The sequence below is a fragment of the Novosphingobium olei genome, assembly GCF_012927405.1.
Lineage (GTDB): Bacteria > Pseudomonadota > Alphaproteobacteria > Sphingomonadales > Sphingomonadaceae > Novosphingobium > Novosphingobium olei.
Genome location: NZ_JABBGM010000004.1, coordinates 1 through 55,848, shown reverse-complemented (window position 1 = coordinate 55,848; position 55,848 = coordinate 1). Strand labels below are relative to the sequence as shown.

General features: G+C 65.0%; 54 protein-coding genes and 2 tRNA genes (1 of these 56 only partly in view). 35 read left to right on the top strand and 21 right to left on the bottom strand.

What is annotated here, in order from left to right; genetic code table 11:
• A protein-coding gene (locus HHL27_RS10410) for an MDR family MFS transporter (protein WP_169493349.1) crosses the window boundary here: on the bottom strand, positions 1-559 show its 5' portion. It extends 1,046 nt beyond the left edge of the window; 559 of the gene's 1,605 nt are visible here — the first part of the coding sequence; it begins with the start codon at positions 557-559; its stop codon lies beyond the left edge, outside the window.
• Entirely contained in the window at positions 556-1,725 is a 1,170-nt protein-coding gene (locus tag HHL27_RS10405) for an HlyD family secretion protein (protein ID WP_169493348.1), read from the bottom strand. The genes HHL27_RS10410 and HHL27_RS10405 overlap by 4 nt, the downstream gene beginning before the upstream one ends.
• Before the next feature lie 307 nt (positions 1,726-2,032).
• On the opposite strand from HHL27_RS10405, the gene ahpC reads away from it, so the two are divergent.
• From ahpC to HHL27_RS10340, 13 genes are all read left to right on the top strand, one after another.
• Complete coding sequence (gene ahpC / locus HHL27_RS10400) at positions 2,033-2,596, top strand: alkyl hydroperoxide reductase subunit C (RefSeq protein WP_169493347.1); 564 nt, start codon at positions 2,033-2,035, stop codon at positions 2,594-2,596.
• Positions 2,597-2,797: 201 nt separating this feature from the next.
• The gene (gene ahpF / locus HHL27_RS10395; RefSeq protein ID WP_169493625.1) at positions 2,798-4,348 is read left to right on the top strand and encodes an alkyl hydroperoxide reductase subunit F; all 1,551 of its coding nucleotides are present in this window, start codon (positions 2,798-2,800) and stop codon (positions 4,346-4,348) included.
• 130 nt (positions 4,349-4,478) lie between these two features.
• Positions 4,479-6,407: a glycoside hydrolase family 3 protein gene (locus HHL27_RS10390; protein WP_169493346.1), complete on the top strand. Its 1,929-nt coding sequence runs from the start codon at positions 4,479-4,481 to the stop codon at positions 6,405-6,407.
• A 98-nt stretch (positions 6,408-6,505) separates the two neighbouring features.
• Positions 6,506-7,975 carry a helicase HerA domain-containing protein gene (locus tag HHL27_RS10385; protein ID WP_169493345.1) on the top strand — a complete coding sequence of 490 codons (1,470 nt, stop codon included), beginning with the start codon at positions 6,506-6,508 and terminating at the stop codon, positions 7,973-7,975.
• Positions 7,976-8,065: 90 nt separating this feature from the next.
• Entirely contained in the window at positions 8,066-8,455 is a 390-nt protein-coding gene (locus HHL27_RS10380; protein ID WP_169493344.1) for a c-type cytochrome, read from the top strand.
• A 90-nt stretch (positions 8,456-8,545) separates the two neighbouring features.
• The gene (locus HHL27_RS10375; RefSeq protein ID WP_169493343.1) at positions 8,546-9,799 is read left to right on the top strand and encodes a CaiB/BaiF CoA transferase family protein; all 1,254 of its coding nucleotides are present in this window, start codon (positions 8,546-8,548) and stop codon (positions 9,797-9,799) included.
• Positions 9,800-9,951: 152 nt separating this feature from the next.
• Positions 9,952-11,400, top strand: a complete 1,449-nt coding sequence (gene zwf / locus HHL27_RS10370; RefSeq protein WP_169493342.1) for a glucose-6-phosphate dehydrogenase — start codon at positions 9,952-9,954, stop codon at positions 11,398-11,400.
• Positions 11,393-12,013, top strand: a complete 621-nt coding sequence (locus tag HHL27_RS10365; protein ID WP_169493341.1) for a 6-phosphogluconolactonase — start codon at positions 11,393-11,395, stop codon at positions 12,011-12,013. Before zwf ends, HHL27_RS10365 begins: the two co-directional genes overlap by 8 nt.
• The gene (gene edd, locus HHL27_RS10360) at positions 12,013-13,833 is read left to right on the top strand and encodes a phosphogluconate dehydratase (RefSeq protein WP_206069531.1); all 1,821 of its coding nucleotides are present in this window, start codon (positions 12,013-12,015) and stop codon (positions 13,831-13,833) included. The genes HHL27_RS10365 and edd overlap by 1 nt, the downstream gene beginning before the upstream one ends.
• 25 nt (positions 13,834-13,858) lie before the next feature.
• Entirely contained in the window at positions 13,859-14,827 is a 969-nt protein-coding gene (locus HHL27_RS10355; protein ID WP_169493339.1) for a glucokinase, read from the top strand.
• Between the two features lie 102 nt (positions 14,828-14,929).
• The gene (locus tag HHL27_RS10350) at positions 14,930-15,721 is read left to right on the top strand and encodes an enoyl-CoA hydratase-related protein (protein WP_169493338.1); all 792 of its coding nucleotides are present in this window, start codon (positions 14,930-14,932) and stop codon (positions 15,719-15,721) included.
• A 43-nt stretch (positions 15,722-15,764) separates the two neighbouring features.
• Complete coding sequence (locus HHL27_RS10345) at positions 15,765-16,136, top strand: tRNA-binding protein (RefSeq protein WP_169493624.1); 372 nt, start codon at positions 15,765-15,767, stop codon at positions 16,134-16,136.
• Positions 16,137-16,173: 37 nt separating this feature from the next.
• Positions 16,174-16,605, top strand: coding sequence for a DUF488 domain-containing protein (locus HHL27_RS10340; RefSeq protein WP_169493337.1), 432 nt, complete (start codon positions 16,174-16,176; stop codon positions 16,603-16,605).
• Here the strand turns inward: HHL27_RS10340 and aroB are convergent.
• Positions 16,602-17,708, bottom strand: a complete 1,107-nt coding sequence (aroB, locus tag HHL27_RS10335) for a 3-dehydroquinate synthase (protein ID WP_169493336.1) — start codon at positions 17,706-17,708, stop codon at positions 16,602-16,604. The two genes, HHL27_RS10340 and aroB, sit on opposite strands and share 4 nt — an antisense overlap.
• Positions 17,699-18,316, bottom strand: a complete 618-nt coding sequence (locus tag HHL27_RS10330; RefSeq protein ID WP_169493335.1) for a shikimate kinase — start codon at positions 18,314-18,316, stop codon at positions 17,699-17,701. The genes aroB and HHL27_RS10330 overlap by 10 nt, the downstream gene beginning before the upstream one ends.
• 100 nt (positions 18,317-18,416) lie before the next feature.
• Here HHL27_RS10330 and HHL27_RS10325 point away from each other — a divergent pair, with 100 nt between their 5' ends.
• The 4 genes from HHL27_RS10325 to HHL27_RS10310 are packed head-to-tail and all read left to right on the top strand — an operon-like array spanning position 18,417 to position 22,359.
• Positions 18,417-18,590, top strand: a complete 174-nt coding sequence (locus tag HHL27_RS10325) for a hypothetical protein (RefSeq protein ID WP_169493334.1) — start codon at positions 18,417-18,419, stop codon at positions 18,588-18,590.
• A gap of 1 nt (position 18,591) precedes the next feature.
• The gene (locus HHL27_RS10320) at positions 18,592-20,493 is read left to right on the top strand and encodes a hypothetical protein (protein ID WP_169493333.1); all 1,902 of its coding nucleotides are present in this window, start codon (positions 18,592-18,594) and stop codon (positions 20,491-20,493) included.
• A 7-nt stretch (positions 20,494-20,500) separates the two neighbouring features.
• Complete coding sequence (locus HHL27_RS10315; protein ID WP_169493332.1) at positions 20,501-21,382, top strand: tyrosine recombinase; 882 nt, start codon at positions 20,501-20,503, stop codon at positions 21,380-21,382.
• Positions 21,383-21,414: 32 nt separating this feature from the next.
• Positions 21,415-22,359: an acetyl-CoA carboxylase carboxyltransferase subunit alpha gene (locus HHL27_RS10310; protein WP_169493331.1), complete on the top strand. Its 945-nt coding sequence runs from the start codon at positions 21,415-21,417 to the stop codon at positions 22,357-22,359.
• Between the two features lie 246 nt (positions 22,360-22,605).
• Here HHL27_RS10310 and HHL27_RS10305 read toward each other — a convergent pair whose 3' ends face one another.
• The 3 genes from HHL27_RS10305 to HHL27_RS10295 all read right to left on the bottom strand — a co-directional run bounded on the left by HHL27_RS10305 (position 22,606) and on the right by HHL27_RS10295 (position 23,456).
• The gene (locus tag HHL27_RS10305; protein WP_169493330.1) at positions 22,606-22,773 is read right to left on the bottom strand and encodes a Flp family type IVb pilin; all 168 of its coding nucleotides are present in this window, start codon (positions 22,771-22,773) and stop codon (positions 22,606-22,608) included.
• Positions 22,774-23,011: 238 nt separating this feature from the next.
• The gene (locus HHL27_RS10300; protein ID WP_169493329.1) at positions 23,012-23,179 is read right to left on the bottom strand and encodes a Flp family type IVb pilin; all 168 of its coding nucleotides are present in this window, start codon (positions 23,177-23,179) and stop codon (positions 23,012-23,014) included.
• A gap of 94 nt (positions 23,180-23,273) precedes the next feature.
• Positions 23,274-23,456: a Flp family type IVb pilin gene (locus tag HHL27_RS10295; protein ID WP_169493328.1), complete on the bottom strand. Its 183-nt coding sequence runs from the start codon at positions 23,454-23,456 to the stop codon at positions 23,274-23,276.
• Positions 23,457-23,500: 44 nt separating this feature from the next.
• On the opposite strand from HHL27_RS10295, the gene HHL27_RS10290 reads away from it, so the two are divergent.
• The 5 genes from HHL27_RS10290 (at position 23,501) to HHL27_RS10270 (ending at position 27,053) form a co-directional block, all read left to right on the top strand.
• The gene (locus HHL27_RS10290; RefSeq protein ID WP_169493327.1) at positions 23,501-23,986 is read left to right on the top strand and encodes a (deoxy)nucleoside triphosphate pyrophosphohydrolase; all 486 of its coding nucleotides are present in this window, start codon (positions 23,501-23,503) and stop codon (positions 23,984-23,986) included.
• A 42-nt stretch (positions 23,987-24,028) separates the two neighbouring features.
• A tRNA-Arg gene (locus HHL27_RS10285) sits at positions 24,029-24,105 on the top strand.
• Between the two features lie 68 nt (positions 24,106-24,173).
• A tRNA-Arg gene (locus HHL27_RS10280) sits at positions 24,174-24,250 on the top strand.
• A gap of 255 nt (positions 24,251-24,505) precedes the next feature.
• A complete protein-coding gene (gene pdhA, locus HHL27_RS10275; RefSeq protein WP_169493326.1) occupies positions 24,506-25,630 on the top strand; it encodes a pyruvate dehydrogenase (acetyl-transferring) E1 component subunit alpha in 1,125 nt (374 codons plus the stop codon).
• A gap of 1 nt (position 25,631) precedes the next feature.
• On the top strand, positions 25,632-27,053 hold the full coding sequence (locus HHL27_RS10270) for a pyruvate dehydrogenase complex E1 component subunit beta (RefSeq protein ID WP_169493325.1): 1,422 nt from the start codon (positions 25,632-25,634) through the stop codon (positions 27,051-27,053).
• A gap of 48 nt (positions 27,054-27,101) precedes the next feature.
• Here HHL27_RS10270 and HHL27_RS10265 read toward each other — a convergent pair whose 3' ends face one another.
• From HHL27_RS10265 to HHL27_RS10240, 6 genes are all read right to left on the bottom strand, one after another.
• Positions 27,102-27,773: a TadE/TadG family type IV pilus assembly protein gene (locus HHL27_RS10265; RefSeq protein WP_169493324.1), complete on the bottom strand. Its 672-nt coding sequence runs from the start codon at positions 27,771-27,773 to the stop codon at positions 27,102-27,104.
• Complete coding sequence (locus HHL27_RS10260; protein WP_169493323.1) at positions 27,770-28,369, bottom strand: TadE/TadG family type IV pilus assembly protein; 600 nt, start codon at positions 28,367-28,369, stop codon at positions 27,770-27,772. Before HHL27_RS10260 ends, HHL27_RS10265 begins: the two co-directional genes overlap by 4 nt.
• A complete protein-coding gene (locus HHL27_RS10255) occupies positions 28,366-30,315 on the bottom strand; it encodes a pilus assembly protein TadG-related protein (protein ID WP_169493322.1) in 1,950 nt (649 codons plus the stop codon). Before HHL27_RS10255 ends, HHL27_RS10260 begins: the two co-directional genes overlap by 4 nt.
• 121 nt (positions 30,316-30,436) lie before the next feature.
• A complete protein-coding gene (locus HHL27_RS10250) occupies positions 30,437-30,886 on the bottom strand; it encodes a TadE/TadG family type IV pilus assembly protein (protein WP_169493321.1) in 450 nt (149 codons plus the stop codon).
• Positions 30,883-31,347, bottom strand: coding sequence for a TadE/TadG family type IV pilus assembly protein (locus tag HHL27_RS10245; RefSeq protein WP_169493320.1), 465 nt, complete (start codon positions 31,345-31,347; stop codon positions 30,883-30,885). Before HHL27_RS10245 ends, HHL27_RS10250 begins: the two co-directional genes overlap by 4 nt.
• Positions 31,344-32,642 (bottom strand): pilus assembly protein TadG-related protein, encoded by a 1,299-nt coding sequence (locus HHL27_RS10240; RefSeq protein ID WP_169493319.1) that lies wholly within the window; start codon positions 32,640-32,642, stop codon positions 31,344-31,346. Before HHL27_RS10240 ends, HHL27_RS10245 begins: the two co-directional genes overlap by 4 nt.
• Before the next feature lie 202 nt (positions 32,643-32,844).
• Here HHL27_RS10240 and HHL27_RS10235 point away from each other — a divergent pair, with 202 nt between their 5' ends.
• Positions 32,845-33,444 (top strand): hypothetical protein, encoded by a 600-nt coding sequence (locus tag HHL27_RS10235; protein ID WP_206069529.1) that lies wholly within the window; start codon positions 32,845-32,847, stop codon positions 33,442-33,444.
• A gap of 76 nt (positions 33,445-33,520) precedes the next feature.
• Positions 33,521-33,988, top strand: coding sequence for an EF-hand domain-containing protein (locus HHL27_RS10230; RefSeq protein WP_169493317.1), 468 nt, complete (start codon positions 33,521-33,523; stop codon positions 33,986-33,988).
• Between the two features lie 21 nt (positions 33,989-34,009).
• Here the strand turns inward: HHL27_RS10230 and trmFO are convergent, their stop codons facing one another.
• Positions 34,010-35,377 (bottom strand): methylenetetrahydrofolate--tRNA-(uracil(54)-C(5))-methyltransferase (FADH(2)-oxidizing) TrmFO, encoded by a 1,368-nt coding sequence (gene trmFO, locus HHL27_RS10225; protein ID WP_169493316.1) that lies wholly within the window; start codon positions 35,375-35,377, stop codon positions 34,010-34,012.
• Between the two features lie 72 nt (positions 35,378-35,449).
• Here trmFO and HHL27_RS10220 point away from each other — a divergent pair, with 72 nt between their 5' ends.
• A complete protein-coding gene (locus HHL27_RS10220; protein WP_169493315.1) occupies positions 35,450-36,106 on the top strand; it encodes a lysoplasmalogenase family protein in 657 nt (218 codons plus the stop codon).
• A gap of 1 nt (position 36,107) precedes the next feature.
• Here the strand turns inward: HHL27_RS10220 and HHL27_RS10215 are convergent, their stop codons facing one another.
• Positions 36,108-36,461 carry a DUF952 domain-containing protein gene (locus HHL27_RS10215; protein ID WP_169493314.1) on the bottom strand — a complete coding sequence of 118 codons (354 nt, stop codon included), beginning with the start codon at positions 36,459-36,461 and terminating at the stop codon, positions 36,108-36,110.
• Complete coding sequence (gene gyrA, locus HHL27_RS10210) at positions 36,458-39,163, bottom strand: DNA gyrase subunit A (protein WP_169493623.1); 2,706 nt, start codon at positions 39,161-39,163, stop codon at positions 36,458-36,460. The genes HHL27_RS10215 and gyrA overlap by 4 nt, the downstream gene beginning before the upstream one ends.
• Before the next feature lie 329 nt (positions 39,164-39,492).
• Here gyrA and HHL27_RS10205 point away from each other — a divergent pair, with 329 nt between their 5' ends.
• Positions 39,493-40,815, top strand: coding sequence for a tetratricopeptide repeat protein (locus tag HHL27_RS10205; RefSeq protein ID WP_169493313.1), 1,323 nt, complete (start codon positions 39,493-39,495; stop codon positions 40,813-40,815).
• An 81-nt stretch (positions 40,816-40,896) separates the two neighbouring features.
• On the opposite strand, the gene HHL27_RS10200 is transcribed toward HHL27_RS10205, so the two are convergent.
• On the bottom strand, positions 40,897-41,550 hold the full coding sequence (locus HHL27_RS10200) for a carbonic anhydrase (protein WP_169493312.1): 654 nt from the start codon (positions 41,548-41,550) through the stop codon (positions 40,897-40,899).
• A 66-nt stretch (positions 41,551-41,616) separates the two neighbouring features.
• Between HHL27_RS10200 and lipA the strand changes: the two genes are divergently transcribed.
• Together lipA and HHL27_RS10190 are read left to right on the top strand one after the other, a co-directional pair.
• Positions 41,617-42,561, top strand: coding sequence for a lipoyl synthase (gene lipA, locus HHL27_RS10195; protein ID WP_169493311.1), 945 nt, complete (start codon positions 41,617-41,619; stop codon positions 42,559-42,561).
• Positions 42,562-42,569: 8 nt separating this feature from the next.
• Complete coding sequence (locus HHL27_RS10190; protein ID WP_169493310.1) at positions 42,570-43,019, top strand: SRPBCC family protein; 450 nt, start codon at positions 42,570-42,572, stop codon at positions 43,017-43,019.
• A 27-nt stretch (positions 43,020-43,046) separates the two neighbouring features.
• Here HHL27_RS10190 and HHL27_RS10185 read toward each other — a convergent pair whose 3' ends face one another.
• The 3 genes from HHL27_RS10185 to HHL27_RS10175 are packed head-to-tail and all read right to left on the bottom strand — an operon-like array spanning position 43,047 to position 45,287.
• The gene (locus tag HHL27_RS10185) at positions 43,047-43,559 is read right to left on the bottom strand and encodes a CinA family protein (protein ID WP_169493309.1); all 513 of its coding nucleotides are present in this window, start codon (positions 43,557-43,559) and stop codon (positions 43,047-43,049) included.
• A 7-nt stretch (positions 43,560-43,566) separates the two neighbouring features.
• Positions 43,567-44,106 carry a hypothetical protein gene (locus HHL27_RS10180; protein WP_169493308.1) on the bottom strand — a complete coding sequence of 180 codons (540 nt, stop codon included), beginning with the start codon at positions 44,104-44,106 and terminating at the stop codon, positions 43,567-43,569.
• A complete protein-coding gene (locus HHL27_RS10175; protein WP_169493307.1) occupies positions 44,103-45,287 on the bottom strand; it encodes a bifunctional 2-C-methyl-D-erythritol 4-phosphate cytidylyltransferase/2-C-methyl-D-erythritol 2,4-cyclodiphosphate synthase in 1,185 nt (394 codons plus the stop codon). The genes HHL27_RS10180 and HHL27_RS10175 overlap by 4 nt, the downstream gene beginning before the upstream one ends.
• A 125-nt stretch (positions 45,288-45,412) precedes the next feature.
• Between HHL27_RS10175 and dusB the strand changes: the two genes are divergently transcribed.
• The 7 genes from dusB (at position 45,413) to hflX (ending at position 54,876) form a co-directional block, all read left to right on the top strand.
• Positions 45,413-46,447, top strand: a complete 1,035-nt coding sequence (gene dusB, locus HHL27_RS10170) for a tRNA dihydrouridine synthase DusB (protein ID WP_169493306.1) — start codon at positions 45,413-45,415, stop codon at positions 46,445-46,447.
• Positions 46,422-47,594, top strand: a complete 1,173-nt coding sequence (locus HHL27_RS10165; RefSeq protein ID WP_206069552.1) for a two-component system sensor histidine kinase NtrB — start codon at positions 46,422-46,424, stop codon at positions 47,592-47,594. The genes dusB and HHL27_RS10165 overlap by 26 nt, the downstream gene beginning before the upstream one ends.
• The gene (locus HHL27_RS10160) at positions 47,591-49,024 is read left to right on the top strand and encodes a sigma 54-interacting transcriptional regulator (protein WP_169493305.1); all 1,434 of its coding nucleotides are present in this window, start codon (positions 47,591-47,593) and stop codon (positions 49,022-49,024) included. The genes HHL27_RS10165 and HHL27_RS10160 overlap by 4 nt, the downstream gene beginning before the upstream one ends.
• 74 nt (positions 49,025-49,098) lie before the next feature.
• Positions 49,099-51,342: a sensor histidine kinase gene (locus HHL27_RS10155; RefSeq protein WP_420874050.1), complete on the top strand. Its 2,244-nt coding sequence runs from the start codon at positions 49,099-49,101 to the stop codon at positions 51,340-51,342.
• 23 nt (positions 51,343-51,365) lie between these two features.
• On the top strand, positions 51,366-52,754 hold the full coding sequence (gene ntrX, locus HHL27_RS10150) for a nitrogen assimilation response regulator NtrX (protein ID WP_169493303.1): 1,389 nt from the start codon (positions 51,366-51,368) through the stop codon (positions 52,752-52,754).
• A gap of 172 nt (positions 52,755-52,926) precedes the next feature.
• A complete protein-coding gene (hfq, locus tag HHL27_RS10145; RefSeq protein ID WP_169493302.1) occupies positions 52,927-53,523 on the top strand; it encodes an RNA chaperone Hfq in 597 nt (198 codons plus the stop codon).
• 3 nt (positions 53,524-53,526) lie between these two features.
• On the top strand, positions 53,527-54,876 hold the full coding sequence (hflX, locus tag HHL27_RS10140) for a GTPase HflX (protein ID WP_169493301.1): 1,350 nt from the start codon (positions 53,527-53,529) through the stop codon (positions 54,874-54,876).
• Here hflX and mazG read toward each other — a convergent pair.
• A complete protein-coding gene (gene mazG, locus HHL27_RS10135; protein WP_338114872.1) occupies positions 54,873-55,697 on the bottom strand; it encodes a nucleoside triphosphate pyrophosphohydrolase in 825 nt (274 codons plus the stop codon). The two genes, hflX and mazG, sit on opposite strands and share 4 nt — an antisense overlap.
• Positions 55,698-55,848 lie beyond the last annotated feature (151 nt).

Sequence of the window (55,848 nt, the reverse complement as noted above, 5' to 3'; positions counted from 1 at the left end):
GCCAGGACAGGTTCTCGGTCAGCCAGCCACCGGCAAGCGGCCCAAGGACGGGTCCCAGAATCAGCGTCGAGCCGAACATCGCCGTTCCCACCGGTTGCTGGTGGCGCGGCAGGCGCGTGGCGATGATCGTCATGCCGGTCGGGATCATCGCGCCGCCGGTAAAACCCTGGCCCACACGCCCGATGATCATCTGCGTCAGCGACGTAGACAGGCCGCACAGGATCGAGAACGCGGTAAACAGCAGCGCGGCGATCAGCAGGAAGCGGCGCAGGCCGAAGACCCGCTCCAGCCACCCGGTCAGCGGAATGATCACGATCTCGGCAACGAGGTACGACGTGGCGATCCACGTTCCCTCGGTAGACGAAGCGCCGATTTCGCCCTGAATGGTCGGAAGCGATGAATTGACGATCGAGATGTCGAGCGTCGCCATCAGCGCGCCGATCGCGCCGGCAAACACCGCCAGCCAGGCCGACAGATCGGCCTTCTGCGATTGCGCCGGGGAGGGGCGCGGCGCGCTGCCGGCCGGCACCGCGTCAGCGGGAAGGGCGGCGCTGCTCACTTCGGGGCCTGCACCCGATCCTGCTCTTGCTGGATCGCGTTGATCGCGCCCTTGGCGGCGGTGGTGTCGACTTCGACGTGGAGCGAAAGTCCGGGGACCAGGACCTTGCGGGATTCAGGGCCGGCGTTGATGCGGATGCGCACGGGCACGCGCTGGACGATCTTGGTGAAGTTGCCGGTCGCGTTCTGCGGCGGGATCAGCGAGAAGTTCGCGCCGGTGCCGGGCGTGATGCTTTCCACCTGGCCGTGGAATTCCACGTCGGGCAGCGCATCGACCTTGATCTTGACCGGCTGGCCGGGGCGCATCAGGCCGATCTGCGTTTCCTTGAAGTTTGCCTCGACATAGATCTTGTCGGTTGGGACGATCGTCAGCAGCCGCTGGCCGGGCTGGACGTACTGCCCGATGCGCACGCCGGAAGAGGCAACCTTGCCATTGATCGGCGCGATGATACGCGTGGTGGCAAGATCGTTGCGCGCGGCCTGTTGCTGGGCCCGTGCGGCTTCGATCTGCGCGGCGGTCTGGCCCACCTGTGCCTGCGTCGTGGCAACCTTGGCCCGGGCAGCCTGCAGCGCCGATTGCTGCGCGCGCACCTGCGCCGCGGCCTTGTCACGGTTCGACACGAGCTGGTCGAGCGCCTGCTTCGGCTCGGCCCCACTCGCGGCGAGTGGGCGGTAGCGGGCGACTTCGCCGTTCAGGTAGGCAAGATCGCGCTGCGCGGCGGCAAGCGCGGCTGCGGCCTGCGCCACACCGGCCTGCGCCTCGCCGATCCCGGCACGCGTCGCCGCTTCGCTCGCCCGCGCGACCTCGACTTGGGCGGCGGCCTGCTCCAGCTTTGTCGAATAGTCGGTCGGATCGACCTGGATCAGCAGGTTGCCAGCCGTCACCGCCTGGTTCTCCGTCACGTTCACGCTGCGGACGTAACCCGCAAGCTTGGAACTGACCGCCACACCGTCTGCCTTGACATAGGCATCTTCGGTTTCCTGAAAGTATCGGCCGTACGTGCGGTATTCGAAATACGAATAGCCGCCATAGAGTATGCCCACGGCCAGGACGCCCAGCGCGATACGCCCGATCAGGCGTCGCTTGCCAGGATTGGGAGCGGCCGCGGTGGGGTCGTCAGCAGGGGCCGGGCTGGATGTGGAGGGGGTGGCAGTGGGCTCGTCCATCGTGGGATCCTGTAATGAAACGAGATCGTTTCGTTTATTCTGGGGCGCAGTTGGGCCGTCGCGCAACTGGTTTCAAGTGCAAAGACCGCAACTCGGATGCATGAAACGCAAGAGGCTACACCCGCTGCGTCGCGCGGAGTAACATTTGATGCACCGACTGGTTCCGGTGCCTTGATCGCCTTTTTCGATCAATTTAGCCGGAATTGATCATTGGAAATTGAAACATCGAGGCGCTAGCTCAACCCTCGTACCGGCGCTCCTTCGTGTGCCGCCCCGTTTCATAACCTGCGACTGCAAAGGAAATCGCATGTCTCTGCTGAGCACCCCGATCAAGCCCTTCGCCAACACGGCTTACAAGGAAGGCAAGTTCGTCGACATCACCGAGGCCGATATCGCCGGCAAGTGGGCGGTGTTCTTCTTCTACCCGGCCGACTTCACCTTCGTGTGCCCGACCGAGCTGGAAGACCTCCAGGACAATTATGCCGAACTCCAGGAACTCGGCGTGGAAGTGTTCGGCGTGTCGACCGACACCCACTTCAGCCACAAGGCCTGGGCCGACAGCTCGCCCGCCATCGGCAAGATCACCTACTACCTCGTCGGTGACCAGAACCACACGCTGACCAACGCGTTCGACAATCTGCGCCCCGGCGTCGGCCTTGCCGATCGCGGTACCTTCGTGGTCGATCCCGATGGTGTGATCCAGCTGATCGAAATCACCCCGGAAGGCGTGGGCCGCAACGCCGCCGAGCTGGTCCGCAAGATCAAGGCCGCCAAGTACTGGCGCGAACACCCCGGCCAGGTCTGCCCGGCGAAGTGGGAAGAGGGCGCCGAAACGCTCGCCCCGTCGATTGACCTCGTCGGCAAGATCTGACCCTGACGTTTCGGGAGGGATCCCGATACCTGCCGGGCGGTCCGATACAAAGTCGGCCGCCCGGCCACTACCGAAACAATGTTCCCCAGATGTTTCCCCGGGGAAACATTCTGCTCTCGATAACAGACAAGCCACCTTCGCGCCCGGCATACTCGCCGTGGCGGTTGCCGCGTGCTGCCTGAAGGAACCCTGACAATGCCCATGCTCGATGCCGCCACCACCGCCCAGCTGAAGGCCTACCTCGGCAATCTGCGCCGGCCGATCGAGCTGGTCGCATCGCTCGATGAAAGCCCCAAGTCCGCCGAAACGCGCGCGCTGGTCGAAGAAATCGCTGCGCAGTCGGACAAGGTCTCGGCGCGGTTCGACGGAACCGAAGCCCGGCGCCCCAGCTTCGCCATCCGCGCCGATGAAGGCCGCGCCGAAGCTGTCTTCGCCGGCCTTCCGATGGGACATGAATTCACCTCGCTGATCCTCGCGCTGCTTCATGTCGGCGGGCATCCGCCCAAGGAAGACGCGGAACTGCTCGATGCGGTGCGCGCGCTCGACGTGCCGCTGCACTTCGAAACGTTCTTTTCGCTGACCTGCCAGAACTGCCCGGACGTGGTGCAGGCGCTCAACATCATGGCGGCGCTCAATCCTAACGTTACACACACCGCGATCGATGGCGCGCTGTTCCAGGACGAGGTTGAACGGCGCAAGGTCATGGCCGTGCCGATGGTCTTCCTCAATGGCGAGATCTTCGGCCAGGGCCGCATGGACCTCGCGCAGATCATGGCCAAGGTCGATACCGATGCGGTCGCCCGCGCGGCCGAAAAGATCAAGGCCAAGGAGCCGTTCGACGTGCTCGTGGTCGGTGGCGGGCCTGCCGGCGCGGCCGCGGCGATCTATGCCGCGCGCAAGGGCATCCGCACCGGCGTCGTCGCCGAACGCTTCGGCGGGCAGGTGCTCGATACCCTTGGCATCGAGAATTTCATCTCGGTCCAGCACACCGAAGGTCCCAAGCTTGCCGCGCAGCTGGAAGGCCACGTCAAGGAATACGACGTCGACGTGATGAATCTGCAGAGGGCCAGCGCGCTCAAGCCGGCGAACGGCGATGGCTATGCCACCATCGAACTGGAAAGCGGCGCCAGCCTGAAGGCCAAGACAATCATCCTGTCGACCGGCGCCCGCTGGCGCCAGATGGGCGTGCCGGGTGAAGAAGAGTATCGGAACCGTGGGGTCGCCTATTGCCCGCATTGCGATGGTCCGCTGTTCAAGGGCAAGCGCACGGCGGTGATCGGCGGCGGCAATTCGGGTGTGGAAGCGGCAATCGACCTCGCCGGGATCGTCGCGCACGTCACCCTGATCGAATTCGACAGCGTGTTGCGCGCCGACGCGGTGCTGCAGGACAAGCTGCGCTCGCTGCCCAACGTCACAATCATCACCTCGGCACTCACCACCGAAGTGATCGGCGATGGCGACAAGGTCACGGGCCTGCGCTATCGCAACCGGAACACCGAGGAGGAGCACGAGGTGACGCTGGAAGGCATCTTCGTGCAGATCGGCCTTGTTCCCAACACCGAATGGCTTGATGGCACACTTGCTCTGAGCAACCGGGGTGAAATCGAAATCGACGCGCGGGGCGAGACCAGCCTTGCGGGTGTATTCGCGGCCGGGGATGCGACAACCGTGCCCTACAAGCAGATCGTCATTGCGATGGGCGAGGGCAGCAAGGCAGCGCTTTCCGCGTTCGATTACCTGATCCGACACTGAGGCGCGATTGCACCGCGATCGTTGATGCGTCGACCGCCAAGGCCGCTCCGGGGCGAACCCGGAGCGGCCTTGCAACGCATTGTGAATGCGATATGTCCTGCGCTGTCAAAAGAGTGCGTGGGAGAATGCGATGGGCAAGCGTTGGGTGGCGGCGGCCGTGGGTCTGGCCGGATTGCTGGGAACGACGGCGCTGGCCGATTCGCCGCGAACGTGGCGGGATCTCAATCACAACGGCGCGCTCGATGCCTATGAAAACCCCGCCGTGCCGACCGCGCGCCGGGTGGATGATCTGCTGGCGCGGATGACGCTGGCGGAGAAGGTCGGCCTGATGCTGCACGGCACGCTGCCGGGGCAAGGGGGCAACCCAATCGGCCTTGGGCAAAGCTATGACCACGATGGTGCCGCGCGGCTGATCGGTTCGGGCGTCAACAGTTTCATTACCCGGCTCGATGCGGATCCGGCGCACTTCGCCGAAGAAAACAACGCGATCCAGAAGATTGCCGAAGGCACCCGCCTTGGCATCCCGGTGACGATCAGCACCGACCCGCGCAACCACTTCGAGGTGATCGTCGGCGCGTCGTCGTCGGGCGGCGGCTTTTCCAAGTGGCCGGAACCGCTCGGGCTGGCGGCAATCGGCGATGAGAAGCTTGTCGAAAACTTCGGCCGGATCGCTGCGCGGGAATATCGTGCGGTTGGCATCCAGATGGCGCTGTCGCCGCAGGCAGACCTCTACACCGAACCGCGCTGGCCGCGTGGCAATGCTACCTTCGGATCCGACCCGGCCACCGTCTCGCGGCTTGCCGGGGCATACGTGCGCGGATTCCAGGGCAGAGCCAATGGGCTGGCGCCGGGCGGCGTTGCTACGGTGGTAAAGCACTGGGCGGGCTATGGAGCTGAACCCGAAGGGTTTGACGGACACAACTATTACGGCCGCAACGCGAAGCTGGATGCGGCCAGCTTCCAGCGCCATCTTGCCGCGTTCGACGGACCGCTGGCGGCCAGGAGTGCGGGCGTCATGCCCACTTACGTCATCCCCCATGGCGCCACCCGCAAGGGCAAGCCACTGCCCCCGGTCGGCGGCGGATTCAACCGGCCGCTGATCGAAGGGTTGCTCCGGCAGGACCGGCATTTCACCGGGCTGGTGGTGTCCGACTGGGCCATTACCAACGATTGCCCCGAACAGTGCCGCGCGCCCACAGCGGAAAAGCCGCAGGGCTTTGCCATTGCGATGCCGTGGGGCGTGGAGGACATGCCCGAAAGCGACCGCTTTGCACTGGGTGCCAATGCCGGCATCGATCAGTTCGGCGGCGTGGCCGACCCAGCGCCGCTGCTGGCTGCGATCAAGGCGGGCAAGCTGTCAATCGCGCGGGTGAACCAGGCGGCGCGCCGGGTGCTGGCGCTGAAGTTCCAGCTGGGCCTGTTCGACAATCCCTATGTCGATCCGCAGGCGGCCGCGCACGTGCTGGGCGATCCGGCGGTACAGGCCCAGGCGGACGCGGCGCAGCGCGCAGGCCAGGTGCTGCTGGAGAACCGCGGCGGCCTGCTGCCGTTGCGGTCCGCGCGCAAGGTCTGGCTTTCGGGCGTTTCCGCCGATGCAGCGCGGGCGGCCGGGCTTGAGCCCGTGGACGACATCGCCCGCGCCGATGTGGCGCTGGTGCGCGTGGCGACGCCGCATGAACTGCTGCACCCCGGCGCCTTCTTCGGATCGCGCCAGCATGAAGGGCGGCTCGATTTCCGTGCCGATGACGAAGCAACACGGACGGTCGCCTTTGCCGCCGCGCGGGTGCCCACCGTGGTCGCGGTCGACCTGGACCGGCCCGCTGTGCTGACCGCGCTGAAGGATGCACTGGCCCTGAACAAGGCGAGTGCGCTGTTCGGCCTGTTCGGCGCCAGCGACGCGGTGCTGCTCGATCTGGTGACGGGCAAGGCAAAGCCGCAAGGACACCTGCCTTTCGAACTGCCGTCCTCCGCGCAGGCCGTGGCGGCGCAGGACCCCGCGCGCAGCGACGACAGCCGCAATCCGCTGTACCGGCGCGGTGCAGGGCTTACGTATCGCTGAACCCTTCGCCGCAAAGTCGGGCCATTCAACGTAAACCCGGGGATGACGCGCCTGGCGGGGCTTGCTGATTCGGCCTTGCCCCGCCAGAGCCTCGTCCTGTGAGCGCATCCATCGTCATTGGGGCAGAGCGCACCGGCTCCCCCGTCCGGATCGACATCGAGGAGCTTCTTGCGACCCGCCTGCTCGTGCAGGGCAATTCCGGGTCCGGCAAGTCGCATCTCCTGCGCCGCCTGCTCGAACAGAGCGCCAGTGTGGTGCAGCAGGTGGTGATCGATCCCGAAGGCGATTTCGCCTCGCTGTCCGAAGCGTTCGGCCATGTTGTCGTCGATGGCTCGGCCTATGACCAGGCGGAAATCGCCAAGCTCGCCGCGCGCATCCGCAAGCACCGCGCCTCGGTGGTGCTGACGCTCGACGGTCTGGAGCTCGAAGCGCAGATGCGCTGTGCCGCGGTGTTCCTCAACACCCTATTCGATGCCCCGCGCGACGAATGGTATCCCGCGCTGGTCGTCGTCGATGAAGCGCAGATGTTCGCGCCCGCCGCCGCCGGGGACGTGACCGACGAAGTGCGGCGCCTTTCGCTCGGCGCGATGACCAACCTGATGTGTCGCGGTCGCAAGCGCGGGCTTGCCGGGGTCATCGCCACCCAGCGGCTTGCCAAGCTTGCCAAGAATGTCGCGGCCGAAGCCTCGAACTTCCTCATGGGGCGCACCTTCCTCGATATCGACATGGCGCGCGCGGCGGACCTTCTGGGAATGGAGCGTCGCCAGGCCGAACAGATCCGCGATCTGGAACGCGGCCACTTCCTCGGCCTTGGCCCGGCGATCGCGCGTCGGCCGGTGGGCGTGCGCATCGGCGATGTCGAGACGCGGGCGCGCAACGTGGTGCAGGGGCTGATGCCCTTGCCCAATGCCGCCGGGGCGGAGATGGAATCGATCCTGCTGTCCGAACCGCTGGCGATGGAGCCGCCGCCGCGCGCGCCGGAACCCGAAGCGGCGCCGGTCGATAGCGAACAGCTGCTCGGGCAGATCGAAAGCACGCTGCCGGTATCGGAACAGGTGGAGCCGCCGGTCGAACCCAGCCTGTTCATGCAGGAAGAAACCGCGGCGCAGGTGGCGGAAATCTTGGCCGAGATGGCGCGCGAACCGGACTGCACCTTCCAGCCTGCCGCGCAGCTCTATCAGGATTTCACCGTCCGTTGCCGGATGCAGCGGCTTGCCAACACCGGCATCGACCTTGCCGCGTTCCGCCGCCGTTTCGCGATGGCGGTCGCCGGCATCCCCGATGACGCCGATCCCGCCTGGCAGCTGTTGCTCAAGATCGCGCGCAACGTGCCCGATGATCTGCTCGCCCCCTTCCTGCTTCTGGCCGTGGCCGCGAGCGAGGGCGCGCCGTGCCCCGACGACGAACGCCTTGCCGAAGCCTATGGCACGCGCTCGCCCGGGCGCATCCGGCGTCTGCTCGAACATCTCGAAAAAAGCGGGCTGATCGTGGTGCGCACCGATTATGGCGGCCGCCGCTCGGTCGGCATCCCAGAGCTGGGGGCCGTCAGCGCGCCGGTAGCGGCTTGAACGAAAAGGGGTTTGCCTCTGCCGCCGGAAGTGTTCAGAGGCGCGAAAGCTGACAGCGGGTATCAGGTCTCTGCAATTCGGGAGTTTTCGATGGCGTTTCTTCGTTCGGGGATCGGCTTTGGCATCATGGCAGGCGCCGCGCTGGTGGTGACCGCCGCCAGTGCGCAGGCTGCGGGGGATCCGGCCAAGGGCAAGACGGTCTACGCCCGTTGTGCCGCCTGCCATGATCTCAATACTGGCGCCACGCGCCTCGGCCCCTCGATGAAGGGCATTATCGGCCGCAAGGCTGGATCGGTCGCGGGCTATGCCTATTCCCCGGCGATGAAGGGCAAGGGCGTGACGTGGAACGCACAGACGCTTGACGCCTATCTTGCGGCGCCCGCCAAGTACGTTCCGGGCAACAAGATGCCGTTCGCCGGCATTCCCAACCCGCAGGACCGCGCCGACCTGATCGCCTATCTCGCCCAGGCGACCAGGTAAGCGCTTTCATCGTGCTGAAACCTGCCGGCTGCGCTTGAGCGCCGGCAGGTCGCCCCCTATCGCAGGCCTCCTGCAGGAAAGGGCGATCCCATGAATCCGACCAAGGCCGCGCTCGATGGCGTACGCGTGCTCGATCTCGCTCGCGTGCTCGCGGGGCCCTGGGCAACGCAGATCCTGGCCGATCTTGGTGCCGACGTGCTCAAGGTCGAACAGCCGGGGAGGGGCGACGATACCCGCGCCTGGGGCCCGCCGTTCCTGCAGACGCCCGAAGGCGGCGAGGACCCGGAAGAGAGCGCCTATTACATCTGCTGCAACCGCAACAAGCGCTCGATCGCGATAGACATCGCAACGCCCGAGGGTGCTGACCTCGTCCGCAGCCTTGCCGCAAAGGCCGACGTGCTGGTCGAAAACTTCAAGGTCGGCGGCCTCGCGCGCTACGGGCTCGATTACGCAGCCATCCGCGCGATCAACCCGCGCATCGTCTATTGCTCGATTACCGGCTTCGGCCAGACGGGGCCCTATGCCGATCGTCCGGGCTACGATTTCGTGGCGCAGGGCATGGGTGGGTTCATGTCGGTGACGGGGGAAGAAGGTGGCGGGCCGCTGCGGGCCGGCGTTGCCATGGCCGACCTGTCCACCGGCATGTACGCCGCTGTCTCTATCCTTGCCGCCCTGCGCCATGCCGAACGCACGGGCGAGGGGCAGCAGATCGATCTTTCGCTGCTCGACACGCAGATCGCGATGATGGCCAATCAGGGATCGTCGTGGCTGGTCGGCGGGATCAATCCCGGGCGGCTCGGCAATCGCCACCCGACGGTGGTGCCCTACCGCACGTTCCGCGTGGCCGATGGTGAAATCATCATCGCGGTCGGCAACGATGGCCAGTTCCGCGCGCTGTGCGGTCTGCTCGGGCGGCCCGACCTTGCCGATGACCCCCGCTTCGCCACCTCTGCCGCACGGCAGGTCAATCGCGATGCCATCGAACAGCTTATCCAGGACGCGGTCGCCCACGAAACTGGGCTCGCCCTGATCGACCGGCTCGTCGCCGCCAACGTCCCCGCAGGACCGGTCAACACGCTGAAGGATGTCTATGCCGATCCGTTCGTGACCGCGCGGGAAACGGTGCAGTCTTTCGAACGGGCAGATGGGGCGGTCATCCCCACGGTGGCGTTCCCGGCGAAACTGTCGGCAACGCCTGCCACCTATCACACTGCGCCGCCGCGCGTTGGCGAACATACCGACGAAGGCCTGCGTGCCTGGCTCGATCTTTCGGGTGATGAACTGGACGGGTTTGCGCTGGCCGGGGTCATCCGCCGGGGCACACCCGTACCGAACCGGCATTGAACCTGCGCTGTTGCAGTGCAAAAGTATGCGCGCGCCCTGACCGGGGCGCTCGCATACTTATGCAGTCTGGACCGGTGCGCTCAGCGTTCTAGGGCTGCGCGTGGCGATAACGGTCGGGCCTTGTCCCGACGTGCCAAGGGAGACCTCGTTCGATGGCCCATGCAAGCTGCTCCGCCCTTCTCCTGTTCGGAGCGACGGGGGACCTTTCGCGGCGCATGCTGCTGCCTTCGCTCTACGCCCTCCACGAAGACGAACTGATCGATCCCAACCTGCGGATCGTCGGCACAGCGCGATCGGAACACGACGACGCCGAATTCCGTGCCTTCGCCAAGGCTGCGCTCGATGAATTCCTGCCCGCCGATCGCAAGGACGAAGCCAAGCTCGCTACGTTCCTCGATCGGCTCGAATACCAGGCGCTCGATGCCTCGCAGGTCGATTCCTTCGGCGCCCTTGCGGAAAAGCTGGGCGATACGAGCTGCGGGCTGTCGATCTTCCTCTCCACCGCGCCCGCGCTGTTCGAACCCACCATCGAAGGCTTGCGCCGCGCGGGGCTTGCCCATGCCGACGTCCGCATCGGCCTTGAAAAGCCGCTCGGCAACGATCTCGCTTCCAGCGCGCGGATCAACGACGCCGTCGCGGCCGGGTTCGACGAACGGCAGATCTTCCGCATCGACCACTATCTGGGCAAGGAGACGGTGCAGAACCTGATGGCGCTGCGCTTTGCCAACATGATGTTCGAACCGCTCTGGAACAGCGCAGGGATCGATCATGTGCAGATCACGGTCAGCGAAACCGTCGGGCTGGAGGGGCGCAAGGGCTTCTACGACGATACCGGAGCGCTGCGCGACATGGTGCAGAACCACATGCTCCAGCTGCTCGCGCTCACCGCGATGGAGCCGCCACGAGATTACGACGCTACCTCGATCCGCGATGAGAAGGTGAAGGTGCTGCGCGCGCTGCGGCCGGTGAAGCCGGAAGAGATGGTGCGCGGCCAGTATCGCGCCGGCGCGGTGAAGGGTGAAAGCGTCAAGGGCTACACCGAGGATCTCGGCCAGGATTCCGACACCGAAACGTTCGTCGCGATCAAGACCCACGTCGACAACTGGCGCTGGCAGGGCGTGCCGTTCTACTTGCGCCACGGCAAGCGGCTGGCCGAACGGCGCAGCGAAATCGTCGTCGAATTCAAGCAGGTGCCGCACAACATCTTTTCGGATCGCGGCGGCAAGCTGCGCGCCAATCGCCTCGTCATCCGCCTGCAGCCAGAGGAATACGTGCGGCTTCAGGTTATGGCGAAGGAGCCGGGGCTCGATCGCGGCGGGATCGTGCTGCGCGAAGTGAACCTCGATCTCTCGCTCGCGACCGCGTTTGCCAAGGCGCGCAAGCGCATCGCCTACGAACGCCTGCTGCTCGATCTTATCGAGGGCGAACAGACCCTGTTTGTCCGGCGTGACGAGGTCGAGGCGCAATGGAAGTGGACCGATGCCATTCGCGAAGTGTGGGCCAAGGGCGACATGGAGGTGAAGCCCTATGCCGCAGGATCCTGGGGGCCCAATGCCGGCATCGCCTTGACCGAGCGCGATGGGAGAAGCTGGAATGACTGAGCCGGCGACCGTCCGCTGGGCCGAGCCGGGCGATGCCGCCGCGGTGGCCGACCGGATTGCGGCAGAACTGTCGCGGCCGGGCGAAAAGCGGATCGCCTTCACCGGCGGCTCCACGCCGATCAAGGTGCTCGCCCTGCTCAAGGATCGTCCGCTCGACTGGAGCACGGTGACCATTGCGCTGACCGACGATCGCTGCGTGCCCGACGATCACGCCGCGTCGAACTTCGGCAAGATCCATGCGGCGCTGGGCCATTCGGGCGCGAAGTTCGAACGGCTTGAAGAAGGCATGGAGGTCACCCCGTTCGATCTCGTGTGGCTGGGGATGGGTGAGGACGGCCACGTTGCCTCGCTGTTTCCGCACATGCGCGCGATGGTCCGTCCGGGACCCAGCGTCATCGCCACGACCCCGATCCCGCTTCCTCCCGAAGCGCCGTTCGATCGACTCAGCCTCAACAAAAAGGCGTTGAAGGCAACGAAGGAGATCATCCTCGTTGTGACCGGCGCTTCGAAACGCGCGCTCATCGAACGCGTTCTCAAGGGCGACGACCGTTATCCGGTCGCCGACTTCCTGCGCGGCTTCGGCCCGCCCGTCACGATTTACTGGAGCGAATGATGGCCCTTCATCCCACGGTCGCCAAAGTCACCGACCGCATCGTCGCCCGCTCGCGCGACAGCCGCGCCGCCTATCTCGACCTGATCGCGCGCCAGCGTGACGCAGGGCTCAACCGTCCGCAGCTTTCCTGCGGCAACCTTGCGCATGGCTTTGCCGCCTCGGGCGAAGACAAGCCGGTGCTGCGCGCGGGCAAGGCGATGAACATCGGTATCGTCACCGCCTACAACGACATGCTTTCGGCGCACCAGCCCTATGGCCGCTACCCGGAACAGATCAAGGTCTTCGCCCGTGAACGCGGCGCCACGGCGCAGGTCGCAGGCGGCGTTCCGGCGATGTGCGACGGCGTGACGCAGGGGCAGGATTCGATGGAGCTGTCGCTGTTCAGCCGCGACACCATCGCGATGGGCGCGGCGGTTGCGCTCAGCCACGCGATGTTCGAAAGCGCGCTGCTGCTGGGCATCTGTGACAAGATCGTGCCCGGCTTGTTGATCGGCTCCCTGCGCTTCGGCCACCTGCCGACGATCCTCGTCCCGGCAGGGCCGATGCCTTCGGGCCTTGCCAACAAGGAGAAGGTGCGGATCCGCCAGCTCTATGCCGAAGGCAAGGTGGGGCGCGACGAACTGCTGGAAAGCGAAAGCGCGAGCTATCATTCGGCGGGCACCTGCACGTTCTATGGCACGGCCAATTCGAACCAGATGATGATGGAGATGATGGGGCTGCACATGCCCGGCTCCAGCTTCGTCCTGCCCGGCAGCAAGCTGCGGCAGGAACTGACCCGCGCCGCCGTCCACCGCGTGACCGAGATCGGATGGGACGGCGACGATTACCGCCCGCTGGGCCGCTGCGTCGATGAAAAGGCGATCGTGAACGCCATTGTCGGCCTGCTCGCCACGGGTGGTTCGACCAATCACGTGATCCACCTGCCGGCGATTGCCCGGGCGGCGGGTGTGCAGATCGATTGGGACGACATGGACGAACTGTCGCGCGCCGTGCCGCTGATCGCCAGCGTCTATCCCAACGGCGCGGGCGACGTGAACTATTTCCACGCGGCGGGCGGCATGCCCTACGTGATCAAGGAACTGGTCGGCGCCGGGCTGGCCCACGGTGACATCCTTACCGTCTATGGCGATGGGCTGGGGGAAGGCGCGCAGGAACCGTTCATGGACGGCGATGCGCTGCGCTGGAAGCCCGCTCCGGACAAGAGCGGCGACGATGCGATGTTGCGCCCGGTTTCCGCGCCGTTCCAGAGCGAGGGCGGTTTGCGGCTGCTGGGCGGAAGGCTGGGGCGCGGGACGATCAAGGTCAGCGCAGTCGACCGCTCACGCTGGACGATCGAGGCACCCTGCCGCGTCTTTTCCGACCAGAATGAAGTGCTTGCCGCGTTCAAGGCGGGCGAGTTGGAACGCGATGTAGTGGTGGTGGTCCGCTTCCAGGGCCCTGCCGCCAACGGCATGCCTGAACTCCACAAGCTGACCCCGCCGCTCGGCGTGCTGCAGGACCGCGGGTTCAAGGTTGCGCTGGTCACCGACGGCCGAATGTCCGGCGCATCGGGCAAAGTGCCCGCCGCCATTCACGTTTCGCCCGAAGCCAAGCTGGGCGGTCCGCTCGCCAAGCTGCGCGATGGCGATGTGGTTCGGGTCTGCGCGGAGACCGGCGTCCTTGACATCGCTGTCAGCGAAGAGGAATGGGCGTTGCGTGAACACGCGCAAGCGCCTGCGGAATCGATGGGTGTGGGGCGCGAGCTGTTTGCGTTGATGCGCCACCATTCCGATCCCGCCGAGCGTGGCGGATCGGCCATGCTGGCCGCAGCCGGGCTCTGATCGGCCGCAGGGAGGGGTTGGGACAATGAAACTGGTCACCGTCGATATCGGCGGCACGCACGCGCGGTTTGCGCTGGCCGAGGTGGATGCGGGCCGCGTGGTCTCGCTGGGTGAAGCGGTCACGCTCAGGACAGCCGAGCATGCCAGCTTCCAGCTCGCCTGGCAGGAATACGGCCGGCAGATTGGCACGCCGCTGCCGGGCGCGGTGGCCATCGCGGTTGCCGGACCGGTCGGCGGCGAGATCATCAGGTTCACCAACAATCCGTGGATCATCCGCCCGGCGATGATCCCGGAGAAGCTCGGCGCCGAAAGCTACGTCGTCGTCAACGATTTCGCCGCGGTGGCGCACGCCGTGGCGCAGGCCGGGCCAGAGCATTTCCAGCACCTGACCGGCCCGGATGCCGGCCTTCCCGAAACCGGCACGATCAGCGTGGTCGGCCCCGGCACCGGCCTTGGCGTTGCACAGCTGTGGCGCGATGGCGGTAAGTACCGGGTGCAGCCGACCGAGGGCGGCCACATCGACTATGCCCCGCTCGACGGGATCGAGGACGCCATACTCGCCCGCCTGCGCAAGCGGCACCGGCGCGTTTCGGCCGAGCGCGTCGTCGCCGGACCCGGGATCGTCGACATCTATGAAACCCTGGCCGGGATCGAAGGGCAGCCGTTCACCCCGCGCGAGGACAAGGAGCTGTGGACGCTGGGCACCAGCGGGCAGGACAGCCTTGCCGCCGCAGCGGTCGATCGGTTCTGCCTGTCGCTGGGAAGCGTGGCGGGCGATCTTGCGCTGGCGCACGGTGCTTCGGCGCTGGTGATGGCGGGCGGGCTTGGCCTTCGGATCAAGGACACGCTGCTGCGATCGGGCTTTGCCGACCGGTTCCGGGCCAAGGGACGCTTCGAACAGATGATGGCGGCGATGCCGGTCAAGCTGATCACGCATCCCCAGCCGGGTCTGTTCGGTGCGGCGGCGGCTTTCGCACAGGACAATCACGGCTGATCGATTGGCCTTGAATGGATGGCTGTGTTGGCGCTTGCCAACGCCGCCAAGCTGGCATAGCTCCTGAGTTAATCATTCGATTAAATCAGGAGAGGGTGCCTCATGGAATTCGAAACCATCCGCCTCGAACGCATCGGCGCCGTGGCGAAGATCGTGCTCAATCGGCCCGAGCGGCTCAATGCCTGTCCGCCGCACATGGCGGTCGAAATCGCCGATGCCCTGACGCTGATGGGCAAGGACGTGCGCGCGCTGATCATCACGGGCGAAGGCCGGGCGTTCTGTTCGGGGGCGGACCTTGCCGCGCGGGGCGATCGTCCTTCGGCCATCACTGGCGGCGCTGGCAGCTACAAGGCGCTGACCGAGGCCTACAATCCGATGGTGGCGAAGCTCGCCAAGCTGAACGTGCCGGTGATCACCGCGGTGAACGGCCCGGCAGCGGGCGTGGGCTGCTCGATCGCGCTGGCGGGGGACTTCGTCATTGCCGGGCGCAGCGCGTATTTCCTGCAGGCCTTCGTCAACATCGGGCTGGTGCCCGATGGCGGAGCGAGCTGGATCCTGCCGCGCCTGATCGGCAAGGCGCGCGCCACGCAGATGATGATGCTGGGCGAAAAGATCGGTGCGGAACAGGCCGAGGACTGGGGCATGATCTACAAGGCGGTCGACGACGCTACGTTGCAGGATGAAGCGCTGGCCCTGGCCGAGCGGCTTGCCAAGGGGCCGACCGTGGCGCTTGGCCGCATGCGCCAGAACCTGCTGCGCGCGCTGGAATGCGATCTTTCGGGTGCGCTGCTGGCCGAAGCCGAAGGGCAGCTGGTTGCCGGCGACAGCGAGGATTCGCGCGAAGGCGTAATGGCCTTCCTGGAAAAGCGGAAGACCAACTTCCAGGGCAAGTAAAAGGCGCTTGCCCGGTTGGCGGTGGACGTGGTGTGGGTTGCCGATGCACCTGGACCACGATCCCGCCGCCCCGGCCGCCGAGACGATCGGCTTCGACGACTTCCTGAAAGTAGACATCCGCGTCGGCACGATCGTGCGGGCAGAGCCGTTCCCCGAAGCGCGCAAGCCCAGCATCAAGCTGGAGATCGACTTCGGCCCAGCGATCGGCGTCCGCAAGAGCAGCGCGCAGATCGCCGCACGTTATGACCCCGAAGACCTGATCGGTCGGCAGGTGGCCGCCGTGGTCAATTTCGCGCCGCGCCAGATCGGCAAGTTGATGTCGGAGGTGCTGACTCTTGGGTTCGCGGACACCGAAGGACGGGTGATCCTTTTCTCTCCAGACGACCGCGTGCCGAACGGTTCCAAACTTTTCTGATACTTGTCGGGAGAGTTGAAGAACCCATTTTACGTTCATGCAAATCTGGACAATTGGCTACGAACAGAGTTCCATGCCCGCGTTCATTGCAGTGCTTCGGGCCGCTGGGGTCGAGGTCGTTGCAGACGTGCGGGCTTTGCCGCTTTCACGAAGACCGGGCTTCTCGAAATCTGCGTTGGCGGCGAACCTCGCGGAGGCCGGAATAGCTTATCGTCATTTCAAGGCGCTCGGCACGCCGCCGGAGGGCCGCGCTGCAGCGCGCGCCAACGATCATGCGAAACTTGAGCGTATATACAGCGGTCAGCTACAGATCCCCGAGGCGATGGTCGCTGGCGCGCAGCTTGCAGAGCTTGCGAAGGACAAGCGGACGGCGCTGCTTTGCTATGAGCGCGAGGCTAGTGGTTGTCACAGAACGCTTCTGCGAAAAGCGTTTCTGGCAGATTTTGAGGCGGTCGATCTAATCCCTTAGGCAGCCAGTTCTTCGTCTAGGAACGCGGCGACTTCGCCCAGGTCCACGTCCTTGGCGAGGAACGTCTGGCCGATGCCGCGCATCAGCAAGAAGGGCAAGGTGCCGGCGTCCATCTTCTTGTCGTGAAGCATGTGATCGGCAAGCCGCCGTCCATCGCAATCAAGGCCCAGCGCCCGCAGCGAGGCGGGGAGGCCCACCGCACCAATATGGCGCACCACGCGTTCGGCGTCCTGCCCGTGCATCAGCCCCTGCCGTGCGGAAAAGCGGGCGGCAAGCACCATGCCCAGCGCAACGCCTTCACCATGAAGCAGGCGATCGGAAAAGCCGGTTTCCGCCTCCAGCGCATGGCCGAAGGTATGGCCAAGGTTGAGCAGGGCGCGCACGCCTGTCGTTTCCTTTTCATCCTGCGCCACGATCCGCGCCTTGGCCGCGACCGAACGGGCGATGGCATATTCGCGGGCCTGGGCATCGCCGGCGAGCAGCTTTTCCCCGTTAGCTTCGCACCATTCGAAGAATTCGGCATCGTCGATCAGGCCGTACTTGACCACTTCGGCATAGCCCGCGCGCGTATCGCGCAAGGGCAGCGTATCGAGCGCGAGCGGATCGGCCAGCACCAGCGAAGGCTGGTGGAACGCGCCGACGAGGTTCTTGCCCATCGGCGTGTTGATCGCGGTCTTTCCGCCCACGCTGGAATCGACTTGCGCCAGCAGGGTGGTGGGCATCTGGATGAAGCCGCAGCCGCGCTTGACCATCGACGCGGCAAAGCCGGTCAGATCGCCGATGACGCCGCCGCCGAGCGCAATGACATTGTCCTTGCGTTCGACCTCCTGGCCGAGGAGGAAATCGACCGTCTGAGCGAGATGAGCCCAAGACTTCGTCGCTTCGCCCGCTGGCAGGACCAGCCATTGCGACGCGATGCCTTCGCCCGCCAGCGAGGCTTCGACCGTGGCGCGCCACTTTGCGGCAACGTGTTCGTCGGTGACGACCGCCACGCGGTTCTTGCGCACGAAGGGGCGGCAATGGCGCCCAGCCTGCGCCAGGATGCCGGCTTTGATCCGCACTTCATAGGGTGCGCCGGCGATGGCGACGGGAATCACAGCCATGAATCGATTGCCTTCAGGATCTTGTTCGCGGTGACGGCATGCGGGTGCTGGCCGCTGACCACGTGAATGGCGGCCTGCGCATAGTGCGGGCGCCGCTCTTCACGCAGGCGCGACAAGATTTCACGGGGATCGCCTTGCTTGAGGAGGGGGCGATTATCCTTGCGGCCGACGCGTTCGACCAGCGTGTCGATATCGCTGTCGAGCCAGACCGAGATCGCCTTGTCCAGGATCAGTTGCCGGGTATCGGGATCGACGAAGGCGCCGCCGCCAGTGGCGAGGATCTTGCGATCGCGGCCCGACCCATCTCCGACGAGGCGCGCGATCACGCGGCGTTCGCCATCGCGGAAGTACGGTTCACCGAACTGAGCGAAGATTTCGGGAATGGCCATCTGCGCCGCGCGCTCGATCTCTTCATCGGCGTCGACGAACGGCAGGTCGAGCATCGTCGCAAGGCGCCGGCCCACCGTTGTCTTGCCGACGCCCATCATGCCCACCAGCACGATCGGCCGATCGATGCGTCGGGCAAGTCGCATCAGTTCGACCGGGGTGATGGCCGGGGTGGGCTGGCCAAGGGAAGAGCCAGGGGAAGGGGAGGCTTCGTGCTCCATTGCGGCGCCGCCTATACTTGCGCTACTGCCCAGCGCAAGCGCTACGGCGGCGGGGCAGCTGGCCCTCGAACCGGGGAACAGCTGCTATAGGTGAGGTCGCGTGAACAAAGTTGTCCTGGCGGTGGCGATCGCGGTTGCGGTTCTGCTCGCAGTTCTGGTGGTGGCATGGATCAAGGGTGGGACAAGACCGGTAGCATGGATCGAGACGCCTGTTCCCGTTCCGGCGTCCGTTTCCGCCCCGGCGCCCGGTGCTGCGCCGACCGGGGTGCGTTGAGATGATCCGCAAGCTTCACGCCCTGCTAACCTGCGCCGCGATCGTCGGGCTGACCGGCACGCTGGCGGCGCAGCAGTCGTTGCTGCCGCCCGGTTTCGACGACAAGCCCGCGCCGCAGCCGAGCCGTTCGGCAGCGCCGCGCCCGGCAGCGAGCGCCCCGGCGCGCCCGGCGACAGCGGCACCCCGCGCGGCCAATGCCGCCGGGCCGTCCGCAACCCCTAGCGCAGCACCTGTGCCAGTGACGGCAACGGCAACGCCGGTGGTTCAATCGCTGCCGACCGACGCTGCACCAGCCGCGCCGGTCGCAGCCGATCCGCTGGCGGGGATCGATCCCGCGCTGATCGATGCGCTGGTCGAAAAGGTTCGGCCGAAATACGACATTCCGCCCAATGCGCAGCGCAGCCTTTCGCGCGTGGGACTGATTGCCGAGGCCGATGGTGGCTTGCCGGCTGTTTCCAGCCATTACCTGAACGGCCCGTTCGTGGCGGGTATCGTCAACGGCACCAAGGGGCCGCTGGTTTCGCGCTGGGGGCACATCCTGCTGCGGCGCGCGCTTGCCAGCAGGCTCGATACCCCCGTCGCCATGAACGGCGCGGACTGGGCGGCGATCCGCGCGCAGCTGCTGCTGCGCATGGGCGAAGCCGACGCGGCGCGTGCGCTGGTGCAGCAGGTGGACAGCGGGTTTTACACGCCGGGACTGGAAGATGCCGCGATGGGCAGCTTTCTTGCCACCGCCGACCCGGTTGGCCTGTGCCCGATCAGCAGCCTGACAGCTGCCGGCCGCGCGGGCTGGGACTGGTCGCTGACCCGCGCGATCTGTTCGGCCTTCACCGGCGATGGCCCGCCGGCGATGGCGCAGCTCGACCTTGCCATGCGCCGGCGCGGCGGATCGCTGCCGAGCGGGGACAAGATCGATATCCTGCTGGCGCAGAAGTTCGCCGGATCGGGCACCAATGCCCGCCGCGCGGTGCAGATCGAATGGAAGGACGTGGACGGGCTCACCCCGTGGCGTTCGGGCCTGAGCCTTGCGACCGGGATCGAGCCGCCCGAGGCGCTGCGCAAGAAGGCCGGCGGGGCATACCAGTTCCTGGCCGTGCGCGCGCCGATGCTGCCGCTGACGGCACGGGCGCAGGCGGCAGACTTTGCCGCTGCGCGCGGCGTGCTGTCGAGCGCGGCGATGATCGACCTGTGGTCCGAGATCGCCGCCTTCGACGAGGATGACGCAACCTGGGGGCCGCTCGCCTCGCAGCTGCGCACCGCCTATGTCGCGCAGGATGCGGCCGACCGCCTGGCCGCGATCAAGGGCCTGTGGGGGGACAGCAGCGATCCGGACCGCGCCTATTCGCGCCTGGTGCTGACCGCCTACGCCGCCGCGCGGATCGTGCCGGGCGAGAGCATGGCAGACGACGCGGCGGGGCTGATTTCCTCGATGCTGACTGCTGGACTCGATCGCAATGCGGCGCGCTGGGCAGCCTATGTGCCGGTGGGCAGCGAGGCGTGGGGTCTGCTCGCGCTGGCCAGCCCGAACAAGCTCTCTGCGGTGGGCGGTGATGCTCTGAACAAGTTCAGCGACGACGATTCCAGCAGCGGCAGCATCCGTTCGCGCTTTCTGCTTGCCGGGCTGATGGGACTCGGCCGCGTGGATGCCGACACGGCGAAGGGCTTTGCGCAGAAGCTGTCGCTCGACATCAATCGCCAGACGCGCTGGACCAAGGCGATCGATGCGGCGGCGGAATCGGACAATCCCGCGCTTGTCGCGATGCTGGCGGGCTTTGGCATGCAGGGCGCCAGCTGGGACAAGATGACCGCGGTGCATCTCTACCACATCGTTGCCGCGCTGCGGCGCGTGGGGCTGGAGGGCGAGGCGCGGATGATCGCGGCCGAGGCGGTCTCGCGCGTCTGACACGGCGATGATCCCGCCGGCGATCGCCTCATTCCTGTCGATGCTGGCGGCAGAGCGCGGGGCGGCTGCCAATACGCTGGCCGCCTATCGCCGTGACCTGCTCGCTGCTGTTGAGATTGCTGGCGATCTGTTGACGGTGGACGAAGGCGGCATCGCGCGCCTTGCGCTGGCTTGGGCGGACCTTGCGCCGGCGAGCCTGGCGCGCAAGTCTTCGGCGCTGCGCCAGTTCTTCGGCTTCTGCATGGACGAGGGACTGCGCCAGGACGATCCCTCGCACGCCTTGCCACGGCCCAAGGCGCGCCGACCGCTGCCGCGCATTCTCGACCATGGAGAGATTGCCGCGCTGTTCGCCACGGCCGAGGCGGAAGCCGCATCGGGCAAGCCGGAAGCGCTGCGGCTGCAGGCTCTGCTCGAACTGCTCTATGGTTCAGGGCTGCGGGCGACCGAACTGGTTTCGCTGACACTGGCCGCGGTGCCGCGCGATGCGCCGTTCCTGACCATCACCGGCAAAGGCGGCGCGCAGCGGATGGTGCCGATCGGTTCGCGCTCCAATGTCGCGCTGGCGCGGTGGCTTGCGGCGCGAGGCGGAGGTGGGCGGTACGTCTTTCCATCGCCGCGCGGCGGGCATCTGACGCGGGTGCGTCTGTTCCAGCTGTTGCGCGACCTGGCCCTGCGGGCGGGCCTTGCGCCGGAAAAGGTCAGCCCGCACGTGCTGCGCCATGCCTTTGCCACGCACCTGCTGGAAGGCGGGGCGGACCTGCGGGTGCTGCAGACCCTGCTGGGTCACGCCGACATCGCAACGACGCAGATCTACACCCACGTCGATTCGGCGCGTCTGGTGGCACTGGTTAACGCACGCCATCCGCTGGGAAATGCGGCAGGGCGTTGACCCGAGCGCGAAGCGCCCGTAGCGCACCGTTCATGATCTCTTATCTCGAATTCGAAAAGCCGGTAGCCGCGCTCGAGGCCCGCATTGCCGAGTTGCGCGATACCGCTGCGAGCGGCGAACTGGACATCGCGGCTGAAATCCGCCGGCTCGAGGCGAAGAGCGCCGAGCTGCTGACCAGCACCTATCGCGCGCTGACGCCATGGCAGAAGACGCAGGTCGCCCGCCATCCGGCGCGGCCGCACTTCAAGGATTTCGTGGCAGCGGCCTTCACCGACTTCATGCCGTTGGGCGGGGACCGTCTCTATGGCGAAGACCAGGCCATCGTAGGCGGCTTCGCCACGCTGGGCGAGCGCAAGGTTATGCTGATCGGCCACGAGAAAGGCAACGATACGCAGAGCCGCATCCGCCACAACTTTGGCATGGGCAAGCCCGAAGGCTATCGCAAGGCGGTGCGGCTGATGGAAATGGCGGGCCGGTTCGGCCTGCCGGTGGTGACGCTGGTCGACACGTCGGGCGCATTCCCGGGCATCGAGGCGGAGGAGCGCGGCCAGGCCGAGGCGATCGCGCGCTCGACCGAGGCGTGCCTGGCGCTGGGCGTGCCGATGGTGGCGACGATCGTGGGCGAGGGCGGTTCGGGCGGCGCAGTGGCGCTCGCCAGCGCCGAACGCGTGCTGATGCTGGAACATGCGGTCTATTCGGTGATCTCACCCGAAGGGTGCGCGTCGATCCTTTGGCGCACGTCGGAAAAGGCGCCGGAGGCGGCCGAAGCGATGAAAGTGACCGCGCAGGACCTGCTGGCGCTGGGCGTGATCGACCGAATCGTGCCCGAACCGGTGGGCGGCGCGCACAGGGACCCGGTCGCTACGGCCGAATCGCTTGGCAAGGCGATAACCGAGGAACTCGATTCGCTCGTAGGGAAGGACCCGCAGACCCTGCGTGCGCTGCGCGCGGACAGGTTCCTTCGCATCGGCGCCTGACTTCGGCTTCAGCGAAAGCGCAAGGCCGGGGTGGCTGGTCCGCTCTGGTTCCTGCTTGCCCTGTCTCGGCCTGGCTCCTGGACCCGCCGTGCCGCCAGGCCAGGAAGCCCCGCGAGGAGCGCAGGCAAACGGTCGATGTATCGACGCTCAACGGTGGTTAGCAGCTACACTAACCGATGGAACTACATACAAAAACGGGCGGGGATCACCCCGCCCGCTTGTAGATCCCGTAGTATCTAAGGAATATCAGCTGGTCTTGACCGTCGTTCCGACCTTGTTGAAGGTATCGGACAGGTTGCTTCCGAGCGACGTCATCGCCGTGATAGCCGCAACGGCGATCAGTGCAGCGATCAGGCCGTATTCGATTGCCGTTGCACCGGCTTCGTTCTTCAACAGCTTCGAAAACGTCTTCATCATTTCCCTCCAGCGCATCTTCAACACGTTCCGACCCCGTTGGAATGTCCTGCGGAACGGGAACTGGATTAGGCGAAAATCCTTAAGATGGGCTTATCATGGGGAAACGTTTCGGCAAAAAACGCTCTAGCGTTGATAATAAAACTGAACTTTAGATAGTTCCTTGTCTGTGCCGAACAAAGAAAAACGGGCGGGGAATGACCCCGCCCGTTTCCTATCTCGCTAGATCAGTTCGATCTTAGCTGGTCTTGACCGTCGTGGCGACCTTGTTGAAGGTGTTCGACAGGTTCGAGCCCAGCGAGGTCATCGCGGTGATCGCAGCAACGGCGATGAGGGCGGCGATCAGGCCGTATTCGATCGCGGTGGCGCCGTCTTCGTTGCGGACGATTTCGTTGAAAAGCTTCATGGTCAGTCTCCTAGAGTGTCTTCTTTCCCGTCCCGCTCCATTTTGTCCCCGGAGCGAGCATTCGTGTATTTACGCAGCAGTTCCTAAGAACCGATTAATGCTGCGACATCGCTGCGGCGCTTTTGTCAGAGACTTGCGACCACAGGCTGCCCGACCCGCTTGCGAGGGCGCGGACGCCGAACAGAACGAAGGTGGCGAACACGGTGAGAAGGAGGCCATATTCGACCACCGTCGCGCCTGTTTTATCCTTCAACAATTTGTGCAAGGTGTTCTTCACCACTCAGCCCCGTCCATTTCGGCAGCCTAGGTGTTACGCCCACGATGCTAACAAATCCTTGCCCGGGCCCGCGCCACGCGGGGGAACGCCTGGCCGAAGCGCCCTTGCTTGTCGTCGCAGCAGCGCTGATTTGTGCCGATGGCCGCGTGCTGGTGCAGCGCAGACGCAGCGACAAGCAGCACGGCGGGCTGTGGGAGTTCCCCGGCGGCAAGGTGGAGGCAGGCGAGACGCCTGAGGCTGCACTTTTGCGCGAACTGCACGAGGAGCTTGGCATCGGCGTTGGAGCGGGGGACCTTCACGCAGTGACATTCGCAAGCGGCAGCACGGACAAGGGCCGCCCGCTGGTGCTGCTGCTTTTTCGTTGCACGCAATGGCAGGGCGCGCCGGAGGTGCCGCAGGACGATACCGCCGCAGGGGCCGAGATTGCCTGGTGGGACGCCGCCACGCTGGATTGTGCCGCGCGACAGTCGGCCGCGATGCCTCCGCTGGACGTTCCGTTGGCAAGGGTGATAATTCCCCTGCTGAAATGACTTGCCAAGGCGGAATCAGCCTCTTAAAGGCGCGTCTCCCAAGCACCCGTAGCTCAGCTGGATAGAGCATCAGACTACGAATCTGAGGGTCGGACGTTCGAATCGTTCCGGGTGCGCCACCTTCCTTCGGTAGGTGTTTTTGGGATGCTGCAGGCGGTCTTCGGCCGGCGCAGCGTGACATGGTTATGCACCCGTAGCTCAGCTGGATAGAGCATCAGACTACGAATCTGAGGGTCGGACGTTCGAATCGTTCCGGGTGCGCCATTTCCCCTGACCAGACCAGCGCTAGGCTCCGAACGCACGCCGAAACTCTTCGTTGTGGGGCGGAGCGGAGCGCAGTTGCGCCACATCTAATAAGTCGCCGATAACGCTTATTGTCGCCTTGCGATTTGAATAGGTATCCGCGCGTCTGCCGGCTTCCTGCGGCGACGTTGCGGAATCCTCGTGTCCGGGCCATAGGAACGAGGACATTCGCATTCCGTGCGAAGCGAGGCTGCCAAAGAAAAGGAAACCGAAGACTTGGCCAAACCCGCCAGGCCGCGTGCCCCCCGAACCACGAAGCCCGCCGCAGCGAAGACACCGGCGGTCCAATCGAGCGACGCGATCGCCGCCGAGGACGAGGCCGCGTTCGCGCTGCGCTCGCTGCAGCAATCGCACGCCAACAACAAGCAGTACGAAGCGAGCGACGACGAGCTGCTGCGCTTCTACGAGCAGATGGTGCTGATTCGCCGATTCGAGGAAAAGGCGGGGCAGCTTTACGGCCTCGGCCTGATCGGCGGGTTCTGCCATCTCTACATCGGGCAGGAAGCGGTTGCCGTGGGCCTGCAATCGGCGCTGAAGGAAGGTCACGACAGCGTGATCACCGGCTACCGCGACCATGGCCACATGCTGGCCTATGGCATCGATCCCAAGGTGATCATGGCCGAGCTGACCGGCCGAGGGGCTGGCATCAGCCGCGGCAAGGGCGGCTCGATGCACATGTTCAGCACCGAGCACAAGTTCTACGGCGGCCATGGCATCGTCGGCGCGCAGGTGCCGCTGGGCGCCGGCCTCGCCTTTGCGCACAAGTATCGTGAGGACGGCGGCGTGTGCATGGCCTACTTCGGCGACGGCGCAGCCAACCAGGGCCAAGTCTACGAAACCTTCAACATGGCGGCGCTGTGGAAGCTGCCGATCATCTTCGTGGTCGAAAACAACGGGTATGCCATGGGCACTGCGGTGAAGCGCGGTTCGGCCGAGACCCACTTCTACCGTCGTGGCACGGCCTTCCGCATTCCCGGCATGGACGTAAACGGCATGGACGTGCTCGAAGTACGCCAGGCTGCCGAAGTGGCGCTGGAGTTCGTGCGCGCCGGCAACGGCCCGGTGCTGATGGAGCTCAACACCTATCGCTATCGCGGCCACTCGATGTCGGACCCTGCGAAGTATCGCAGCCGAGAAGAAGTGCAGGAGATGCGCGAGAAGCACGACCCGATCGAAGCCGCCAAGCAGGAACTGCTGAAGCGTGGCGTGACCGAAGACCGCATCAAGGACATCGACAAGAAGATTCGCCAGCAGGTGGCCGAAGCCGCCGACTTCGCCGAAAGCTCGCCCGAGCCGGCGATGGACGAACTCTATACCGACGTCCTGGTGGAGAAGTACTGACATGGCGATCGAACTGAAGATGCCCGCGCTCTCCCCAACGATGGAGGAGGGCACGCTCGCCAAGTGGCTGGTGAAGCCGGGCGACGAAGTGAAGTCCGGCGATATCCTGGCCGAGATCGAGACCGACAAGGCGACGATGGAATTCGAAGCCGTCGACGAAGGCACGGTTACCGAGCTGGTCGTTGCCGAAGGAACCGAAGGCGTGAAGGTCGGCACCGTGATCGCGAAGATCGCGGGCGAGGGCGAGGACGCTGCGGTTTCTGCGCCAGCTGCGGCGCCGACCGAAGCGGCGCCTGCTGCCGCGCAGCCCGCCGTCGAGCAGAAGGCCGAGGAAAGCGATGGCCGGGTTGGCACCGATGCGAAGGCCAAGGCTGCCGCCGCGATCGCGCCGGCGGGTACGGCCAAGCCCGCGGCCGATCCCGAGATCCCGGCCGGTACGCCGATGGTTTCGACGACGGTGCGCGAGGCGCTGCGCGATGCGATGGCCGAGGAAATGCGCGCCGACGACCGCGTCTTCGTGATGGGCGAGGAAGTGGCCGAGTACCAGGGCGCCTACAAGGTGACCCAAGGCCTGCTCGACGAGTTCGGCCCCAAGCGCGTGATCGACACGCCGATCACCGAATACGGCTTTGCCGGCATCGGCGCGGGCGCGGCGATGGGCGGGCTGAAGCCGGTGGTCGAATTCATGACCTTCAACTTCGCGATGCAGGCGATCGACCACATCATCAACTCGGCCGCCAAGACCAACTACATGTCGGGCGGGCAGATGCGCTGCCCGATCGTGTTCCGCGGGCCCAACGGTGCAGCGGCGCGCGTGGGCGCGCAGCATTCGCAGAACTATGGTCCCTGGTACGCCAGCGTTCCGGGCCTGGTCGTGATCGCACCTTATGACGCGGCCGATGCGAAGGGCCTGCTGCGCGCGGCGATCCAGAGCGACGATCCGGTCGTGTTCCTGGAAAACGAGCTGGTCTATGGCCGCAGCTTCGATGTGCCGCAGCTAGACGAATTCGTTCTGCCGATCGGCAAGGCGCGCATCGTCCGCCCCGGCAAGGACGTGACGATCGTGTCCTATTCGATTGGCGTGGGCTTCGCACTGGAAGCCGCAGAAGCACTGGCGGGCGAAGGGATCGATGCCGAAGTCATCGACTTGCGCACGCTGCGCCCGCTGGACAAGGCGACCGTGCTGGAAAGCCTTTCGCGCACCAACCGCATGGTTGTGGCCGAAGAAGGCTTCCCGGTCTGCTCGATCGCCTCGGAAATCATCGCCATCGCGATGGAAGAAGGGTTCGACCATCTCGACGCGCCGGTGCTGCGCGTGTGCGATGAGGATGTGCCGCTGCCCTATGCCGCCAACCTGGAAAAGGCGGCGCTGATCGACGCCGGCAAGATTGCAGCCGCCGTGCGCAAGGTCTGCTATCGCTGAAACTGGGATGGCCTCTTCTCCCACGGGGAAGGGGCCGCCCTTTACCGGTCAGGTCGTGTAGCTGCTGCAGCTCGCCACCGGATCGGGCTTTGACGTATCGCGCTGGTAGATCTGCGTCAGGTCGCGATCATCGCGCACGTTGAAAGCCGCTTGTACCTTGATCGTGCTCGACTGCGAGCCACCGGTGAACAGGTTCGAGATCAGCGGCTGATAATCGTACGTCAGTTCAACGAACATGACCGCATCGCCTGAGCTGGCCTTGGCCTCTTCGCCCGATGGGCCCATGCCGACCAGCGATCCATCCTTGCCGGTACCTTCGCCGCCATAGGCGCTCGTCACCTTCTTGAGCCCGCGGCAGCGCTGCCAGTGGATATACTGCGTGCTGGTGGTGCCAGGCACGACTTCGAGACTGCTGACGATCACGCGGCCATTGGTATAGAGATCGAGCGTGCTCGCCTGGACCTTGGCGCCGGCGAGCAGATCGTCGACGTCGGATTCATAGATCTTGCGGTTTGACAGCATCGACTGGTCGCCAATGCGCGAGGCATTGTCGGCGATCTGCATCGCCAGCTGCGAAAGTCGCATCCGCGTGACCATCTGATTGGCAAGCTCTGTCCCCCACATGCCGATCGTCAGCAGGAAGGGCAGGGCAAGCGCCATCTCGGTCGCGGCCGTGCCTGACCGGGCCTTCAGCAGGCGGCGGAGCAGGTGTGCGCTCACTTGCACGATCCGATCGTCGTCGATGCTTCCTGCAGCTTGTAGGGCTGGTTGCGCAGCACCGTCTTGGCCGTGGCCGAAACAGTGGACGACAGCCCGACCAGCTTGGCCATCGGGAAGATGCGCGGGTAAGTCATCGTCACGGTGTAGAGCACCGCATCGCGCGCACCGCCGACGCCATTGACCCCGCGATCGGCATCCCAGATCCCGTTGGAGTTCGCATCCTCGAACGGTTCGCCGTTGTCGCACACCCCGTTGCTATTGGCATCGGTGAAATCCTCCGGCGTGTTGACGTTGGAAAAGTTGGTGTAGGACTTTCGCGTGAAGGTGAGCTGAGCCGAGGGCACCAGTTGCTGCACGCGGGTGGTGACCTTGCCGTCGATGGTCGATGTCTGGGTGGCGGCGCTCTCCAGCGTGGAATTGCGCGCCGCCTGCTGCACCGCGCCCTGCAGGATATTGAGCGCCCACATGTTGTAGCCCATGTCGAACAGCCCCATCAGAACGGTGACGAGCACCGGCAGGACTAGCCCGAACTCTGCGGCAGTTGCACCGTCGTTCTGCCGGGCAAGGCGCGGCAAGCAATGGCCCAGGCCGGTCATTGCGACAACCTCAGTTCGCCGATCGAGCGTGCGATCGTTTCGAACGCGGCGCTCAGTTCAGTGGCGTTGGCTGCGGAGAAGTAGTGCCCGGTACCAGCGCATTCTGTCATGATCGGGTTGAGATCGGTGCCGAATGCGATGAACCACACGGTGACGTTCTTGTTCTTCACTTGCTGGCAGGCGAACGAAAAGCGCTTTTCGACCGTCTGGGTGAGCGTCAGCGTCGACGTCGGGCTCCAGCGCCGCTTGGCCAGCGGTTCAACGCCATAGGCGCCATAGCTAAGGTCGTAGGACGAGGTCTGGCCATCCGTGAGAAAGATGAGATGGCGGCTCGTTGGTCGGGTTGGCGAAACGTTCGCATTCTCGCTGGCAAACAGACCAGTCGGCGAAAGCAGGCGCCCGGCCCAGATCATCCCGATGTCGTGATAGGTGCTGCCGCCCGCCTGCAAGCCGTCGATGTAGGTCGACAGGTCGGAGCTGGTCCAGGTCTGGAGCTTCTTGGCCGGGGCGGGACAATCGGCAAACCCGCCATAGTAGGGCGAGACGTACTCGGTCTGCGTCGTTACGTCGGCGGTCGACCAGCTTCCCGTGCCATTCCACAGCCAGGCGCGATCGTAGACCACCGCCGGGTACTGCGGGCGCCATTGCGTTGCGGGCGCGCCAGCAGTCGGCACGGTGTCGATGTCGAGATCGAGGGCCTTGGTCAGGTCGACATTGTTGTAGTCGGTGATTTCGTATGTTCCGCGTTCCTCGATGCATCCGTTCGAGCCTGTGCGCCATCCGCTGACGTCCTTGGTCACGTCCTTGTACCACCACTGGCTGCCGTTGCCGAGCTTGGGCTCGGTAATGGTCTGATATTGCAGCGTGTAGTTGGTGTAGGTCGTCTTGGTGGAAGTGCAGGTGGTGCCGCTGCGCGTGGCAGTGTCATAGGTCGCGCCGTTGTAGACCACCTCATAAGTCGTGACGGTGCGTGTGCCGGCCGGCGGTCCGGTCACAGCGGTCGACGTGGACGAGATAGTGTTGGTCTTGCTGGTCAGCGTATTGGCGGGCTGCGCGCAGAAGTAGGTGTGGGTCTGGTTGTTGTAGCTGGCGTTGAAGGTGTAGGTGCTGGGATAGCCCGTGCCCGAGACGAGGTCCGCGGACGTGTTGTAGGTGTAGGTTCCGTTCGTGTTGCCGGACCCGACCAGCGTTCGCGAGGGATAGGTCCAGCTTTTCACCACCCAGTCGTCGGCCAGCAGAGCGCCGACGTTCACGTTGGTGGAGTAGGGGACGAAGCCGTAGCGCATCCGGCTGCCCGGCTGCTTGTAGCTTTCCATTGCAGTGTAGAAGTTCTTCACCACGGTCTTGAGAATTGCGATCTTCGGGCTGCTGTCGCCCTGGTTGATCTCGTTCATCGACCCGGTGACGTCGAGCGCCATCATGATATCGGTGTTCGGCGCGTTGAGCTGCGCGGTGCAGTTAGCCGTCATGGTGATCGGCTGCGCGCCGAAGATCTGCATCAGGGTCATCGGCACGGTGGTGGTGGCGACCCCGGCAATCGACTGATCGTCCTGGATCGTCATGGTGAAACCACGACCCGTGGAACCGTACATCCCGCCGCTGAAGTTGACGTTGAACATCCTCGTGCCGCGATCGGCTACCGTCTTGGTGTCAGTCGCGGCGTTGAAGTTGGACATTGCGCCCATCTGCTTGCGCGCGGCAAGGACGCCCGCATCGCACGCCTGCTGCAACCGCGACTGGACGAGATAGAGTCGCCCGGCATCCACGCCGCCACCGACCATTGCCATCATCGGGATCATCGCGCCGGCGATAATCATCGCGGTGTTGCCCGCCGTGTTTCGTGCCAGGCGCGTCAGGAAGCCGCCTCCGCCCGTGTCACGCATGGGCGCGTGAGGCACCACTGCGGTCAGGAACCGCCAGCAGTAGAGGATGAGGCGCGAAGTCACGATCATCCCAATAACGCTGAACGCCGCATGATTTGGCAAATGAACACGGTTAACAAATTCTCCGAATAGAATACGTATTGCCCCGAAGAAAGGAGAATAATCTCTGTAATCGGGGAGATGTTCAGGCCTTTACGAAAATCGACCTTGTATAGGTTGTGGTAAAGCTCAACGGCGTGATCCACACGAAGATCGGTGCGTCGTAACTCATCGTCAGCGTATATTCGCTAGCACCCGTGATTCTTTGTGGGCTGGCAAGCGCTGCTGTTACGGTAAGCGATGCGCTGTTGAGAAAGTAGGGCGCCGAAGAGGCACGGGCGATGGCAATGTCGCGCATCTGTGAAGATGTCAGGACGTTACCTGCCTGCGATTGGGTGACAACCTGGCGCTGTACGTCCGCCGCAGCGCTGCCGAGCGCGTTGTACGATTGCATGACGACCGAGAACTGGAACACGGCCATCATCATCAGGATGAAGATCGGTCCGATCAGCGCGAACTCGATCGTTGCCGAACCTTCGGTCGCGGCACGCAGCCCTGTCGATTTCGCTGCAAGGGGGCGAGCAGTGCGCTTCATGACAGCTGGATGGTGCGCTGCATCGACGACGTGATCGGGGCGCCGACGCCGAACTGGGTCCACATGGGGGTGAAGGTGTCGGTGATGCTGATCTGCAGGTATTTGCCGATCTCGCCGGTCACCGAGCAGTATCCCGGCAGCGAGACGAACGTCGTATCGACCCCGCAGCGGTACACGGTGGAAATCGCGATGTTAGCTGTCGACACCCCGGTCGTCGTCGAAAGCACGCTTTTGAGCGCGGTGATCTTGGCATCGTTGTCGGGCGTTGCGGCCAGGACGATCTGGGTGCTTTCGCTCAGCGCAGCCTGCAGCGCGGTGCGCCGCGCGACCATCCGTGTCAGGTCCACGGTGCCCAGCCCGAGCAAGGCTAGCAGCGGCGCGAGGAAAGCGAACTCGATCACGACCGAGCCATCGCCCGACCGGGTCAGGTGTCCCAGCGTGCGGTGCAGCCGCATCATCATGAGACGAGGATGACGCTCGGCGCATCGGTGCCGACCTGTGTCGAGGTCTGCATGCCGGTGGGGCAGAAGCTGGTCATGTTCACATTGCCCTGGATCGAGATCATGTTGGCGGTGATCTGCAAGCAGCGGCTCGTGACGCGGGCGGTGCCACCGAAGCTGAGCGTCGACTTCGGAAAGTAGACCGTGCCGTTGATGATCGAATCCGAGTTGCCGTTGAGCGTCGAGACGTTGCCCGTGCTGTTGCGGTCCTCGAAGATCAGCATGCCTTCGAGCGAGGTAGCCTGGGCCGAGGTAAGCCCGGCTGCCAGCAGCTGCGATTGCGTCATCGCCGAGAGGTTAATCGACGAGCCGCCGTTCAGCTTGAAGTATGCGCCGTTCTTCAGCACGAACATCACGCCGTTGGCTGTCACGGCATCCTGCGCGCGAATGGTCACGCCGCCGCCGTCGATCACGTAGATCCCGGGGTTAAGCACCGTGTTGCAGGATGTGGTGATGGTCGAATAGGTGCCGGGATTGAGCGTGGCGACGGTGGTGTTGCCTGATTTCACGCACGAATAGGTCGTCCCTTTCGTCGGGTTGGTCGGTGGCGTCAGGCTCGCGAACGGGTCTGACAACGTGGTCATGTATTCCTTCACCACGTCGTCGGTATTCGTGTTGAACCAGTCGTCGATACCGCCCGCGCTCATCAGATAGTTGACGTCGATGGTGGGGTTGCCCGACACTCGGATCGAGTTGGTTGAGTTGGACAGCGCAGCAAGACCGCAGCCCGACTTCAGCACCGCGCTGCCACCGATGGTGATGGCGCCGTCGGCCGTCGCATTGGTGGCGATGATGCAGCTGGTGTAGGTCGCGCCCTTGGCGAAGCTTGCCTGCGCCGAAACCGAAACGGTGGCGGACTGCCCGCTGACGAATCCATAGAACGGCAGCTTGCGCGTGGCCGAGGCTGTCACGCGGACCGCGTTCGAGGTGCCGTTGTTGTAATTGACCAGATCGACGGTCGGCGTCGTCGCGAAATCCGCCGTGATCGCAAGGTTCGAGGTGAATTCCTGCTGGGCGTGCGTGGTATAGGCCGTCTTGCTGATGCCCTTGGCCAGCGACCACGCGGCGCTGATCGCTGCCTGGTCCGCAGCGTATTGCATCTCGCGCTTCCACAGGAACCATTGCGACGTGTCGATGGCGAAGCCCGCCGCCGATACCAGCACTGGCGCGGCCATGGCGCCCAGAACGATGGCGTTGCCCGAACGGCATTCTGCCAGGCGACGCAGGAAGCCAACGCGATCAGGAGAACCCTTCACAACAGCGCGCCCAAGCGCCGCGCGAGAGCGAACCATCAAGCCGATTTTGCCCAACATGTTCCGTTGCCCTGCCTGCCCGACAGACGGTACGGTGGGTTCAAAGCCCCCTAACCGATTGCGTCCGTTAGTTAGTGGTAATGCAACCGACGGCGTTAATTTGCCGTTACCGTCATACCGTATTCATAAGGTCCCGATGTCGCACATGCAGGCGATTGAAAACCAAGACAAAGCTCTCGATGACGTGCAGCTCGATCCGGTCGAGCGACTTGCCGTCGCCTATGCCCCCGCGGGCTTGCGCGCGCTGTGGATCGGTTTTCTGGCGTTCGATCATAGGCTGGCCGATGCGGCGCGCGAAGGGCGCGATCCGATCATGGTGCAGTTGCGGCTCGCCTGGTGGCGCGATCGGATGGGCGAGCCGGTTTCGCGCTGGCCGCAGGGCGAACCGCTTCTGGCCGTGCTCGCGCCGTGGGATGCCGAACGTGCCGCGCTGGGCGCGATCGTCGATGGCTGGGAGGCGCGCAACGTCGGCTCGGATGGCGGCGTTGCCCTGCGCGCGGCGCGGATCGGCGCCTTGGCCGCCATCGCGCGGCTTGGCGGGGCGCGGGACGGGGCAGTGCTTGCCGCCGTGGCCCAAGCTGGGGGTGAATGGCTCGACCGGAAGGCGGCGGCGAACGCTACGCCGCGCCTGCCGCGCTCCATGCGGCCGCTGGCTGTGCTGCGCGCGGCAGCGCTTGCAGCGGACGACACCCGCCCGATGCTCCGCTTCGGCACGCTGCTGCGGGTGGGACTATTCGGCCGCTAAAATGGAGCGATCTCCATCTTTGCGGGACTAGCCGCGCAGCTAAGCTTCCCGAGTCGCGCCAGCTGGGAGTTCGGCGATGAACCGCATCCTTATCGGAGCATTCGCAGCGCTGGCCTTGGTCGCATCGGGCACGTTCTGGTGGCAAGGCCGCGCCGCAACCGAACGCGCAACGCCGGTGGCTAAGCTTGCCACCGCCGCGAGCGCGCAGGCGGTCGAGGATAACCTGCCAGACGCGGACGCAGGTGACGCGGTGGGGCCTGCATTGCCGCACGTGTCCGAGCAGACGCGCGAGCAACGGCGGTTCGACCGGCTCGACAAGGATCGCGACGGGCGGATCACCCGGAACGAGATGCTCGCGCCGAGGGTCAAGGATTTCCGGAAGCTGGACGTCGACGGCAATAACCTGCTGACCTTCGAGGAGTGGGCCATGGCGACGTCGAACAAGTTCAAGAAGGCCGATGCCGATGGTAACGGAGCGCTGGACAGGGCTGAATACGCCACGACGAAAGTCGCGCCCAAGAAACCGGCGTGCAAGTGCAGCTGAGCAGCTTTGGCGTCAGGGGGGTCAGGCGAGCGTCGGTAACCAGTCGCGCAGGTCCGCCTTGGCGCGTTCGGTGTAGGCTTCCTTGCGCTGCTTCTTCTTCACGTCGGCAAGCGGCGGGAACAACCCGAAGTTGACGTTCATCGGCTGAAAGCTCTCCGCCTCGGCATCGCCGGTGATGTGCGAAAGCAGGGCGCCCAGCGCGCTGGTGCGCGGCGGCGGGGTCCAGTTTCGCCCCGCCAATTCTGCTGCCGCCATCAAGCCCGCGAGCAATCCCACTGAAGCGCTTTCCACGTAGCCTTCGCAGCCGGTGATCTGGCCGGCAAAGCGGATGTGCGGCGCTGATTTCAGCCGCAGTTGCCGGTCGAGCAAGGTGGGAGAATTGAGGAAGGTGTTGCGGTGCAGGCCGCCAAGCCGCGCGAACTCGGCGTTTTCGAGGCCGGGGATCGTGCGGAAGATCCGCACTTGCTCCGCATATTTCAACTTGGTCTGGAAGCCGACCATGTTCCACAGGGTGCCGAGCTTGTTGTCCTGGCGCAGTTGCACCACGGCATAGGGCCAGCGTCCGTTGGGGTGCTCGGGCGTCGCCCAGTGCGGGTTGTCGAGGCCGACCGGTTTCATCGGGCCGAAGCGCAGGGTTTCTGGCCCGCGCGCAGCCATCACCTCGATCGGCATGCAGCCGTCGAAGTACGGCGTGTTCGCTTCCCATTCCCGGAATTCGGTCTTCTCGCCGGCCTGCAATTCTTCCCAGAACGCGAAGTACTGCTCTTTCGTCATCGGGCAGTTGATGTAGTCGCGCCCGTCGCCGCCCAGCGCGAGGGAAGCTTCGGCGCCCTTGTCCCAGCGCGAGGCCATCCAGGCGACGTTCATGTCGATGCTGTCGCGATAGACGATCGGGGCGATGGCATCGAAGAATGCGAGCGAGTCCGCGCCGGTTGCCGCACCGATCGAGCCGGCGAGGGCAGGGGCGGTCAGCGGGCCGGTGGCAACGATGGCGAGCCCGTCTTGCGGCAGGACATCGACACGTTCGCGCACGATTTCCAGCGTGGGCAGCGATCGCAGCGCCTCTTCCACCGCAGCGGAAAAGACGTCACGATCGACGGCGAGTGCCGATCCTGCGGGAACGCGCGCCTTTTCGGCGGCGGCCATGAGCAGGCTGTCGCAGCGGCGCATCTCTTCATGCAGCAGGCCGACCGCGTTCTTTTCGTGATCGTCCGAGCGGAACGAGTTCGAGCAGACCAGTTCGGCAAGCCCATCGCTCTGGTGGGCTGGGGTCGTGTCTCCGCCACCGCGCATTTCGGACAGGCGGACGCGAATGCCGCGGCGCGCCAGTTGCCAGGCAGCCTCGCTGCCGGCCATGCCGCCGCCGATGATGTGAACCTGATGCTCCATGCCACGCGCATTGGCATTGCATCGCGGGAGCCACAACCCCAAGGTGGCCGGGACGAAGGGGAAGGGGGTTGGATGCCGCAGGGAACACTTGCCCAGCGCCGGCCATGGCTGGCACTCAGCCTGGTGTTCGGTCTCAGCTACTGGCTGGCCGACCATACGATGGTGCCGGGCATCTACGAGATCGCATGGAAGGGCGGCGGCGTCGCGTTGCTGGCCCTGTACGCCTGGTCGCACCATCCTGCGCGCGATGCGCACCGCATCGCGCTGGTCATGGCCCTCTGCGCGATAGGCGACATGGTGCTGGAGATCGATTTCACGCTGGGTGCAGTGGCGTTTCTGCTGGGCCATCTTGCAGCCATTGCGCTCTATCTCGGGCATCGCCGACCGACGCCCAGCGTCAGCCAGAAGGCTCTTGGCGTTGCGACGTTGATCGGCGTGCCGCTGATTGCCTTCGGGCTCTCCGGCCAACCGCAAGTGGCGCTCTATGCGCTCGGCCTCAGCGGAATGGCCGCTGCCGCGTGGTTGAGCGACTTTCCGCGCTACCGCGTCGGGATCGGCGCGATGATGTTCGTGGCTTCAGACCTGCTCATCTTCGCGCGGATGGGGCCGCTCGCGCAGAGTGCCATTCCCCACCTGCTGGTCTGGCCGCTCTACTATTTCGGGCAACTGCTGATCTGCACCGGCGTCATCGGCGCGCTGAAGACGAGGGGCGAATTCCGGGCCGAATAGATTAGCTCGCGACGGGGAGCACGATCGCGCCCTGTTCGTCGCGGCGCAGCGGACCGTAGGCGAGCACGGCGCTGAGCGGCAGATCTGCATAGATGTGCGGGAACAACTGCCCGCCGCGCGATGGTTCCCATTTCACCGCATCGCCCAACACGGCGAGATCGACGGTGGCGAGGTGCAAGTCATCCTGCCCGGCAAAATGCTTGTCGATCGTTTCGGCAAGCTGCGCCTCGGTCGACAGGTGGATGTAGCCATCCGCCAGATCGACCGGCGCGCCCTTGAACACCGCGTCCGCTTCAAGCTGCGCCATCTGCGGTGCGGTCAGCACCTTGTAGGCAACCTGCGGTGTTTCGCTCATTCCGACTGCTCGCCTGCTTCCTGTTCGCCCGGCACGTCTTCGCCGCCATCATCGGCAAGACGCACAGCACTGACCACATGTTCCTCGCCCGAGACGTTGAACAGGCGGACACCGGCCGAACCGCGCCCGATTACGCGCAGTGATTCGAGCGGGAGGCGGATGAGCTTGGCCTGATCCGTCACCAGCATGAGCTGATCGGCCTGCGCGGCCGGGAAGCTTGCCACGACTGGCCCGTTGCGGGCAATGTTGTCGATATTGGTGATGCCCTGGCCACCACGCCCGGTGCGGCGATACTCGTATGCCGAGGAGAGCTTGCCATAGCCGTTGGCGCAGACCGTCAGAATGAACTGCTCGCGCTCCATCAGGAAGGCGTAGCGCTCCTGATCGGCCATTTCGCCGTCCTTTTCAGGCTTCCACGGCGCGAAGCGCAGATACTCGTCGCGCTCGTCCTGGTCCTTCACGCCAACGCGATGGAGGATCGAAAGCGAGATCACCTCGTCGCCATCCTTCAGCGTCATGCCGCGAACGCCGGTAGAGGTGCGGCTCTGGAATTCGCGCACATCGTCGGCGGGGAAGCGGATGGCCTTGCCTTGGCGGCTTGCCAGCAGCACGTCGTCGCCTTCGGAAAGCAGCGCCACGCCGATCAGGCGGTCCTCGCTATCTTCCTCGAAGCGCATGGCGAACTTGCCGTTGCTGGGGATGTTGGCGAACAGGTCCATGGCGTTGCGGCGCACGTTGCCCTTGGCCGTGGCGAACATGACATGGAGCTTGCCCCATTCGCCTTCGTCCTCGGGCAGGGGAAGGACGGCGGCAATCGTCTCATCTTTGTCCAGTGCGGGCAGCATGTTGACCACCGGGCGGCCGCGCGTGGCGGGCCCGCCTTCGGGAAGGCGCCAGACCTTGAGGCGGTAGACCTTGCCCGCGGTGGAGAAGAACAGCACCGGCGTGTGGGTCGAAGCGACGAACATCGTGGCGATAGCGTCTTCGTCCTTGGTCGCCATGCCGCTGCGACCCTTGCCGCCGCGTGCCTGGGCCCGGAAAGTGGAAAGCGGCGTGCGCTTGATGTAGCCGTCGAGGGTGATCGTCACGACCATGTCCTCGCGCTCGATCAGGTCCTCATCGTCGATGCCATCGGCCGCCGGAGCGATCTGCGACAGGCGCGGCGTGGCGAACTGGTCACGCACCGCGACCAGCTCTTCCCGCATCACCGCGTAGAGCTTTACCCGGTCGGCCAGGATGGCGAGGTATTCCTCGATCGCCTTGGCCAGAATGCTCAGCTCGTCGCCGATTTCGTCGCGGCCAAGCGCGGTGAGGCGATGGAGGCGCAGGTCGAGAATGGCGCGGACCTGGATTTCCGACAGCTTGTAAGGCTTGCCCGACCCGTCGTCGGCATCGTTTTCGATCGCCTCGACCAGACGCAGGTAGGGCGCGATCTCACCCACCGGCCATTCGCGGGCAAGCAGCGTTTCACGCGCGATCGCCGGGTTGGCCGAACCGCGGATAATCTTGACCACTTCGTCGAGGTTGGTGACCGCGACGACAAGGCCGAGCAGGATATGCGCGCGATCACGCGCCTTGTTCAGCTCGAACTTGGTGCGACGGGTGATCACTTCTTCGCGGAAGCGGACGAAGGCCTCGATGATTTCCTTGAGGCTCAGCGTTTCTGGACGACCGCCACGGATGGCGAGCATGTTGGCCGGGAAGTTCGACTGCGCCGGCGTGTTGCGCCACAGCTGGTTGAGCACGACTTCCGGCGTGGCATCGCGCTTGAGGTCGATGACCACGCGCACGCCTTCGCGGTTGGATTCATCGCGGATGTCCGAGATGCCCTCGATCCGCTTGTCCTTGGCGGCCTCGGCGATCTTTTCGACCAGGCTGTTCTTGCCGACCTGATAGGGGATCGACGTCAGCACGATCGAGCGGCGGTCGCCGCGGCCTTCCTCGATCTTGTGCTGGGCGCGCATGATGATCGAGCCGCGGCCTTCGTGGTAGGCCTTGCGCGCGCCTGCGGTGCCGAGGATCATCGGGGCGGTGGGGAAGTCGGGTCCCGGAATGATCTCGATCAGTTCGTCGATCGTGATCAGCGGGTTGTCCATGTAGGCGAGGCAGCCGTTGACGACCTCGCCAAGGTTGTGCGGCGGGATGTTGGTGGCCATGCCCACCGCGATGCCGCCCGCGCCGTTGACCAGCAGGTTCGGGAAGCGCGCGGGAAGGACCGTCGGCTCCTGCCGCGAACCGTCGTAGTTGTCGGCAAAATCGACCGTGTCCTTGTCGAGATCGTCGAGCAGGAAGTTCGCGACGCGGGCAAGGCGCGCCTCGGTGTAGCGCATCGAGGCCGGAGGATCCGGGTCCATCGAGCCGAAGTTGCCCTGCCCATCGATCAGCGGCACGCGCATCGACCAGTCCTGGGTCATGCGCGCCAGCGCATCGTAGATCGCGCTGTCGCCGTGCGGGTGATAGTTGCCCATCACGTCGCCGACGATCTTGGCGCTCTTGCGATAGGGCCGCCCGGCGACGAAGCCGCCTTCCTGGCTGGCGAAAAGAATGCGACGGTGAACCGGCTTCAACCCGTCGCGCACGTCGGGCAGCGCGCGGCTCACGATCACGCTCATCGCGTAATCGAGGTAGCTGGTCTTCATTTCGTCGACGATGTCGATCCGCTGGAATTCGCCTTCGCCGCCGGGGGCAGCCGGATCGATCATCTGGGTGTCGTCGCTCACGTGCAGGTTTCCGCGTTTTGGCTTATGATTTATGGGAAGGCTTACGCCCTAGGACATATGCCGCGGCAAAGCCAGCAAGGGCGGCTCTATCGCGGTCAAGAATGGCCAGTTTTCCACACATGCGACAAGTTGCCTGAATGGCAGGACAAGTTGCTGTTCAAAGCGCGTTCACGGCGCATGATCCAATGGTTGTGGGCGTTGCCAACGGCGCAATTCCGCGCCACTAGCGCAAAGGCGACCATGGAGAGGTACCGGCCCGGCAACGGGCGATCGGGACAGACCGGGTCCGGGTCGAACAGGAGATCATGAAGATGCGGGGTTCTTTCGGCAAATTCGGCAAGTCGGCAGCTGCGCGCGCCGCGCTCGGACTGGCGATCGTCACGGGCGTTGCAGCCGGCGGGTTCGTTCCGGCGGTGGCGAGCGCCAAGGAAAAGGAAGCCAAGGGCGGCAAGGTCAGCAATTCGCCCGAATTCGTGAAGGCCGCCCAGGCGTTCCAGCCGGCGTTCACCGCCGCGCAGGGCCAGACTGGCGACGCACAGAAGACCGCGGGCCAGGCACTGGTACCGCAGCTCGCGGCGATCCAGCCCAACGTCAAGACGCCCGCCGACCAGATCATCTTCGGCCAGTGGCAGCAGTCGGTCGGCAACTGGGTCGGCGACGGCGCGCTGGTGCGCACCGGCCTTCAGAACATGCTCGATTCCGGCCAGCTGCCGGCCGACAAGGTGAGCCTTGTACAGTTCTTCATCGGCGCCAAGGCTTATGAAGCCAAGGATTACGCCGGCGCGATCAAGGCGCTGCAGCCGGTCGTCGCGGCGAACTACACCGATGACGTGGCGGCGGAAATGCTGGCTGAAAGCTATGCCCAGACCGGCAACCCCAAGGCGGGTCTCGATGCGCTGAAGCAGGCGATCGCGGCGCGCAAGGCCGCTGGCGGCGTTGCGCCCGAGGCGTGGTACAGCCGTGCCAACCGCATCGCCTACAACGGCAAGCTGAACGCCGAAACGGGCGAATGGGCCATCATGCTTGCCCAGGCTTACCCGACGTCGCTCAACTGGCTCGGCGCCACGCAGCTGGTGCGCAATTCCAGCCAGTTCACGGCGCAGGAAAACCTCGACCTCGGCCGCCTGATGGACCGTTCGGGCGCGCTGAAGGCTGATCCCAAGTACACCGAGCGGGAATACGTCGATTACATCCAGGCTGCAGACGCTCGCCGGAACCCCGGCGAAGTGATCAAGGTGGCGCAGGAAGGTCTCGCTGCCGGCGCGCTGAAGTCGACCGACACCTTCGTCAGCGACGCCATGACGCAGGCCAAGGGTCGCATCGCGGCCGACAAGGCTTCGCTGCCCGGCCTTGCCAAGGATGCAGCGGCTGCCGCCAACGGCGTCACCGCCAATGCGGCGGGCGATGCCTACCTGCAGTATGGCGAAGCGGCCAAGGCGGAAGAGTTCTACAAGCTCGCGCTGACCAAGGGCGGCATCGACAAGGATCGCGCGCTGACCCGTCTCGGCATCGCCCAGGCAGACCAGGCGAAGTGGGCCGACGCCAAGGCGAGTTTCGCCCAGGTGACCGGCATTCGCGCGCCGATGGCCAAGCTGTGGACCGTCTGGGTCGACCAGAAGGCTGCCGGCAAGTAAGCCGTCAGGCCGATACGCCAAAAGGAAAAGGCGGCTCCGGTGGAGCCGCCTTTTTTCGTTGTCGATCGAGGGGAATGTGCCTCAGGCGACCGGCTCGAAGGTGCCATTGCCCTCGTCAAGCACGTGCAGCACGCCATCGGAAATCGCGAAGAACGCGCCGCGCAGCTTGAGTTCGCCGCTGCGCTCCTTGGAGCGCACGCACGGGAAGGTGCGCAGGTTCTGGAGGCTGACCTTGACGGCGGCCTGTTCCATCGCCCGCTCGGCCGTGCGGCCTTCGGTGCCATGCTCGTGGACGACCGGCTCGCGCGCTTCATCAAGCAGCCCGATCCAGTCGGCGACGAAGCCGCCTTCGCCAAGCTCGGCGCCCTTCAGGCTCTGGGTCAGGGCCGCCTTGCAACCGCCGCACATGCCGTGGCCCATGACCACGATCTCCTTGACCTTGAGCACCTGGACCGCGAATTCGAGCGCGGCCGAAACGCCGTGGTGCCCGGGGTTGGTCTCGAACGGCGGGACCATTGCGGCCACGTTGCGGACCACGAACATCTCGCCGGGATCGGTATCGAAGATCTGCGCGGGATCGACCCGGCTGTCCGAGCAGGCGATGATCATCACCTGTGGCTCCTGCCCGTCCTTCAGCTGCTGCCAGCGTTCGAGCCGGGGCGTCCAGCCATGTTCACGGAAACGGCGGTAGCCGGCGATGAGCTGCTCCAGCTCGGGGGATCTCTCGGTTGCCATGACCAGTGCCCTTGCAGGCTTAGATTGAGTCTTTCAAGTGCGCTGCGATGAGCCTATCTGGGCCCCATGACCGAACCTGTCACCAAGCTAGAGATCGAAAGCCGCCCCGTCCGCCAGCGCAAGCCGGACTGGATCCGCGTGAAAGCGCCCGTCAGCAAGGGCTATGGCGAGACGCGCCAGCTCATGCGCGATCTCAAGCTCAATACGGTGTGCGAAGAAGCGGCTTGCCCGAACATCGGCGAATGCTGGACCAAGAAACATGCCACGGTGATGATCCTGGGCGATGTCTGCACCCGGGCCTGCGCGTTCTGCAACGTGAAGACCGGCATGCCGCGCGCGGTCGATCCGTTCGAGCCGGGCCATGTTGCCGAAGCTGCCGCCAAGATGGGGCTTGAGCACATCGTCATCACCTCGGTCGACCGCGACGACCTTCCCGACGGTGGCGCGGGCCAGTTCGTGAAGGTGATCAAGGCCCTGCGCGAGCAGACGCCGAACACCACCATCGAGATCCTGACGCCCGATTTCCGTGGCAAGATGGCCGCTGCCGTTGCCGCGATCGTCGAGGCGGGCCCCGATGTCTACAACCACAACCTCGAGACTGTGCCGCGTCTTTATCCCACCATCCGGCCCGGTGCGCGCTACTACGCCTCGCTGCGGCTGCTTGAGGAAGTGAAGCGGCACAATCCGATGATCTTCACCAAGTCGGGCATCATGCTCGGGCTGGGTGAAGAACGGCTCGAGGTGCATCAGGTGATGGACGACATGCGCAGCGCGCAGATCGATTTCCTGACCATGGGGCAATACCTGCAGCCGACACCCAAGCACGCCAAGGTGATGGAGTTCGTCACGCCCAAGGCGTTCGATGCCTATGGCTCGATCGCGCGGGCCAAGGGGTTCCTGCAGGTGGCATCGAGCCCGTTGACCCGGTCGAGCTACCACGCCGGCGACGATTTCAAGCAGATGCGCGCCGCGCGCGAAGCGCAGCTCGCCAAGGCTGCGCTGAAGGGCTGAGCGTCGACGTGCCGCACATTTCCGAGCAGCGCCCCATGCCGTGGTCGCCGGAGCAGATGTTCGACCTTGTCGCCGACGTGAAGCGCTACGGCGAATTCCTCCCCTGGGTCGTGGCGACGCGGGTGAAGTCGGACAGCGAGCAGGAAATGGTGGCCGACATGCTGGTCGGCTTCAACGCGCTGCGCGAGAAGTTTACCTCGCGAGTGAAGAAGGATCGTCCGCACCGGATCGAGGTGGAATACCTTGACGGCCCGATGAAGAGCCTGTCGAATTCGTGGGCATTCGCGCCCGACGGAAAGGGCGGCTGCGTGATCGACTTCTGTGTCGATTTCACGTTCCGCAATGCGATCTTCGAGAAGCTGGCCGGCCAGTATCTCGACCGCGCCTTCCGCAAGATGGTCAACGCCTTCGAAGCGCGCGCCGAAAAGCTCTACGGCCTGCCTGCACCAACGGCCTAAGTCCCGGGCCGCGCATTCGGCAGGGTTTCAGTCGGCAGGCGGCATCAGCAGTTCGAGTGCGCAGATCGCAGCTTCACGGCGGACGTCGGAGCGCGTCGTCGCGTTCTCGAAGAACTTGAGTTCCGCATTTACCGCCTCAGGGTCCTCGCCGCGTTCGGCCTTTGCGAAGACGACGGTGCCGACCGGCTTCTGCTCGGATCCCCCGCCAGGTCCTGCGACGCCAGTGATCGCCACCGCCACATCCGCCCTCGAATGCTTGAGCGCGCCTTGCGCCATTGACCAGGCGACCGCGATCGAAACCGCGCCGAACGTGTCGATCACGTCCATTGAAACGCCCAGCATCTCGTTCTTGGATTCATTGGAATATGTGACGAAGCTGCGATCGAGCACCGCCGAGCTGCCCGCGATTTCCGTCAGGGCCGCGGCAACAAGACCGCCGGTGCAGCTTTCGGCCAGAGCAACGGTACGACCGCGCGCCGCATTTTCCTCGATCACGCTGCGTGCAAGATCGACGATTTGGGACAAAATCAGCGTTTCCATGGCGGGCTCAATTCAGCGGGCAAAGATTGAGGGTGGCCTTCTTGCCCGGCTTGGGACGATCGGCGAGGCCGACGATGAAGGTCAGTAGCTCGGCCGTGTTTTCCGGCGGCAGCGGCGACAGCAGGCGGGTGGCCCGTTCGATGGCAACGCACTGGTCGGGCTTGATCCCCTCGGTCACCATCTGCGCCACCATGCCTTCCGCAAAAGGCTGCAGCGCGCTGTCGGGAAGATTGCCGATCATGTCTTTCATCCGGGCGTCGCGGGAATCTCCGATCTTGAGGATCGCGGCCTTTGCCGCCGGCCATGCGTCCTGCTTGCGCGCCGCGTAGCGCTGGACCAGCGCGGGTCCCTGCGTCGCGAAATAGCCCTGCGGTGAAAGGGTAGGGCGACAGGCCTTCATCGCGCCGTCCATCACGACGGGCAGGGCGAAGGTGACCATGCCGGTCAGTTCGGGTTGGGTCAGGCAGTCCTGCGCCAATGCGGTCTGCGCAGACGCCATGCCGAGCAGCGCCGCCAGCGCGACGAATTTCGAAGTCACCTGCTTCATCCCGGAAACTCCTCTTGCAGCGGGACCATAACGGCCACGGCCTGCGCCGCGATCCCTTCGCCGCGACCGGTGAGGCCGAGCCGCTCGGTCGTGGTTGCCTTGACGCTTACCTGATCGATGTCCGCGCCCATGACTTCTGCGAGCCGGGCCCGCATCGCCGGCTTGTGCGGGCCGATCTTGGGGGCTTCGCAAATGATCGTCACGTCGACATTGCCGGGGCGATAGCCTGCCTTGCGCGCAAGCGCGACGGCGTGGGCTAGGAAGCGGTCGGACGATGCCCCCTTCCACTGCGGGTCCGAAGGCGGAAAATGGTCGCCGATGTCTCCGGCACCGATCGCGCCGAGAATGGCGTCGACGAGCGCATGGATGGCAACGTCCGCATCGCTGTGACCTGCAAGGCCCTTGTCGTGCGGTACGCGGATCCCGCAAAGCCAGAGCTCCTCGCCCTCGGCCAGGCGGTGGACGTCAAGGCCGAGCCCTGTGCGCGGGTAACGTTCGGGCAAGCTGATCTCCTCAAGGTCGGTGGCGAAGGTGACCTTGCGCAGTCGCTCGTCACCTTGGACGAGGCCGATGGCAAGTCCTGCCGCCTGTCCCACTTCGGCATCGTCACCCGCATCGGCAACGCCCTGCCAGGCGCGATGCGCGGCGAGTATATCCGCGAAGCGAAATGCCTGTGGAGTCTGTACGCGGTAGAGCCCGTCCCGGCTGACCGACTTGACCCGCACGCCTTCGTCGCCGCGCACGACGCTGTCGACTACGGGCAACACGGGAATTGCCCCGGGCTTCGCAGCCAAGGCTGTCACAAGGTCTCTGATCACGCGCGCCGGCAAGTCGGGCCGGGCCGCGTCGTGGATCAGGACGTTCGCGGGGCGATGCTCCTCCAGCGCTTCAAGCGCGAGGCGCACCGATTCCTGCCGGGTCTCGCCACCGTGGACGAGTACGATCTGGTCGAGGCCGGAGAGGGCTTGCGCGGCAACGTCGTCCCAGCCTGCGGGGATGGCGACGACGATAGGGGCAACGCCCGCCGCAGCCATTGCCTGGGCCGAATGGCGCAGCAAGGGCGCGCCGCGCCATCGGGCGAACTGCTTGGGCACCTCGCCACCGGCACGCAGGCCCTTGCCCGCCGCGACGATGATCGCGGCGACTCCGGCGCTGGTTGATGGGGGAAGGGGCGCAGTCATGCGAGCGCGCCTCTACCAGTCACCTGCAGCCACAGGCAAGCGGGCAAGCGTGTCGGCCGATGACCTTGCCCTTCAGCGCCGGTTCCACTATGTGCTGCCTGTTTTTTAGGCAGAGCACCCTTTTCATGAACGCTACCCCGAAGCCCCCGAAGCTGCAGCCGCTGGTCGTCGGTCCCGTTACCGTCGGATGCCCGGTCGTGCTCGCGCCGATGACGGGTGTGTCGGACCTGCCATTCAGGACGATGGTACGGCGCTATGGGTCGGGGCTCAACGTCACCGAAATGATCGCCAGCCCGGCGGCGATCCGCGAAACGCGCCAGTCGATCCAGAAGGCGATGTGGCATCCCACCGAAGAGCCGGTGTCGATGCAGCTCGTCGGTTGCGAGCCGGAGCAGATGGGCGAGGCGGCGAAACTGCAGGAAGATCGCGGGGCCGCGATCATCGACATCAACATGGGCTGTCCGGTTCGCAAGGTCGTCAACGGCGATGCCGGGTCCGCGCTGATGCGTGACATTCCGCTCGCGACGCGCCTGATCGAAGCGACCGTGAAGGCAGTGTCGGTACCGGTGACGGTCAAGATGCGCATGGGTTGGTGCCACGATAGCCTCAACGCGCCCGAACTCGCCCGCATTGCGCAGGATATCGGCGCTAAGATGATCACCGTTCACGGCCGGACCCGCAACCAGATGTACAAGGGCAGCGCCGACTGGGCCTTTGTGCGCAAGGTGAAGGAAGCGGTGGACATTCCGGTCATCGTAAACGGCGATATCTGCGCGATCGAGGATGTTGCGCAGGCGATCGAGCAGAGCGGCGCCGACGGGGTGATGATCGGGCGCGGCTCCTACGGTCGGCCCTGGTTCCTCGGCCAGGTCATGCACTGGCTCGAAACGGGCGAGCGTCGGCCCGACCCGTCGCTCGCCGAGCAGTACGCAGTCATTGTCGAACACTACCACGCGATGCTGGAACACTACGGGCCGGTCACCGGCGTCAACATGGCGCGCAAGCACCTTGGCTGGTATACGAAGGGCCTGCCGGGCTCGGCTGAGTTCAGAAACCGCGTGAACTTCATCGACGATGCCGACGCCGTGCTAGAAAGCCTGGCTGGGTTTTATGGGCGCCTTCTCGATGCAGACCATGTCGACCGGCGCGCCGCCGCGTGATCCAGCGGCCGTGAGCCTGCCGGGCGAGACGCGGCGGGAAGGGCATCGGCCCGATCCCAAGCGTCTTGTCGCCAGCCTTCCGCTCGCGGTCTTCCTGCTGGGCCCGGATCTGGTTGTTTCGTCGGTGAACCCGGCGGCCGAGCAGTTGGCCGGCAAGGGCGCACGCCGCCTGATCGGTCGCAACGTGGCCGAAATCTTCGAATTTGACGAGCCGCTCATCCTCGGCCGCCTGGCTGAGGGCGAGGCACAGCTGTTCGCGCGAGATGCGCAAGTGCGCGTGCTGCGCGAACCTGCGCGGCGTTTCGACGTGATGACGTCACCGGTAACCCATTCGCCGGGCTGGCAGATGCTGATCCTGCACGAAGTGCTGGGGGTCGACGCGCTGTCCGGCGATGGGGGCGGCTCTGGCGGCGGCGAAGGGGTGGCGCTCCGCGCGCCGGAGGTCCTCGCCCACGAAATCAAGAACCCGCTGGCCGGCATCCGCGGCGCCGCGCAATTGCTCGATCGCAAGCTCGAAGGCTCGGACAAGGCGTTGACCGGGCTGATCACGGCGGAAGTCGATCGCATCGCCAAGCTGATCGACCAGATGCAGTCGCTTTCGCGGCGCAGCCAGGAGCCGGCGGTGCCTTGCAACCTGCACGAAGCCGTGCGTCACGCGCAGGCCATCATTGCCGCATCCAGCAGCGGAAAAGTGGTCGTGGAGGAAGAGTTCGATCCCTCGCTCCCGCCGATCATGGCCAACCCGGATGCGCTGGTGCAGGTCCTGCTCAACCTGATGACCAACGCGCGAGAGGCCTGCGAAGGCAGCACGCCGCCACGCATCGCCGTGCGCACGCGCTTTGCCAGCGGCATCCAGCTTCACGCGGGGCCGGGGGGCAAGCCGCTGCGCCTACCGATCGAACTGCGGGTGAGTGACAACGGGCCGGGCATCGACCCTGCGCTTCGCGACCATATCTTCGAACCTTTCGTCACCGCCAAGAAGAGCGGCCAAGGGCTCGGCCTCGCGCTCGTGCAGAAACTGGTGCGCGAGATGCACGGGCGGATTTCGCACGATCGCGACGAGGGCAAGGGCTGGACGCACTTCCGTCTGCACCTGCCCGTTGCGGGAACGGTGCCGGTCGAAGCGGTGGGAGAGGCAGCCAAGTGAAGAAGTCGATCCTGCTCGTCGAGGATGACGCCTCGATCGCCATCGTCATCACCGCCGCGCTCGAGGCCGAGGGTTTCAAGGTCGACCGGTGCGATTCGATCGCCGAACGCGACCGGCTGCTGGCGGACAGAGCCTATGGTCTGATGCTGACCGACGTCATGCTCACCGATGGTGATGGGATCGAAAGCCTTGGCCGGGTGCGTCTGAACTGCCCGCAGATGCAGGTCATCATCCTCAGTGCCCAGAACACGCTCGATACTGCCGTGCGGGCCAGTGATACCGGCGCGTTCGAGTATTTTCCCAAGCCCTTCGATCTCGAAGAACTGGTCCGCACGGTCCGCCAGGCCATCGGGTCGAGCCATAATGCCGAAGGCTCTGGCGAAGCTTCGGACGAGCCGCAGGCACTGCCGCTGGTCGGCCGCAGTCCGGCGATGCAGGCCGTCTACCGCATGATCACGCGCGTGCTGCGCAACGATCTGACCGTGCTGATCTTGGGCGAATCCGGCACGGGCAAGGAACTGGTGGCAGAAGCGATCCACCAGCTCGGCAACCGCGCGCAGGGGCCGTTCATCGCGGTCAACACCGCCGCCATTCCGGCCGAGCTGATCGAAAGCGAGCTTTTCGGTCACGAAAAGGGCGCGTTCACCGGCGCGCACGCCCGCCACATCGGCAAGTTCGAGCAGGCAGGCGGGGGTACCCTGTTCCTCGACGAGATCGGCGACATGCCGATGCAGGCCCAGACTCGCCTGCTCCGCGCCCTGCAGTCGGGCCGCATTCGCCGGGTCGGCGGTACGGAGGAGATCACGCTCGATTGCCGGATCGTGGCAGCGACCAACCGCGATCTTGTGCCGATGATCGCAGCGGGCCAGTTTCGCGAAGACCTATATTACCGCATCGCGGTGGTGCCGATCGAGCTTCCCCCGCTCAGGGAACGGGCCGACGATATCGAAGCCCTGTCGCGGCACTTTCTCGCGCTGGCGGCGAGTGAGGGTCTGCCGCGCCGGTCGCTGACAGCTGCGGGGGCTGCGCTGCTGGCCCGGCAGCCGTGGCGTGGCAACGTTCGGGAACTGCGAAATTTCATCTATCGTCTGGCCTTGCTGGCCCGCGACGAGGTGATCGATACGAGCACCATCGAGCCGCTGCTGGCCGGCGACGGTGGTGCACACACGCCTGACGACGGCGAGCCCACGCGGCAGGCGGACTTCGGGGAAGCACTCGCGAGCTGGCTGGCCGTAGCCCGCCCGCAACCCGGCGCACTCTACGACGAGGCGCTTGCTGCCTTCGAGCGCCCACTGTTCCTCCACGCCCTGTCGACCACCGGCGGAAACCAGCTACGCGCGGCGCAGTTGCTCGGCATCAATCGCAACACCTTGCGCAAGCGGTTGAGCGAATTAGATATTGTACCGGAAGTAGCGCTCGCAAAGCCCTAACTTGCCCCGCCCAAAGGGCATCCGCGCGTAAATGCCTTGCAAACAAGCAACATGGGTGTTGTTTGTAGGCCACTATGATGCAGCAACTCCGATCCGAGTCACGCCGCTCGCCAAGATGGTGGCGCAGGCTGCTCGTGACGCTGCGCAGGGCCAACGTCTTCCTGCTGCTCGAGCTAACCGCGGTCTTCATTCTCGCGGTGGCCCTGTGGGTCAGTTGGAGCACATTCAGCGCCAACACCGCGGCGAACCAGCTGCTTCCTTCGCGGATCACGTCGAGCCTCCTGATCGGCACGCTTGTGCCGGCGATGGCCTTGATCGTGCTGTTCGGCCGAAGGATCGCGCTGCGCCGCGCCTCGAAGAGCGTCCTTGGCAGCAGTGGCCGGCTGCATCTGCGGCTTGTCTGGCTGTTTTCGCTGATCGCAGCGATCCCGACCCTGCTTGTCGTGCTGTTCGCCTCGCTGCTGTTCCAGTCGGGCGTAGAGTTCTGGTTCTCGGACAATTCGCGCGGAATGCTAGAAAACGCCAACAATCTGGCGCGCGGCTACTACGCCGACAAGCTGCGCGACGTGGGCAACGAGAGCGTCGCGATGGCCGGCGACCTGCGCGATTATCTGGCCCAGGCGCCGATCACCAGCCAGGACTTCGCCGAAGGCTATTCCTGGCAGGTCATCAACCGCAAGCTCAACGAATCCGCGCTCGTTGAGCGCCGGCCCGACGGAACGCTGCGCACGGCGGCGATCGTCGATCCCAATTCGAACGACGATCGCCAGCGCATCACGCCTGATGAACTGCAGAAGATCGATGCCGGCGAACCTGTCGTCGTCAATGCTTCGGCGGAACGGATCGAGGCGGTCACGCCGGTCGATCGCACGCGCGGCATCTACCTCTACGTCGCGCGCAACTCCGATGCGCTTGCGCTCAACCAGTGGCAGCGGGCGCAGTCGGTGCTGAAGGCATACGATGTCCTCACACGCCGTGCCCGTGCGCTGCAGCTGCGCTTCAACTTGGCGCTTTTCGGCATCAGCCTCGCACTGGTCTCGCTTGCAGTTTGGGTGGCGCTGCGGTTCGCCGACCGCCAGGTCGCACCGCTGGTGGAGCTGGTTTCGGCCGCGCGCAACGTCGGCAGCGGCAATTTTTCGATGCGGGTGACGCCCCATAGCGGAACCGACGAAGTTGGCCTGCTGACGCGGGCCTTCAACCGGATGACGGCGCAGCTCGAAGGCCAGACGCAAGCGCTGGTCAGCGCCAATGCGCAGCTTGAAGTGCGGCGGGCGTTCATCGAGGCGGTCGTCGAATCGATCACCGCCGGGATCGTCTCGATCGACAAGGAAGGCGCCATCCGCCTGATCAACAGCTCGGCCCAGAAGCTGCTGCGCGATCCCGATGCGAAGGATCTCGTTGGCACGCCGCTTGCCGAAATCGCCCCTCAACTGGCGCAACTGGTGGAATCGGGCGATCCGAGCGGGCTGGTCCACTATTCCAAGAACGGCGACCTGCTGACGCTCGCCGTCAAGGTGACGCACGACACGACCGGCCATGTGGTCACGTTCGAAGACATCACGCGGCAGCTCCTCGATCAGCGGCGCGCCGCGTGGTCCGATGTTGCTCGCCGCATCGCCCACGAAATCAAGAATCCGCTCACGCCGATCCAGCTGGCCACCGAGCGGCTCAAGCGGCGTTATCGCCGGCAGATCGAGACCGATCCGGAATTGTTCGAGGAGTTGACCGCCACGATCATCCGCCAGGTCGGCGACTTGCGCAAGATGGTGGACGAATTCTCGTCGTTTGCGCGCCTGCCCAAGCCCGTGTTCCGCAACGAGGATGCGAGCGATCTCGTGCGGCAGGCCCTGTTCCTGCAGGAGGTTGCCCATCCGGAGATTGACTATTCGTTCACGGGCGAGGGGGGTATGGTGTTTGAGGCGGATCGCCACCAGGTGGGTCAGGCAATGACCAATGTCCTCAAGAATGCCCTCGAAGCCATTGAACAGCGAGCAAAAGTCGAAGTGGGCGCTTACAAGGGCCGCATCGCCGTATCGCTTGCAGGCGATGCGCAATCGGTCACCGTTGCGGTCGCCGACAACGGCGTCGGCCTTCCGGTCGATCGCGAGCGCATCCTCGAACCGTACATGACCACGCGCGAGAAGGGCACCGGCCTTGGCCTCGCCATCGTCAACAAGATCGTCGAGGAACATGGCGGCGAGATGCAGTTCGCCAACGAACCCGGCGGCGGCACCCGGGTAATCATGCGCTTCGCCCGCAATCCGCTCGTTTCCAACCTATCTGATCCGGCCTCGGCGTCCGCGCCGATGGCGTTGTGACCGACAACCGCAGGAATTCTGGCATGGCACTCGATATCCTCATCGTCGATGACGAGCGCGATATTCGCGAACTGGTCGCTGGCGTGCTGAGCGACGAAGGCTATGGCTGTCGCACGGCGGCGGACAGCACCGCGGCGCTGGCCGCGATCGACGAGCGCCGCCCCAGCCTGGTGCTGCTCGATGTCTGGCTGCACGGTAGCCCGATGGACGGACTGGAAGTGCTCGACGAGATCAAGAAGCGCGAGCCCGAGCTTCCCGTCCTGATCTTCTCAGGCCACGGCAATATCGACACGGCGGTTTCCGCGATCAGTCGTGGCGCCATGGACTTCATCGAGAAGCCGTTCGAGGCCGAACGCCTCTTGCTGCTGGTCGAAAGGGCCACCGAAACAGAACGGTTGCGGCGCGAAAACCAGCGCCTGCGCGAAGGCTTTGCCATTGCCGACGAATTCACCGGCAACAGCGCGTCGATCAACGCGGTTCGCGCAACCCTGAAGCGCGTGGCCAACACCGGCAGCCGGCTTCTGATCACGGGCCCGGCTGGAGCGGGCAAGGAAGTGGCCGCGCGTCTGCTCCATTCGTGGAGCCCGCGTGCGCAGAGCGCCTTCGTCACCGTAAGCGCCGCCCGGATCACTCCCGAACGATTCGAGCAGGAACTGTTCGGCGAAGAGGCCGATGGCAAGCTGGTGCGGGCAGGGCTGCTGGAGATGGCAGACGGCGGGACACTGTTCCTCGACGAAGTTGCCGATATGCCGGCCTCCAGCCAGGCGCGCATCCTGCGGGTGCTGACCGATCAGGCCTTTGTCCGCGTTGGCGGCAATCGCCAGATCAGGGTCGACGTGCGCGTGGTTTCATCGACGTCGCGCCCGCTCGAGAAGGAAATTGCCGAGCGGCGCTTTCGCGAAGACCTGTACTATCGCCTTAATGTCGTCCCCGTCACGATCCCACCGCTCAACGAACGCCGCGACGACATTCCCTCGCTGATCGATCACTTCTTCACCCGTTATGCGAGCGAGCAGGGGATTGCGCCGCCGGTCGTTTCGGCCGAGGCGATGGCCGCGCTGCAGGCCTATGACTGGCCGGGCAATGTGCGGCAGCTGCGCAATGTCGTCGAACGCACGATCATCCTCGCCCCGCGCGACCGCCTCGAACGGATCGAGGCCGACATGCTGCCCTCCGAAATCGTCAGCACGCGCTTCGGAGGCGGTAACACCTCGTCCGCGCTGATGGGCGTGCCGTTGCGCGAAGCGCGGGAGAATTTCGAGCGCGAATATTTGAAAGTCCAGATCCGGCGATTTTCCGGCAACATTTCAAAGACCGCCAGCTTCATCGGCATGGAGCGGTCGGCCTTGCATCGAAAACTCAAGCTGCTCGGCATGGCCGAGCGGCGCGAGGACGAGGACGACGACGAATAGCGATCCCGCCAAGGCCGCCGGAACCGTGGTGGAACTTACATGTTTACCCGCAGGGCATCGGGCAATAAGTTGTCATTGAACCCGGCCAAGGTTTCCCGATCCAGATTCGGGAGACCGAGGCCAGATCGCGACGGTCAGCATAAAGGCCGCGCCAATACGAAGGAGTCACATCATGACCGGACGGACCCTCTCTGCCCGCCCTCGTTCCAAGGCGGCCGAACCCGCCAATGAAGCGGCACCTGCAGCTTCTTCGACCGCTGCTCCGTCGCCATCGGCCGGACCTTCGGGAGGCAAGGGCCAGAACCTGCAGGACCTGTTCCTCAACCACCTGCGCAAGAACAAGATTCCTGTCACCATGTTCCTGGTGAAGGGCGTGAAGCTGCAGGGCATCGTGACCTGGTTCGACAACTTCTCGATCCTGCTTCGTCGTGATGGGCAGTCCCAGCTCGTCTACAAGCACGCGATCAGCACGATCATGCCCGGCCAGCAACTTTCGGTCGCTCACTTTCAGGGCGGCGGGGACGACAACGGCAAGAAGCGCCTGCTGCAGGAAGTCTTCCTGTCCAGCGTGCGCGATGCCGGGGTCCAGGTCACGATGTTCCTCGTCAACGGCGTCATGCTCCAAGGCAAGGTCGCCTCGTACGATCTGTTCTGCATGCTGCTCGAACGCGAAGGCTATGTCCAGCTTGCCTACAAGCACGCGGTGTCGACCATCCAGCCTGCGGGCCATGTCGACCTGTCGGGCGACTGGGACGGCGAGAGCACCTGACCTTTGAGCACATTTGAATTCGGCCGCGACGCGGGTGATCTCGAAGGCGAGGTGACCCGCGGCGCGCGAGCCATCGTTGTTCTGCCAGATATCCGCCAGAAGGGCGGCGGCCTTGGCGAAGATGCCGAGGTGAGGCTGGCAGAGGGGCAGGGCCTTGCCCGCGCCATCGGGATCGAGGTCGTCGATGCCTTCGTGCTGCCGATCCGCGCGGTGCGCCCCGCGACGTTGTTCGGCGAAGGCCAGATGGAGCGCATCGGTGTCGCGCTGGCGCAGAACGAGGCCGAACTCGTCATCGTCGACGGCTCGCTCTCGGCGATCCAGCAGCGCAATCTTGAAGAAAAGCTCAAGCATAAGATCATCGACCGGACGGGCTTGATCCTCGAAATCTTCGGCGAGCGTGCCGCGACCGCTGAAGGACGCCTGCAGGTCGAACTGGCCCACTTGGATTACCAGGCAGGCCGGCTCGTGCGATCGTGGACGCACCTTGAACGCCAGCGCGGCGGCTTCGGCTTTCTTGGCGGGCCGGGCGAAACCCAGATCGAGGCCGACCGCCGCATGATCCGCAACCGCATGGCGCGGCTGCGGCGCGAACTCGAACAGGTGCGGCGCACGCGTGGCCTGCATCGCGATCGCCGCCAGCGCGCGCCTTGGCCGATCATCGCATTGGTAGGCTATACCAACGCGGGCAAGTCGACGCTGTTCAACCGCCTGACCGGCGCGGGCGTGATGGCCGAAGACCTGTTGTTCGCAACGCTTGATCCGACAATGCGCGCGATCCGCCTGCCCGGCGTCGAAAAGGCGATCCTGTCGGATACCGTGGGGTTCATCTCGGACCTTCCGACGCAGCTCGTCGCCGCCTTCCGCGCGACGCTCGAAGAGGTAACCGCCGCCGATGTGATCGTGCACGTACGCGATATCTCCAATCCGGCAACCGCGCAGCAAAAAGCAGAGGTTGAAGAGATCCTCGCCGATCTGGGCGTGATCGGGGAGGATGGCAGTTTGGTGCCGATCATCGAGGCGTGGAATAAGTGGGACCTGCTCGCGCCTGACGAGCGCGACATGCGGCGCGATCTCATCACTCATGGCGTGCCCGAAGTGCCGGTTGTGCCGATCTCGGCGGTGACCGGGGAGGGGGTGACCGACCTTCTCGAACGGCTCTCCTCGCTGCTGACCGGGGGCGCGCAGGAACTCGAACTGACTGTGCCACTAAGCGACGGCCAGCGCCTCGCCTGGCTTCACGCCCATGGCGAGGTCTTGTCCGAACGCCAAGTGGAGGACGAAGCGGGCATGCCGTCGCTGCGCCTCAATGTACGGCTGAGCCCCAAGGATCTGGGACGGTTTACCCGTATCTAGTCCGCCACTGGCGGGTGTGCCTGATCGGCACGCTCGGCCGCCTTTACCCGTTGCCATAGCGCTTCCTGCGCATCGAGCGACAGGCTGTCGAAACCGCCGCCCGCGAGGGTCTCCATCGCGCGGAAGCGGCGCTCGAACTTGGCATTGCCAAAGCGCAAGGCATCTTCAGGCGCAATGCCGTACTTGCGCACCACGTTCACCGCGGCGAACAAAAGATCGCCGGCTTCGGCAAGTCGTTCCTCGTCTGTTTCAGCCGCGGCAAGCTCGGCCACTTCCTCGGCAAGCTTGGTCGTCGGGGTGTCTGTATCGGGCCAATCGAAGCCTACGCGGGCGGCACGCTTCTGCAGTTTTTGCGCACGCATCAGTGCAGGAAGGGCGGAGGCGACGCCGTCCAGCGCGCTGGTCGCGCCCTTGGCCTCGCGCTCTGCCGCCTTGGCTGCTTCCCAGCGTTCCTCGCGGGCCTGGCCATCTGCGCTGGCGGTGCCGAAGATGTGCGGATGGCGGGCTTCCATCTTGTCCGCTATCGCTGCGGCGACGTCATCGAACCCGAACGTGCCGGCTTCCTCTGCAATCCGCGAATGGAACACGACCTGGAGCAGGAGGTCGCCGAGTTCCTCGCGCAGGGCCGCCATGTCATTGCGCTCGATCGCGTCGGCGACCTGGTAGGCTTCCTCGATCGTATAGGGCGCGATGGTGGAAAAGGTCTGCGCCTTGTCCCATTCGCACCCGCGCTGCGGGTTGCGCAGGGTCGCCATGATGTTCAGCAGGCGATCGAGGTTGTTCGAAAGGGCCTTGCGACTGGCAGGGGGGCCTTGCTCCACGCGACATGCTCCAGTTCGATAATAATAATTATGTTAATACCGATACCATAACTGTCCATGTAAACTGTGTCCAGTGTGATGGCGAAAGGCTTGCAGTCACGGGGGTCTTTCAACAGTATCAGCGACCGTGTCCACTCCGTTCGCTACGACG

What these genes read in the sequence shown, in the direction of transcription:
- HHL27_RS10405 (WP_169493348.1), bottom strand. Translation starts at nt 1,725, where the DNA reads ATGGACGAGCCCACTGCCACCCCCTCCACATCCAGCCCGGCCCCTGCT.
- ahpC (WP_169493347.1), top strand. Translation starts at nt 2,033, where the DNA reads ATGTCTCTGCTGAGCACCCCGATCAAGCCCTTCGCCAACACGGCTTAC.
- ahpF (WP_169493625.1), top strand. Translation starts at nt 2,798, where the DNA reads ATGCTCGATGCCGCCACCACCGCCCAGCTGAAGGCCTACCTCGGCAAT.
- HHL27_RS10390 (WP_169493346.1), top strand. Translation starts at nt 4,479, where the DNA reads ATGGGCAAGCGTTGGGTGGCGGCGGCCGTGGGTCTGGCCGGATTGCTG.
- HHL27_RS10380 (WP_169493344.1), top strand. Translation starts at nt 8,066, where the DNA reads ATGGCGTTTCTTCGTTCGGGGATCGGCTTTGGCATCATGGCAGGCGCC.
- HHL27_RS10375 (WP_169493343.1), top strand. Translation starts at nt 8,546, where the DNA reads ATGAATCCGACCAAGGCCGCGCTCGATGGCGTACGCGTGCTCGATCTC.
- zwf (WP_169493342.1), top strand. Translation starts at nt 9,952, where the DNA reads ATGGCCCATGCAAGCTGCTCCGCCCTTCTCCTGTTCGGAGCGACGGGG.
- HHL27_RS10365 (WP_169493341.1), top strand. Translation starts at nt 11,393, where the DNA reads ATGACTGAGCCGGCGACCGTCCGCTGGGCCGAGCCGGGCGATGCCGCC.
- edd (WP_206069531.1), top strand. Translation starts at nt 12,013, where the DNA reads ATGGCCCTTCATCCCACGGTCGCCAAAGTCACCGACCGCATCGTCGCC.
- HHL27_RS10355 (WP_169493339.1), top strand. Translation starts at nt 13,859, where the DNA reads ATGAAACTGGTCACCGTCGATATCGGCGGCACGCACGCGCGGTTTGCG.
- HHL27_RS10350 (WP_169493338.1), top strand. Translation starts at nt 14,930, where the DNA reads ATGGAATTCGAAACCATCCGCCTCGAACGCATCGGCGCCGTGGCGAAG.
- HHL27_RS10345 (WP_169493624.1), top strand. Translation starts at nt 15,765, where the DNA reads ATGCACCTGGACCACGATCCCGCCGCCCCGGCCGCCGAGACGATCGGC.
- HHL27_RS10340 (WP_169493337.1), top strand. Translation starts at nt 16,174, where the DNA reads ATGCAAATCTGGACAATTGGCTACGAACAGAGTTCCATGCCCGCGTTC.
- aroB (WP_169493336.1), bottom strand. Translation starts at nt 17,708, where the DNA reads ATGGCTGTGATTCCCGTCGCCATCGCCGGCGCACCCTATGAAGTGCGG.
- HHL27_RS10330 (WP_169493335.1), bottom strand. Translation starts at nt 18,316, where the DNA reads ATGGAGCACGAAGCCTCCCCTTCCCCTGGCTCTTCCCTTGGCCAGCCC.
- HHL27_RS10320 (WP_169493333.1), top strand. Translation starts at nt 18,592, where the DNA reads ATGATCCGCAAGCTTCACGCCCTGCTAACCTGCGCCGCGATCGTCGGG.
- HHL27_RS10315 (WP_169493332.1), top strand. Translation starts at nt 20,501, where the DNA reads ATGATCCCGCCGGCGATCGCCTCATTCCTGTCGATGCTGGCGGCAGAG.
- HHL27_RS10310 (WP_169493331.1), top strand. Translation starts at nt 21,415, where the DNA reads ATGATCTCTTATCTCGAATTCGAAAAGCCGGTAGCCGCGCTCGAGGCC.
- HHL27_RS10305 (WP_169493330.1), bottom strand. Translation starts at nt 22,773, where the DNA reads ATGAAGACGTTTTCGAAGCTGTTGAAGAACGAAGCCGGTGCAACGGCA.
- HHL27_RS10300 (WP_169493329.1), bottom strand. Translation starts at nt 23,179, where the DNA reads ATGAAGCTTTTCAACGAAATCGTCCGCAACGAAGACGGCGCCACCGCG.
- HHL27_RS10290 (WP_169493327.1), top strand. Translation starts at nt 23,501, where the DNA reads ATGCTAACAAATCCTTGCCCGGGCCCGCGCCACGCGGGGGAACGCCTG.
- HHL27_RS10270 (WP_169493325.1), top strand. Translation starts at nt 25,632, where the DNA reads ATGGCGATCGAACTGAAGATGCCCGCGCTCTCCCCAACGATGGAGGAG.
- HHL27_RS10260 (WP_169493323.1), bottom strand. Translation starts at nt 28,369, where the DNA reads ATGACCGGCCTGGGCCATTGCTTGCCGCGCCTTGCCCGGCAGAACGAC.
- HHL27_RS10250 (WP_169493321.1), bottom strand. Translation starts at nt 30,886, where the DNA reads ATGAAGCGCACTGCTCGCCCCCTTGCAGCGAAATCGACAGGGCTGCGT.
- HHL27_RS10245 (WP_169493320.1), bottom strand. Translation starts at nt 31,347, where the DNA reads ATGATGATGCGGCTGCACCGCACGCTGGGACACCTGACCCGGTCGGGC.
- HHL27_RS10235 (WP_206069529.1), top strand. Translation starts at nt 32,845, where the DNA reads ATGCAGGCGATTGAAAACCAAGACAAAGCTCTCGATGACGTGCAGCTC.
- HHL27_RS10230 (WP_169493317.1), top strand. Translation starts at nt 33,521, where the DNA reads ATGAACCGCATCCTTATCGGAGCATTCGCAGCGCTGGCCTTGGTCGCA.
- trmFO (WP_169493316.1), bottom strand. Translation starts at nt 35,377, where the DNA reads ATGGAGCATCAGGTTCACATCATCGGCGGCGGCATGGCCGGCAGCGAG.
- HHL27_RS10220 (WP_169493315.1), top strand. Translation starts at nt 35,450, where the DNA reads ATGCCGCAGGGAACACTTGCCCAGCGCCGGCCATGGCTGGCACTCAGC.
- HHL27_RS10215 (WP_169493314.1), bottom strand. Translation starts at nt 36,461, where the DNA reads ATGAGCGAAACACCGCAGGTTGCCTACAAGGTGCTGACCGCACCGCAG.
- gyrA (WP_169493623.1), bottom strand. Translation starts at nt 39,163, where the DNA reads ATGATCGATCCGGCTGCCCCCGGCGGCGAAGGCGAATTCCAGCGGATC.
- HHL27_RS10205 (WP_169493313.1), top strand. Translation starts at nt 39,493, where the DNA reads ATGCGGGGTTCTTTCGGCAAATTCGGCAAGTCGGCAGCTGCGCGCGCC.
- HHL27_RS10200 (WP_169493312.1), bottom strand. Translation starts at nt 41,550, where the DNA reads ATGGCAACCGAGAGATCCCCCGAGCTGGAGCAGCTCATCGCCGGCTAC.
- lipA (WP_169493311.1), top strand. Translation starts at nt 41,617, where the DNA reads ATGACCGAACCTGTCACCAAGCTAGAGATCGAAAGCCGCCCCGTCCGC.
- HHL27_RS10185 (WP_169493309.1), bottom strand. Translation starts at nt 43,559, where the DNA reads ATGGAAACGCTGATTTTGTCCCAAATCGTCGATCTTGCACGCAGCGTG.
- HHL27_RS10180 (WP_169493308.1), bottom strand. Translation starts at nt 44,106, where the DNA reads ATGAAGCAGGTGACTTCGAAATTCGTCGCGCTGGCGGCGCTGCTCGGC.
- HHL27_RS10175 (WP_169493307.1), bottom strand. Translation starts at nt 45,287, where the DNA reads ATGACTGCGCCCCTTCCCCCATCAACCAGCGCCGGAGTCGCCGCGATC.
- dusB (WP_169493306.1), top strand. Translation starts at nt 45,413, where the DNA reads ATGAACGCTACCCCGAAGCCCCCGAAGCTGCAGCCGCTGGTCGTCGGT.
- HHL27_RS10165 (WP_206069552.1), top strand. Translation starts at nt 46,422, where the DNA reads ATGTCGACCGGCGCGCCGCCGCGTGATCCAGCGGCCGTGAGCCTGCCG.
- HHL27_RS10155 (WP_420874050.1), top strand. Translation starts at nt 49,099, where the DNA reads ATGATGCAGCAACTCCGATCCGAGTCACGCCGCTCGCCAAGATGGTGG.
- ntrX (WP_169493303.1), top strand. Translation starts at nt 51,366, where the DNA reads ATGGCACTCGATATCCTCATCGTCGATGACGAGCGCGATATTCGCGAA.
- hfq (WP_169493302.1), top strand. Translation starts at nt 52,927, where the DNA reads ATGACCGGACGGACCCTCTCTGCCCGCCCTCGTTCCAAGGCGGCCGAA.